This is a genomic window from Salinibaculum salinum (assembly GCF_037645885.1).
Taxonomy (GTDB): domain Archaea; phylum Halobacteriota; class Halobacteria; order Halobacteriales; family Haloarculaceae; genus Salinibaculum; species Salinibaculum salinum.
Window position 1 is genome coordinate 1 of record NZ_JBBENW010000012.1, and the last position, 55,433, is coordinate 55,433.

The 55,433-nt window shown below is 62.4% G+C and carries 55 protein-coding genes, 3 tRNA genes, 1 other RNA gene and 2 pseudogenes (1 of these 61 running past the window's edge); 33 read left to right on the plus strand and 28 right to left on the minus strand.

Going from position 1 to position 55,433, the window contains the following annotated elements; all coding sequences use genetic code 11:
• Window positions 1–126 (plus strand): annotated as a pseudogene (locus tag WDJ60_RS11395) (IS701 family transposase); the annotation flags it as partial.
• 101 nt (window positions 127–227) lie between these two features.
• A pseudogene (locus tag WDJ60_RS11400) lies at window positions 228–1,163 on the plus strand (IS630 family transposase).
• Window positions 1,164–1,271: 108 nt separating this feature from the next.
• Here WDJ60_RS11400 and WDJ60_RS11405 read toward each other — a convergent pair.
• Window positions 1,272–1,346: transfer RNA gene (locus WDJ60_RS11405), tRNA-Arg, on the minus strand.
• A 146-nt stretch (window positions 1,347–1,492) separates the two neighbouring features.
• On the opposite strand from WDJ60_RS11405, the gene WDJ60_RS11410 reads away from it, so the two are divergent.
• Window positions 1,493–2,119 (plus strand): RAD55 family ATPase, encoded by a 627-nt coding sequence (locus WDJ60_RS11410; protein ID WP_340100563.1) that lies wholly within the window; start codon window positions 1,493–1,495, stop codon window positions 2,117–2,119.
• A 39-nt stretch (window positions 2,120–2,158) separates the two neighbouring features.
• Window positions 2,159–2,566, plus strand: a complete 408-nt coding sequence (locus tag WDJ60_RS11415) for a CoA-binding protein (protein WP_340100564.1) — start codon at window positions 2,159–2,161, stop codon at window positions 2,564–2,566.
• Window positions 2,567–2,581: 15 nt separating this feature from the next.
• Here the strand turns inward: WDJ60_RS11415 and WDJ60_RS11420 are convergent, their stop codons facing one another.
• On the minus strand, window positions 2,582–2,917 hold the full coding sequence (locus WDJ60_RS11420; RefSeq protein ID WP_340100565.1) for a DUF5798 family protein: 336 nt from the start codon (window positions 2,915–2,917) through the stop codon (window positions 2,582–2,584).
• 157 nt (window positions 2,918–3,074) lie between these two features.
• On the opposite strand from WDJ60_RS11420, the gene WDJ60_RS11425 reads away from it, so the two are divergent.
• On the plus strand, window positions 3,075–3,464 hold the full coding sequence (locus WDJ60_RS11425) for a DUF7548 family protein (RefSeq protein ID WP_340100566.1): 390 nt from the start codon (window positions 3,075–3,077) through the stop codon (window positions 3,462–3,464).
• 57 nt (window positions 3,465–3,521) lie between these two features.
• Window positions 3,522–3,836: signal recognition particle sRNA (gene ffs, locus WDJ60_RS11430), an RNA gene on the plus strand.
• Window positions 3,837–5,063: 1,227 nt separating this feature from the next.
• Here ffs and WDJ60_RS11435 read toward each other — a convergent pair.
• The 3 genes from WDJ60_RS11435 to WDJ60_RS11445 all read right to left on the minus strand — a co-directional run bounded on the left by WDJ60_RS11435 (window position 5,064) and on the right by WDJ60_RS11445 (window position 6,777).
• On the minus strand, window positions 5,064–5,951 hold the full coding sequence (locus tag WDJ60_RS11435; RefSeq protein WP_340100730.1) for a mechanosensitive ion channel family protein: 888 nt from the start codon (window positions 5,949–5,951) through the stop codon (window positions 5,064–5,066).
• Window positions 5,951–6,199, minus strand: a complete 249-nt coding sequence (locus WDJ60_RS11440; protein WP_340100567.1) for a YhbY family RNA-binding protein — start codon at window positions 6,197–6,199, stop codon at window positions 5,951–5,953. Before WDJ60_RS11440 ends, WDJ60_RS11435 begins: the two co-directional genes overlap by 1 nt.
• Window positions 6,200–6,498: 299 nt before the next feature.
• Window positions 6,499–6,777 (minus strand): ribonuclease P protein component 4, encoded by a 279-nt coding sequence (locus tag WDJ60_RS11445; protein ID WP_340100568.1) that lies wholly within the window; start codon window positions 6,775–6,777, stop codon window positions 6,499–6,501.
• Window positions 6,778–6,863: 86 nt separating this feature from the next.
• On the opposite strand from WDJ60_RS11445, the gene WDJ60_RS11450 reads away from it, so the two are divergent.
• The gene (locus WDJ60_RS11450) at window positions 6,864–7,940 is read left to right on the plus strand and encodes a glycosyltransferase family 4 protein (RefSeq protein WP_340100569.1); all 1,077 of its coding nucleotides are present in this window, start codon (window positions 6,864–6,866) and stop codon (window positions 7,938–7,940) included.
• A 26-nt stretch (window positions 7,941–7,966) separates the two neighbouring features.
• Window positions 7,967–9,082, plus strand: coding sequence for a glycosyltransferase (locus tag WDJ60_RS11455; protein ID WP_340100570.1), 1,116 nt, complete (start codon window positions 7,967–7,969; stop codon window positions 9,080–9,082).
• Window positions 9,083–9,245: 163 nt separating this feature from the next.
• On the opposite strand, the gene gatA is transcribed toward WDJ60_RS11455, so the two are convergent.
• Both gatA and gatC read right to left on the minus strand, forming a co-directional pair.
• Complete coding sequence (gatA, locus tag WDJ60_RS11460; protein ID WP_340100571.1) at window positions 9,246–10,532, minus strand: Asp-tRNA(Asn)/Glu-tRNA(Gln) amidotransferase subunit GatA; 1,287 nt, start codon at window positions 10,530–10,532, stop codon at window positions 9,246–9,248.
• Window positions 10,529–10,807, minus strand: a complete 279-nt coding sequence (gene gatC, locus WDJ60_RS11465; RefSeq protein ID WP_340100572.1) for an Asp-tRNA(Asn)/Glu-tRNA(Gln) amidotransferase subunit GatC — start codon at window positions 10,805–10,807, stop codon at window positions 10,529–10,531. The genes gatA and gatC overlap by 4 nt, the downstream gene beginning before the upstream one ends.
• A 163-nt stretch (window positions 10,808–10,970) precedes the next feature.
• On the opposite strand from gatC, the gene WDJ60_RS11470 reads away from it, so the two are divergent.
• Complete coding sequence (locus tag WDJ60_RS11470; RefSeq protein ID WP_340100573.1) at window positions 10,971–11,951, plus strand: transcription initiation factor IIB; 981 nt, start codon at window positions 10,971–10,973, stop codon at window positions 11,949–11,951.
• Window positions 11,952–12,002: 51 nt separating this feature from the next.
• Here the strand turns inward: WDJ60_RS11470 and tnpA are convergent, their stop codons facing one another.
• Window positions 12,003–12,410: an IS200/IS605 family transposase gene (tnpA, locus tag WDJ60_RS11475; RefSeq protein WP_340100574.1), complete on the minus strand. Its 408-nt coding sequence runs from the start codon at window positions 12,408–12,410 to the stop codon at window positions 12,003–12,005.
• Between the two features lie 44 nt (window positions 12,411–12,454).
• Here tnpA and WDJ60_RS11480 point away from each other — a divergent pair, with 44 nt between their 5' ends.
• The 4 genes from WDJ60_RS11480 to WDJ60_RS11495 all read left to right on the plus strand — a co-directional run bounded on the left by WDJ60_RS11480 (window position 12,455) and on the right by WDJ60_RS11495 (window position 16,870).
• Entirely contained in the window at window positions 12,455–13,759 is a 1,305-nt protein-coding gene (locus tag WDJ60_RS11480) for an RNA-guided endonuclease InsQ/TnpB family protein (RefSeq protein ID WP_340100576.1), read from the plus strand.
• Between the two features lie 254 nt (window positions 13,760–14,013).
• On the plus strand, window positions 14,014–14,829 hold the full coding sequence (gene tbsP, locus WDJ60_RS11485) for a transcriptional regulator TbsP (protein WP_417750454.1): 816 nt from the start codon (window positions 14,014–14,016) through the stop codon (window positions 14,827–14,829).
• A 51-nt stretch (window positions 14,830–14,880) separates the two neighbouring features.
• The gene (locus WDJ60_RS11490; protein ID WP_340100579.1) at window positions 14,881–16,581 is read left to right on the plus strand and encodes a YcaO-like family protein; all 1,701 of its coding nucleotides are present in this window, start codon (window positions 14,881–14,883) and stop codon (window positions 16,579–16,581) included.
• 127 nt (window positions 16,582–16,708) lie between these two features.
• Window positions 16,709–16,870, plus strand: a complete 162-nt coding sequence (locus tag WDJ60_RS11495) for a hypothetical protein (protein WP_340100582.1) — start codon at window positions 16,709–16,711, stop codon at window positions 16,868–16,870.
• On the opposite strand, the gene WDJ60_RS11500 is transcribed toward WDJ60_RS11495, so the two are convergent.
• The 5 genes from WDJ60_RS11500 to WDJ60_RS11520 all read right to left on the minus strand — a co-directional run bounded on the left by WDJ60_RS11500 (window position 16,867) and on the right by WDJ60_RS11520 (window position 21,350).
• Entirely contained in the window at window positions 16,867–18,015 is a 1,149-nt protein-coding gene (locus WDJ60_RS11500) for a DUF63 family protein (RefSeq protein ID WP_340100584.1), read from the minus strand. The two genes, WDJ60_RS11495 and WDJ60_RS11500, sit on opposite strands and share 4 nt — an antisense overlap.
• Window positions 18,016–18,109: 94 nt before the next feature.
• Window positions 18,110–18,943 (minus strand): inositol monophosphatase family protein, encoded by an 834-nt coding sequence (locus WDJ60_RS11505; RefSeq protein WP_340100585.1) that lies wholly within the window; start codon window positions 18,941–18,943, stop codon window positions 18,110–18,112.
• Between the two features lie 110 nt (window positions 18,944–19,053).
• Window positions 19,054–19,236 (minus strand): hypothetical protein, encoded by a 183-nt coding sequence (locus tag WDJ60_RS11510; RefSeq protein WP_340100586.1) that lies wholly within the window; start codon window positions 19,234–19,236, stop codon window positions 19,054–19,056.
• Between the two features lie 299 nt (window positions 19,237–19,535).
• Window positions 19,536–19,619: transfer RNA gene (locus WDJ60_RS11515), tRNA-Leu, on the minus strand.
• Between the two features lie 81 nt (window positions 19,620–19,700).
• Window positions 19,701–21,350 carry a hypothetical protein gene (locus WDJ60_RS11520; protein WP_340100587.1) on the minus strand — a complete coding sequence of 550 codons (1,650 nt, stop codon included), beginning with the start codon at window positions 21,348–21,350 and terminating at the stop codon, window positions 19,701–19,703.
• A gap of 232 nt (window positions 21,351–21,582) precedes the next feature.
• Here WDJ60_RS11520 and WDJ60_RS11525 point away from each other — a divergent pair, with 232 nt between their 5' ends.
• A complete protein-coding gene (locus tag WDJ60_RS11525) occupies window positions 21,583–22,392 on the plus strand; it encodes a DUF7839 domain-containing protein (RefSeq protein ID WP_340100588.1) in 810 nt (269 codons plus the stop codon).
• Here WDJ60_RS11525 and WDJ60_RS11530 read toward each other — a convergent pair.
• The 8 genes from WDJ60_RS11530 to btuC all read right to left on the minus strand — a co-directional run bounded on the left by WDJ60_RS11530 (window position 22,389) and on the right by btuC (window position 29,466).
• Entirely contained in the window at window positions 22,389–23,396 is a 1,008-nt protein-coding gene (locus WDJ60_RS11530; RefSeq protein WP_340100590.1) for a TIGR04024 family LLM class F420-dependent oxidoreductase, read from the minus strand. The genes WDJ60_RS11525 and WDJ60_RS11530 overlap by 4 nt on opposite strands.
• Before the next feature lie 48 nt (window positions 23,397–23,444).
• Complete coding sequence (locus tag WDJ60_RS11535) at window positions 23,445–24,284, minus strand: DUF7978 family protein (protein WP_340100592.1); 840 nt, start codon at window positions 24,282–24,284, stop codon at window positions 23,445–23,447.
• Window positions 24,285–24,336: 52 nt separating this feature from the next.
• Complete coding sequence (gene msrB / locus WDJ60_RS11540; protein WP_340100593.1) at window positions 24,337–24,747, minus strand: peptide-methionine (R)-S-oxide reductase MsrB; 411 nt, start codon at window positions 24,745–24,747, stop codon at window positions 24,337–24,339.
• Between the two features lie 40 nt (window positions 24,748–24,787).
• Window positions 24,788–25,018 carry an Rdx family protein gene (locus WDJ60_RS11545; RefSeq protein WP_340100594.1) on the minus strand — a complete coding sequence of 77 codons (231 nt, stop codon included), beginning with the start codon at window positions 25,016–25,018 and terminating at the stop codon, window positions 24,788–24,790.
• A gap of 46 nt (window positions 25,019–25,064) precedes the next feature.
• Window positions 25,065–25,751, minus strand: coding sequence for a DUF7546 family protein (locus tag WDJ60_RS11550; protein ID WP_340100595.1), 687 nt, complete (start codon window positions 25,749–25,751; stop codon window positions 25,065–25,067).
• Complete coding sequence (locus WDJ60_RS11555) at window positions 25,748–27,157, minus strand: heme o synthase (protein ID WP_340100596.1); 1,410 nt, start codon at window positions 27,155–27,157, stop codon at window positions 25,748–25,750. Before WDJ60_RS11555 ends, WDJ60_RS11550 begins: the two co-directional genes overlap by 4 nt.
• A gap of 63 nt (window positions 27,158–27,220) precedes the next feature.
• Window positions 27,221–28,369, minus strand: coding sequence for an ATP-binding cassette domain-containing protein (locus WDJ60_RS11560; protein ID WP_340100597.1), 1,149 nt, complete (start codon window positions 28,367–28,369; stop codon window positions 27,221–27,223).
• Window positions 28,366–29,466 carry a vitamin B12 ABC transporter permease BtuC gene (gene btuC / locus WDJ60_RS11565; protein ID WP_340100598.1) on the minus strand — a complete coding sequence of 367 codons (1,101 nt, stop codon included), beginning with the start codon at window positions 29,464–29,466 and terminating at the stop codon, window positions 28,366–28,368. The genes WDJ60_RS11560 and btuC overlap by 4 nt, the downstream gene beginning before the upstream one ends.
• A 101-nt stretch (window positions 29,467–29,567) precedes the next feature.
• Between btuC and WDJ60_RS11570 the strand changes: the two genes are divergently transcribed.
• From WDJ60_RS11570 to WDJ60_RS11605, 8 genes are all read left to right on the plus strand, one after another.
• Window positions 29,568–30,659 (plus strand): PGF-CTERM-anchored ABC transporter substrate-binding protein, encoded by a 1,092-nt coding sequence (locus WDJ60_RS11570; protein WP_340100600.1) that lies wholly within the window; start codon window positions 29,568–29,570, stop codon window positions 30,657–30,659.
• A 105-nt stretch (window positions 30,660–30,764) separates the two neighbouring features.
• Window positions 30,765–31,562 carry a cytochrome c oxidase subunit II gene (gene coxB / locus WDJ60_RS11575; protein ID WP_340100601.1) on the plus strand — a complete coding sequence of 266 codons (798 nt, stop codon included), beginning with the start codon at window positions 30,765–30,767 and terminating at the stop codon, window positions 31,560–31,562.
• Between the two features lie 42 nt (window positions 31,563–31,604).
• Window positions 31,605–32,042, plus strand: coding sequence for a MaoC family dehydratase (locus WDJ60_RS11580; RefSeq protein WP_340100602.1), 438 nt, complete (start codon window positions 31,605–31,607; stop codon window positions 32,040–32,042).
• 150 nt (window positions 32,043–32,192) lie between these two features.
• Window positions 32,193–32,588, plus strand: a complete 396-nt coding sequence (gene sdhC / locus WDJ60_RS11585) for a succinate dehydrogenase, cytochrome b556 subunit (RefSeq protein ID WP_340100604.1) — start codon at window positions 32,193–32,195, stop codon at window positions 32,586–32,588.
• Between the two features lie 2 nt (window positions 32,589–32,590).
• The gene (locus tag WDJ60_RS11590; protein WP_340100606.1) at window positions 32,591–32,956 is read left to right on the plus strand and encodes a succinate dehydrogenase hydrophobic membrane anchor subunit; all 366 of its coding nucleotides are present in this window, start codon (window positions 32,591–32,593) and stop codon (window positions 32,954–32,956) included.
• 3 nt (window positions 32,957–32,959) lie between these two features.
• Window positions 32,960–33,826 carry a succinate dehydrogenase/fumarate reductase iron-sulfur subunit gene (locus WDJ60_RS11595; RefSeq protein WP_340100608.1) on the plus strand — a complete coding sequence of 289 codons (867 nt, stop codon included), beginning with the start codon at window positions 32,960–32,962 and terminating at the stop codon, window positions 33,824–33,826.
• Window positions 33,827–34,002: 176 nt separating this feature from the next.
• Window positions 34,003–35,832, plus strand: coding sequence for an FAD-binding protein (locus WDJ60_RS11600; protein ID WP_340100609.1), 1,830 nt, complete (start codon window positions 34,003–34,005; stop codon window positions 35,830–35,832).
• A gap of 577 nt (window positions 35,833–36,409) precedes the next feature.
• Complete coding sequence (locus WDJ60_RS11605; RefSeq protein WP_340100610.1) at window positions 36,410–40,354, plus strand: PKD domain-containing protein; 3,945 nt, start codon at window positions 36,410–36,412, stop codon at window positions 40,352–40,354.
• Window positions 40,355–40,551: 197 nt separating this feature from the next.
• Here WDJ60_RS11605 and WDJ60_RS11610 read toward each other — a convergent pair.
• Window positions 40,552–40,636: transfer RNA gene (locus tag WDJ60_RS11610), tRNA-Leu, on the minus strand.
• Window positions 40,637–40,800: 164 nt separating this feature from the next.
• Here WDJ60_RS11610 and WDJ60_RS11615 point away from each other — a divergent pair.
• The 3 genes from WDJ60_RS11615 to WDJ60_RS11625 all read left to right on the plus strand — a co-directional run bounded on the left by WDJ60_RS11615 (window position 40,801) and on the right by WDJ60_RS11625 (window position 43,104).
• Window positions 40,801–41,301: a helix-turn-helix domain-containing protein gene (locus tag WDJ60_RS11615; RefSeq protein WP_340100612.1), complete on the plus strand. Its 501-nt coding sequence runs from the start codon at window positions 40,801–40,803 to the stop codon at window positions 41,299–41,301.
• Between the two features lie 87 nt (window positions 41,302–41,388).
• Entirely contained in the window at window positions 41,389–42,516 is a 1,128-nt protein-coding gene (locus WDJ60_RS11620) for an acyl-CoA dehydrogenase family protein (protein WP_340100614.1), read from the plus strand.
• A 45-nt stretch (window positions 42,517–42,561) separates the two neighbouring features.
• Window positions 42,562–43,104 carry an HAD family hydrolase gene (locus tag WDJ60_RS11625; RefSeq protein WP_340100615.1) on the plus strand — a complete coding sequence of 181 codons (543 nt, stop codon included), beginning with the start codon at window positions 42,562–42,564 and terminating at the stop codon, window positions 43,102–43,104.
• On the opposite strand, the gene WDJ60_RS11630 is transcribed toward WDJ60_RS11625, so the two are convergent.
• Window positions 43,101–43,280 (minus strand): DUF5822 domain-containing protein, encoded by a 180-nt coding sequence (locus tag WDJ60_RS11630; RefSeq protein ID WP_417750455.1) that lies wholly within the window; start codon window positions 43,278–43,280, stop codon window positions 43,101–43,103. The two genes, WDJ60_RS11625 and WDJ60_RS11630, sit on opposite strands and share 4 nt — an antisense overlap.
• 241 nt (window positions 43,281–43,521) lie before the next feature.
• Between WDJ60_RS11630 and WDJ60_RS11635 the strand changes: the two genes are divergently transcribed.
• Window positions 43,522–44,733: an inorganic phosphate transporter gene (locus WDJ60_RS11635; RefSeq protein ID WP_340100617.1), complete on the plus strand. Its 1,212-nt coding sequence runs from the start codon at window positions 43,522–43,524 to the stop codon at window positions 44,731–44,733.
• Window positions 44,734–44,736: 3 nt separating this feature from the next.
• Here the strand turns inward: WDJ60_RS11635 and WDJ60_RS11640 are convergent, their stop codons facing one another.
• Window positions 44,737–45,168 (minus strand): universal stress protein, encoded by a 432-nt coding sequence (locus tag WDJ60_RS11640; protein ID WP_340100619.1) that lies wholly within the window; start codon window positions 45,166–45,168, stop codon window positions 44,737–44,739.
• A 125-nt stretch (window positions 45,169–45,293) separates the two neighbouring features.
• On the opposite strand from WDJ60_RS11640, the gene WDJ60_RS11645 reads away from it, so the two are divergent.
• Together WDJ60_RS11645 and panB are read left to right on the plus strand one after the other, a co-directional pair.
• On the plus strand, window positions 45,294–45,797 hold the full coding sequence (locus tag WDJ60_RS11645; protein ID WP_340100621.1) for a DUF2062 domain-containing protein: 504 nt from the start codon (window positions 45,294–45,296) through the stop codon (window positions 45,795–45,797).
• Between the two features lie 43 nt (window positions 45,798–45,840).
• Window positions 45,841–46,650: a 3-methyl-2-oxobutanoate hydroxymethyltransferase gene (gene panB / locus WDJ60_RS11650; protein ID WP_340100623.1), complete on the plus strand. Its 810-nt coding sequence runs from the start codon at window positions 45,841–45,843 to the stop codon at window positions 46,648–46,650.
• Window positions 46,651–46,714: 64 nt separating this feature from the next.
• On the opposite strand, the gene WDJ60_RS11655 is transcribed toward panB, so the two are convergent.
• Complete coding sequence (locus WDJ60_RS11655; protein ID WP_340100624.1) at window positions 46,715–47,494, minus strand: alpha/beta fold hydrolase; 780 nt, start codon at window positions 47,492–47,494, stop codon at window positions 46,715–46,717.
• 179 nt (window positions 47,495–47,673) lie between these two features.
• Between WDJ60_RS11655 and WDJ60_RS11660 the strand changes: the two genes are divergently transcribed.
• The 3 genes from WDJ60_RS11660 to WDJ60_RS11670 all read left to right on the plus strand — a co-directional run bounded on the left by WDJ60_RS11660 (window position 47,674) and on the right by WDJ60_RS11670 (window position 50,732).
• Window positions 47,674–47,904 carry a DUF7127 family protein gene (locus WDJ60_RS11660; RefSeq protein WP_340100626.1) on the plus strand — a complete coding sequence of 77 codons (231 nt, stop codon included), beginning with the start codon at window positions 47,674–47,676 and terminating at the stop codon, window positions 47,902–47,904.
• Window positions 47,901–50,171: a CDC48 family AAA ATPase gene (locus WDJ60_RS11665; RefSeq protein WP_340100627.1), complete on the plus strand. Its 2,271-nt coding sequence runs from the start codon at window positions 47,901–47,903 to the stop codon at window positions 50,169–50,171. Before WDJ60_RS11660 ends, WDJ60_RS11665 begins: the two co-directional genes overlap by 4 nt.
• 117 nt (window positions 50,172–50,288) lie before the next feature.
• A complete protein-coding gene (locus WDJ60_RS11670; RefSeq protein WP_340100628.1) occupies window positions 50,289–50,732 on the plus strand; it encodes an acyl-CoA thioesterase in 444 nt (147 codons plus the stop codon).
• A gap of 5 nt (window positions 50,733–50,737) precedes the next feature.
• On the opposite strand, the gene WDJ60_RS11675 is transcribed toward WDJ60_RS11670, so the two are convergent.
• Window positions 50,738–51,766, minus strand: coding sequence for an LLM class flavin-dependent oxidoreductase (locus WDJ60_RS11675; RefSeq protein WP_340100629.1), 1,029 nt, complete (start codon window positions 51,764–51,766; stop codon window positions 50,738–50,740).
• A 106-nt stretch (window positions 51,767–51,872) separates the two neighbouring features.
• On the minus strand, window positions 51,873–52,037 hold the full coding sequence (locus WDJ60_RS11680; RefSeq protein WP_340100630.1) for a hypothetical protein: 165 nt from the start codon (window positions 52,035–52,037) through the stop codon (window positions 51,873–51,875).
• 401 nt (window positions 52,038–52,438) lie between these two features.
• Between WDJ60_RS11680 and WDJ60_RS11685 the strand changes: the two genes are divergently transcribed.
• Both WDJ60_RS11685 and WDJ60_RS11690 read left to right on the plus strand, forming a co-directional pair.
• A complete protein-coding gene (locus WDJ60_RS11685; RefSeq protein ID WP_340100631.1) occupies window positions 52,439–52,996 on the plus strand; it encodes a DUF420 domain-containing protein in 558 nt (185 codons plus the stop codon).
• A gap of 53 nt (window positions 52,997–53,049) precedes the next feature.
• Entirely contained in the window at window positions 53,050–54,135 is a 1,086-nt protein-coding gene (locus tag WDJ60_RS11690) for a sensor histidine kinase (protein ID WP_340100632.1), read from the plus strand.
• On the opposite strand, the gene purF is transcribed toward WDJ60_RS11690, so the two are convergent.
• Window positions 54,132–55,433: the 3' portion of an amidophosphoribosyltransferase gene (gene purF / locus WDJ60_RS11695; protein ID WP_340100633.1), read on the minus strand. The gene runs 138 nt beyond the window's last position; the window shows 1,302 of its 1,440 coding nt (coding positions 139–1,440); its start codon lies beyond the right edge, outside the window; the stop codon is at window positions 54,132–54,134. The genes WDJ60_RS11690 and purF overlap by 4 nt on opposite strands.

Sequence of the window (55,433 nt, forward strand, 5' to 3'; positions counted from 1 at the left end):
AAAGAAGCCGTGTACAACCTTCTCTCGTGGGTTCGAGACAACGATGATCGTGGCGTCGATGACCTTATGCAAGAGATCGACCATCTTTTCGTTCACTCAACAGCCGACACTAACGTTCAAAGCTGAGTAATAATCGTTAGAATTTTCCACTCAGAAATCTTTTGCAAGAGGTAGTGAATCATCTCGACGAAATTTCTGTCGAGGAATTGCAAGACACTCTCGACAACGTGGACGGAAAGAAGCCGACACAACGGCTCTTAGCGGCTATCGCGTACAAGAACGGTGTGACGCAGACCGAGCTAGCCGAGTGGTACGACGTTCAGCGGCGGACAATCTACAGTTGGCTCAAGCGACTCGACACCGACGAGTCGCTTGAGCAAGCTGTTTCCGACGATAAACGAACAGGAAGGAAGCGAAAGCTCTCAGAATCACAGCAAAAAGAATTTGAAAAGACCGTTCACGAACCACCCAACGAGGTCGGGATCGACGCGCCGGCGTGGACGCCGGCGCTTGCCCAAGAATTTCTCGAAGAAACGTATGGCGTCGAGTACTCAATCCCGAGTTGTCGGCGGCTGCTGAAAGAGGCGGGATTGAGCTATCAGAAACCGCGCCGTTCAGCCGCCGAAGCCGACGAGGACGAGCAAGAAGAGTTTCAACACGAACTCAAAAAAAGCGGCGGGAAATGGACGCCACCGTAGTCTGTATCGATCAGACCAAGAAATCCGTGCAAGTCGAGCCACGTGCCGCGTGGCACGCGGCCATCCGTCAAACTCTCTGGGCAACGCGACTGGACGTATCTGTTGGGCGCGATCACCATCCTCGGTGATCGCTTTTTCTCGCGATTCAAAGAGTCCGTCACCGCCGAGTGTACGAAACATTTCATTTTAGCATTATGCCAAGAATTCGAAGATGACTTGATTGTCGTCCTAGATGGGGTGCCATATCTCCAGGCGTTGGCCGTCACTGACCTGGCGGCCCGTGACGACCTCACCTTCGTCACACTCCCATCGTATTCGCCAGAGTTGAATCCGGCCGAAGAGTGCTGGAGACCGCTTCAAGCGGCTCTAAGCAACTTCTTCTTTGACTTCCTCGACAAGCTGACCACCGCGGTCGATACCGCTCTCGACCAACTCTCCATTCCAAAAGTGAGTAACTATCTCTGATCGATACTATAGTTACCCATTGAACGAAAGCAAACGCATTGCAACAGGGCAGACCCAAACGTCGGAATTAGGGGCTGTAATTCGTGGGTTCGGGAGGTAAATTCACTATGGGCGCTGCAGGATTTGAACCCGCGGCATCTTGGTCCGAAGCCAAGTGCTCTGTCCAAGCTGAGCTAAGCGCCCGCGATACCGAGTTGCCGGTGTCGAAATAAAAACTCCCCGATTCCCGTCGCAGTATTTTCTGTCGGGACGACAAATCATTTATATTGGGAGCGATACGTACTGCGTACAAACACGCCCGCTTACCGGGCAGTCCATGGCTACTCTCTATGTATGATTTGGGTCAGGAAATTGGAAGTAGATCGGTCAGCCCTGGAACGAACATCCTCATTTCAGGACCTCCACTGACTGGTAAGCGCCGGCTCGCAATGGATATTCTCGCTCACGGTGCGGCCAACGGTGAGGGGTCTGTCATTGTGACGACCCGGGACAGTTCAGACCGCGTCATCTCGGATTTCCGAACGCGACTCGTCGACCCTGCAGACGCCGATATCGGCATCGTCGACTGCGTCACTCAACACCAGGGTCGCTCTGCCTCGGACACAGAACTGGTCAAGTACGCGTCGTCCCCGGTCGACATGACCGGTATCGGTATCAAATTCTCCGAGTTCGTCGAGGAGTTCTACACTGAGCGTGGCGTCCAGCAGAACCGTATTCTGATGGACTCGCTGTCGACACTGCTGATGTATTCAGATTTACAGACGGTCTTTCGGTTCATGCACGTGTTCACTAGTCGCATCGAGGACGCCGATGCACTGGGTATCCACGTCATCGAGTCGACGGCACACGATGCCGAGGCGATGAACACAATGAAACAGCTCTTTGACGGCATCGTCGAAGTCGACGACCAGCGGGAGTTGACCGTTCAGTTGCCCGAGACCAGTGCAACGCCCTGACGCCACATCTTTTTGATCGTGCCCACCGTTGGACTTTGTATGCCAATCGAGAGCGACGCCGAACTCCGCGAGATACTCACCCTCGACACTATTGCCGTCGTGGGGTGTTCGACCACGCCCGGGAAAGCAGCCCACGACATTCCGAAATATCTCATCGACCACGGGTACAACGTAATCCCGGTCAACCCCTTCGCTGACGAAATCTTCGGTCGGGAGGCCTACGACTCGCTTGCCGACGTCGAGGAGGACATCGACCTCGTCGACGTGTTCCGTCCGAGTGAGGAAGCATCCGATATCGTCGATGCGGTCCTCGAACGGGAGGATGCCGGTGCCATCTGGCTCCAGCTCGGAATCCGACACGACGAGGCTGCTGCCCGCGCAGAATCGGCCGGCAAGCGTGTTGTTCAGGATAAATGTATCAAGGTTGAACACCAGCGGCTGGTCTGACCGGCCGGTAGTTCGTTACTTGTCGCTCGACTCGTTAGCGACTGGTACGTCTGTCCCGGCCGCGGCTTCGGCTGATTCACTCTCTTCGGCGTCTTCTTTGACAGGTTCTGGTGGCAGATCGGCGTCTTCGAGCACTGCTTCGATATCGATACCCTCCTTTGCTGCGAGTGCTTCAACGAGCGCGCGCTGTTCGGCCAGGTCACGCTCGAGGTGGTCGACCTGTCCGCTGGTATCTTCGACCTCCTGTTGGAGATCTTTGAGTTCGCCGATAATCTCGTTCATCTTCGCGTAGAGCTTCTCTGCCGAGTCCATCACCGTCTGTAGCTTCTTTGCAGTTCCGCCAAGTCCCATATCCGCGCCTAATGGGGGTAGGCACGTGGGTGTTGTGGTCGGCATGCTGGACTCACGATGGGGGTATCCGACTCGGTTGTCGGCGCTCAGTGAACCGGGTCTCAGTGAGTGGCTCCACCCCGCGTCTTTTAACACCTCCCCGGTCGGAAATCTCCATATGGATGGCGTGCGTGCTGCACCGCTGGTCGGCATCGTCGGCTGTCTCGGCGTTATCGCAGCGCTGATTTATCCGTACGTGGCCGCCGATGGTGCCGTAGGTCTCTACTACAGTTCCGGTGTCGTCAGCCCCCTGGTCACTGGGCTCCTGGCGCTCGTGACGATAATCGTTCTCGCGGCGGGTCGTGAGGACCGCACTGACCCAGAGCTGGCCGCCGGTGCCGGATTGGTATTTGGGCTGTTCATCGTCGCACTGCTGCTGGCGTGGGCGATGACGACGCGTGTCGATACCATTACCATATGGCAGCACCATCGGTGGGTGTTGCCCGCTGTTGCGGTACTCGTCCCGCTCGGGTCACTGTGGTACGCGCGTGCGCTTCGGATTTTCTGATGCCACACCGCTGGCCATCGGTTCCGAAAGGCCCTTATGCGGAAGCGCGTTATCTGAGAGTGGACTAGGTCGGGCGGTTAGGCCCCGCTCCACCCGCTCCCACTATGGTCTTGAGGGAGGACCGAACGCCGGGGGCGTCCGGTCAGACGGACGTGGGCCCCGCAAGCCAACAGAGAAGCCTCGTCCGTCGGGGACGGCGGTCCGCGCGGAACCACCTGCAGGGGTGGACCCGCGTGGTTAATCGAGGGTACCGCGTCAGGCGCGGAAGCGAGCAGCGCACCCTCGGACAGCTGTCGCTCGCCGGGTCGCGGGGTGGAGGAGGCACGCGGGACTACCCACGCCCGAACGCCGGGCCACCCCGGTTGTCCGCATTCATACTTGACTACTTTTTTCGCCGTCAGGTCTCCGTGCGCGCTCTCCGAGCGCGCACCTGGACCCTCGGCGAAAAAACATAGTGAAAAAGGCTGCTCGCGCTCGGTAGAGCGCTCGCGGGTGCTATTTTAACCCCTCCCGCAACCACCACCGCACCGCAAGCCCTGCCCTTCCCCGGTTCGCGCGGTCTCGTGCATTCGCACTTGACACGCGCTTACGGCCACGACTGACGGGTGTATCTTTCTGAAGGAATGGGGGAATCTGAGCCACATGAACCGCTGTGTGAGTAAAATATCGAGAAACCTGCAGGCGACGGATAGGACCTGGACGGGAGACGTTTTCCCCGGTCCGTATGGCCAGCGACAGCGTTAGCCGGGCTCTCACCGGCGCTTACCTGCCCCGGCTTTAGCCGGATTTCCATCGGCGTTTGCCCACAGAGGGGAGTCCCCCTCTAAGATTGTGTAAACGGTGCAAAGCACCGTCCGCACAGAGCGTTAGCCCGACTTTCACGGGCGTTGCCACATGGACAGGCTTCAGCCAGCGTGACACTGGCGTTACCGTCGATGTTCCCGAAGCCCCCTTACGGGTACTCCGGTAGTTGGCTTTGGTACCCGACTACCATGGTGGCCGAGCGATGGACCGGTTCGCTTCTCCTTCGGAGCCGTGTCCTCGGTGCCGTGTTATCGGTCTTCGGTTGCGGCCCCTACCCCGGACCGTCTCGACTACTGACGCGAACGCCAACAGCCCATCTAGCCCGTGGGCGTCCAGTATGTCCCCGCACGCTCGCAGGAACCTAGAAATTAGGACCGAGATAGTATAGATATATGTTAATTTGATAGGGATTACCGCGGGTGGGACGAGTCCTTATGTTCCGGTAGAAGCGCGCTCGCTGAAGCGGCTACAGAGCACCTGTGGGTGGTTATTACGGCTGTATCGGCCGGTCTGCTATCTATCTCGAAAGGACGGCCACACTTCTCCGAATGATTGTTTCGGAAACTGGTACGATGCGGCTGCGAGAGGGTGGCCTGACACCAACCTCGGCCACGAGGCTGTCTTGTCAGCCGAGCCGGGGAAGGGCAGGGCTGCTGTGCAGTGGCGGTTGGGGCTAGAATAGCACCTGCGAGCGGCCGACCGGCCGCGAGCAGCCTTTTTCCCCATGTTTTTGTAAGGGGTGGTCCGCTCGCGGCGTAGCCGCGATGCGAGACCCGACGAAACAAAAAGTGGTAGTTAGTCGTCGGCCGGTTCAGCCAGTCCCTGGATGTTCTCCAGTTCGAGGCCGCCGCCGATGGTCCGGTTCGGGTAGGGGATGTTGATGTCCTCCGCATCGAACCGCTCTTTGACCGCCTTGACATACTCGGCGCGGGTCTTCACGAAGTCCGCACGCGAGGGTTGGGAAATCCAGATCCGTGACTGGAGACCGACCGAGGAGTCTCCGAGCTCGATAAGACGCACTGACGGCGCAGGGTCCTCGAGAATTTCGGGGTGCTTTTCGGCTTCTTCGATGATGATTTCGGTCGCGTTGTCGATGTCGTCGTCATAGCCGATGCCGAAGACGAACTTCAGACGGAGCGTATCCTTGGCGACCGGGTTCTTGATGACGCCGTCGGTGAGCTGGGAGTTCGGGACCGTCAGCAGTTCGTTGTCGAATGTCCGAACTCGCGTTACGCGGAGGCTGATGTCCTCGACGACGCCGGAGTTGCCGTCCCACTCAATCCAGTCGCCGATGCGGAACGGTTTGTCGGTGTAGATGAAGATGCCGGCGACGAAATTCGCTATCACATCCTGCATCGCGAAGCCGATAGCCAGCGTCGCTGCCGCACCGACAGTCGCGATCGCGGTGAGGATGTTCCCGAACCCGGCGAACCTAAACGCCAACGCGATAGCGACGAAAATAAGCACGATGCTGGTTAGCTTGAGTAGTGGCCGCTTTGCGTGCTCGTCGAGGTCACGCCGGCCGAGGAACCGGCGCACGAGAGGCAGGACGAATATCTTGCTGCCGAGATAGAGTGCGACGAACGCGATGACGAACGTCACTGCCGACCCGACTGCATTGGCGGCCGGAATGTCGAAACCCGCGAGTTGTTCCGCAATCCAGGTGTTAGCCTGGAGCGGCATCATCGCTCTAGCACCGCCGTGTGTCCACGGGTCTGGACGACAGTCGCACTGACTCTTTCCGCTAGCTCGGCCGCAAGCGTTTCGGCGTCGGTCCCGCCTCGGGCAGCTCGGTGAAATTTGATCTTGACGAACTCGCGGTCGCCGAGCTGGTTATCGAGTTCGTCGGTCACTACGTCGATACCGTTCTTGCCCACCCAGACCGTCACGTCGAGGTCGTGTATCCGCTGTGCGCGGGTCGCGTCGCTCATATGCTGCGTTCATTTGGCTCCCGTAGGTTTAAAAGCCGCCTCTTGGAGTGGCTGCAGAGAGCTCAAAAGCAACCGACAGGTGTGTCTGGGTGCCATGCCGGGCGCAACCTCCTCAGGTCGCGTCACTCCTCGACAGCCCGTGCGTCCCACCCCACCACGGGTCGGTCCACGTCACCGCATCACGCTCACGGGCTCGTTACCACTGTTAGAGGATTGCTTATTAAAGTTAACGATTAATCCTGCTACCATCTAAACGTACAATTATTGAAACCGATATCGGGCTGTCTCAAAAGAGGTGGTCAGTCGTGATACGGGTATCGCGCCTGGTGGCCGCAGTCACAGGTCACGACGACGTGACCGTTCTGGAGTCGAACTCGGGCGTTCTTGCCGGGGCGGAGGTAGGTATCACAGTGGTCGCACGTGAACCGAGTGAACTCACGAGGGAGTCGAATCCGGTTGCGCTCGGCGAGACGACGGGCCCGACGGACGTACTGCCGTGCACGCTCTTCGTGGCCCGCATTCGCCGCCTCGCGGGCCAGTTCGTGTAACCGATCGATGCGTTCCGCTGAGATACTCACGGCCGATTTTCGGCCCTCGTCGCGGGTATAGCTTGCGTTCGCTCGGCACCGTCAGGATTTTGCTACCCCCCGCGCTCTCTCCGTCCGTGCGCGTCCTGCACTACCTCGAACTCGAGGACCGTCTCGACCGGAGCGGCATCGGGACTTCCGTGAATCACCAGCGGCAGGCACTCGACATGACGAACGTCGACGTGCTCAGGTCACCGTGGCAGGACGACCATCTCGCCTGGGCTGCGGTGAACTACGCCGCAGACGGGCGCTTCTTTCAGGAATTTGACCTCGCCCACTGCAATATGATCGGCCCCGGTAGCATCGCCGTTGCCCGCCGTGCCGCGCGGGAAGACGTGCCGCTCGTCCTCCATTCGCACGTCACTCGCGAGGATTTCGCCGAGAGCTTCCGCGGGTCGAACTACCTCGCAGAACCACTCGGATACTACCTTCGGTGGTTCTACTCGCAGGCCGACCTCGTGCTCTGTCCCAGCGAGTACACGAAGGGCGTGCTCGAAGCGTATCCCGTCGACGCACCGATCAAACCGGTCACCAACGGCGTCGACATCGATGCCCTCGATGGCTTCGACGCGCTCCGCGGAGAGTACCGCGAGCGGTTCGACCTTGACGGAATGACTGTCTTCGCTGTCGGCAACGTCTTCGAGCGCAAAGGACTGACCACGTTCTGTGAACTCGCCGAGGCGACCGACTACGACTTCGCGTGGTTCGGGCCCTACGACACCGGTCCGCAGGCCTCCACCACCGTTCGCAAGTGGACGGGCGACCCCCCGGAGAACGTCACCTTCACCGGCTGGGTCGACGACATCCGCGGTGCGTACGGTGCCGGCGACGTCTACCTCTTTCCCACGAAAGCAGAAAACCAAGGCATCGCGGTGCTGGAGGCGATGGCCTGCGGAAAGGCCGTCGTTCTCAGGGACATCCCGGTGTTCCGGGAGTTCTACACCGACGGCGAGGACTGTCTGCTCTGTTCGAACTTCGAGGAGTTCCGTGAGGCACTGGACAGACTGGCAGCGAATCCGGCGTTGCGAGAGCGTCTGGGACGCAATGCCCGGGCGACGGCCCGCGAGCACAGCATCGAACGGGTCGCCGAGGAACTCGCGGGAGTGTACAACGCCGTCCTCGCGGGAGAGCCAGAGCGAGTCACAACTGATTAGAGGTGTGATGAACGACACCCTATCGGATGACACTGCCGCGGGTGGCTGCGTTCACTGATACGTACCTGCCGACGGTCAATGGGGTGACCTACACAGTCAAGACATGGCGCGACCGCTGGGAACGTCGCGGCGGGCGGATGGACATCGTCTACCCGAACAGCGAGTACGACGCCGGAACCGGTGAGCACCCGGTCGGAAGTCTCCCGTTTCCGTTCTACGACGGCTTTCGCGTGGGCCTCCCGCAGGTTCCCGACGCTATCCAGCGCGTCGACGTTGTCCACTCGCACACCCCCTTCGGCATCGGAATCGGCGGCTGTCGGCTGGCCCGAGAGCTCGATGCACCGCTGGTAACCTCGTATCACACTCCCTCGGCGGAGTACGCGGAGTATCTCTCTGTCAACGGGACTATCGAGAAGGTGATCCGGCGGTCGGCAACGACATACGAACGGGCCTTTCTGAACCGGTCTGCTGTCGTCGTCGTCCCGAGCCCGAAAACCGCCCGACACGTCCGCGAGAACGTCGGCGTCTCGGCGGACATCGAGGTCGTTCCGAACGGGGTCGACACCGACTTTTTCACGCCTGAAGCTGGTAATTTCCGGGAGCGCTTCGACCTGCCTGACGGGCCGCTTGTGGGCTACACCGGCCGTCACGGCTACGAGAAACGACTGCACAACGTCGTCGCAGCCGTCGACGGGCTCGACCGCGACGTAACACTCGTGTTCGGCGGTGACGGGCCGGCCCGCGAGGACCTCGAAGCGGCCGCGGCCGAGGCCGACGTGGACGCTCGCTTTCTGGGCTTTCTCGACCGCGAGGACTTGCCCTCGTTTTACGCGTCACTGGATATCTTCGCGTTCCCGAGCCCCGTCGAGACGCAGGGGCTGGTCGCACTGGAGGCAAACGCCTGTGGCACGCCGGTCGCGGGCGTCGACGCGGGTGCCCTTGCCGATACCCTCACCGACGGCGAGAACGGCTACAAAGCGCCGGCAGACGACGTGGCAGCATTTCGGGCCGCTATCGAACGCACGCTCGACGAGCGCGACCGACTGCGCGGACACTGTCTCGACCGCCGCGAGCGGACGAGCGCCGAACACGCTGTCGACCGACTCGAATCGGTCTACGACCGCGTTCTCGACGACGCGTAAGAATCAGCTATTGGTCGTTGGCGGTGCTACGCCAGCGCACTGCCGGCTCGGATCATCGCGCTTCCACCTTTTTCCCGGTCGGGTGCGGTCGCTTTGCTCCCGCACCACTCCCGGCAAAAATCTGGGGCAAAAAGGCGCTCACTCCCGTCGGTCGTTCGCGGTGCTACGCCAGCGCACTGCCGGCCCGGATAATCGTCTTTTCGCCGAACGCAGGCCCGACCAGCTGTAATCCGACCGGCAGTCCGTCGCTTGTCTCGCCAGCGGGAACGGAGATTGCCGGCAGGTTGGCGAGGTTGACCGGCGTCGTGTTGGCGTCGGCCAGGTACATCTTCAGCGGGTCGTCGAGGCTCTCGCCGCGTTCGAACGGTGGGATGGGCATCGTCGGCGAGGCGAGCACGTCCGCCTCCGAGAGCGCCTCGTCGAAGTCCTGCTTGACCCAGGCGCGAGCGTCCTGTGCTTTCTTGTAGTATTTGTCCTGATAGCCCGCAGAGAGTGCGTACGTCCCCAGCAGGATACGACGCTTGACCTCTGGGCCGAACCCTTCTTCGCGTGCCTTCGCGAAGGATTCGTTCCAGTTGCCCTCGTAGCCCCCGCTGGTTCCGTAGCGGACGCCGTCGAAGCGCGCGAGATTCGAGGAGGCTTCGCTCATCGCGATGACGTAGTAGGCCTCGACTGCGTGTTCGACGCTCGGTAACTCTACTTCGTGGTAGCTTGCGCCCTGTGCTTCGAGTTCGTCGATGGCGTCCCAGAACGTCTCGACGACCTCATCGTCGGCCCCCTCGACCAGCTCTGTGGGAATGCCGATGGAGAGCCCCTCGACATCGCCGTCCGCGGCGGCGGCGAAGTTGTAGTCCGTTCCTACTTCTGTCGCGTCTCTCGTCGTCGCGTCGTTCTCGTCCGGGCCAGCGATGACTTCGAGCAGTTCTGCGGCCTCTTCGACAGTCGGTGCGAGTGGGCCAATCTGTTCCAGCGAGTTGGCGTAGGCGATCAGGCCGTATCGCGAGACGAGCCCGTAGGTGGGTTTGATACCGACGACGCCACAGAAGGCGGCGGGACAGCGAACGGAACCGCCGGTGTCGGTGCCCAGCGCCAGGTCGGCGTCACCGGCGGCCACGACGGCGGCAGAGCCACCGGAGGACCCACCCGGGACGTGGCCGTCGGCAGCGGGATTCTCGGTCGCGCCGAACGCCGAGGTTTCGGTCGTCGTCCCCATCCCGAACTCGTCCATGTTGGTCTTGCCAGGGATGGTCGCCCCCGAGGCTTTGAGCCGCCGGACGACAGTGGCATCGTACGGAGGGACGTAATCGTCGAGCATCGCGGAGCCACAGGTGGTCCGGACGCCTTTCGTGGAGATGTTGTCCTTGACGGCCACCGTCTTGCCGGCGAGCGGTCCGTCGTCGCTGCCGGAGATCTCTTCTTCGGTGACGTAGCCGTTGTAGTCCGTGCTCATGATACCTTTGGTCCCTTGAAGTAGCCGTCTTCGGTTTCCTCGGCGTTCTGGAGCGCCTCTTTCTGGCTGAGGCTCTCTCTGGTTTCGTCGGGCCGCATGACGTTGGTCAGCTCCGGTTCACGCTCGATTTCCGGCACCTCGTCGAGCGTCTCGAAGTACGCCAGGATGTCCGCGAACTGCTCGGCGAACTCTTCGCGTTCCTCCTCGGTCAGGTCTACCCGCGCGAGGTCGGCGACGTGACCGACTTCGTCGGGGTCGACGGCGGGGTCGCTCATAAAAGTGGGATGGACTGGCCGGTCGGTAAGGGTTTCGATACCCGAAAATCGGCGAGAAACGCGCTCTCGCGGGCTAAACAGCCAAAGAATTTAAGTTGCTCGGTACCCAACAAAAGTACGCAATCAGGCGTTCTTCGGGTACCATCCCGTAACTCAGTTCAAAATGACCGATACCACCACGAGACGCTACACGCGCGAGCGCGAACGAGAAGAGGAAGAAGAAGACGAACAGACAGCCGACGAGGAGCTAGTCTGTCCAGAGTGTGGCGGCAACCTCGCGTCGGACAGTGAACACGGCGAGACGGTCTGTAAGGAGTGTGGCCTAGTCGTCGAAGAGGACGAAATCGACCCTGGTCCGGAGTGGCGTGCGTTCGACTCCAAGGAGAAAGACGAGAAGAGTCGGGTCGGCGCGCCGACGACGAACATGATGCACGACAAGGGGCTGTCGACGAACATCGGCTGGCAGGACAAAGACGCCTACGGTAACGCCCTCTCCAGCCGACAGCGCGAGAAGATGCAGCGGCTCCGGACGTGGAACGAGCGCTTCCGGACCCGCGACTCCAAGGAGCGCAACCTCAAGCAGGCACTGGGCGAAATCGACCGGATGGCCTCCGCACTCGGCCTCCCCGAGAACGTCCGGGAGACCGCCAGTGTCATCTACCGGCGTGCTCTCGACGAGGACCTCCTCCCTGGTCGCTCCATCGAGGGCGTCGCCACGTCGTCGCTGTACGCCGCTGCCCGCCAGGCAGGGACCCCCCGCTCACTGGACGAGATCGCGACCGTCTCCCGGGTCGAGAAAGACGAAATCGCCCGGACCTACCGCTACGTCGTCCGCGAACTAAATCTCGAAATCCAGCCTGCCGACCCCGAGAGCTACGTTCCCCGCTTTGCCTCGGACCTGGACCTCACCGAGGAAGTCGAGCGACGTGCCCGCCAGCTCCTCCAGAACGCAAAACAAAAAGGCGTCCACTCGGGCAAGTCCCCCGTTGGCCTCGCCGCTGCGGCCGTCTATGCCGCCTCGCTGCTGACCAACGACAAGGTCACCCAGAGCGAGGTGTCGGAGGTCGCTAACATCTCGGAAGTGACCATCCGAAACCGCTACCACGAACTGCTCGAAGCCGAGGACAGCGTCCCTGGACTCTAAACGAAAAGTAGCGCGAGTTCCCCGCCCCACCGTGGGCGGGGGTGAAGCGCGTCACTCCGGCGCGTGTTCCGTCTCTTCGAGATACCGCTCAACCACCTCTTCCGATACTGCACCCGTCGTTCCCACGTAGTACCCGACCTTCCAGAACCCACCACCCCAGAAATACGACTCCCGAATCTCAGGGTACCGCTCCAGCAAGTGCTTTCCCGAGTACGACTTGAACTGCCGGGCGAGGTCGGCTGGACTGTGCTTCGGGTCTGTCTGCACGAACAGGTGAACGTGGTCATCCGCGATCTCCAACGCGAGAATCTCGTGCCCAAAGTGGTCAGCAGTCTCACCAAACAACCCCCGCACATCGTCTTCAACCACGTTGAGAACCGGGTGGCGATACTTGGGACACCAGACGAAATGATACTTGCAGGAACTAACCGAATGTGCATGACTGCGATACTCCTCCATCCCGAATCCCTACATTTATGATAGTATGTAACGATTGTCAATGTATGGGTGAAGAAGCCACGAAAACGATTCAGACGCGCCTTCACGTCGCGTCTGGTGAGCGGTCGTGGCTTCACGACGCCCGCCTCGCGTCACGCGAGATCTTCAACCAAACCATCCGCCTCAAACAGCAGGGATACACGCGCACCGAGATACAGCAGGAGGTTGACCGCGACGACTTCTTGCGGAACAACAAGTGTGCGGTCGTCGGCAAAGCCCTCCAAACGTGGGACTCCTATCAGTCGCTCAAAGAGTGGTGGGAGAATCAAGACGGCCCTGATGGCGGTAAGCCGACGCCACCGAGTACGGACAAGAACGGTGCGTACCCGCTCGTGATGGCGCACACGGAAGGCTACCGCCTCACCGTGGACGACGACACAGACCGCGTCCAGTTCCGCATCAGCCCAAAACCCTACAAGAAGGTAACAGGCCACCTTCGGGGTGACCCAGACGCGATGGACGAACTTCGAGACGCCCTCACGTCGGATGAGGTGGATGTGGGGCAGGCCGAACTCCTGTACCGCGATGGCGTGTACTACCTACACGTCACGGTCACACGCGAGCTCGACGTGCCCGACCTCTACACCAGCGACACGCTTGTCGGTGTGGACATCAACGAGCGCAACGTCGCTCTCACCGCCCTCGACCGCGAGACGACGCGGACGAAGGGCACGCTCGTCCTTGACTACGGACGAGTCAAGCAGGAACGCCAACGCTACCACACTATCACGAAACGCTGTCAGGAACACGGCAAGACGAGCATCCACCGGAAACTCGGTGACAAAGAAGAGCGATTCACCGAGTGGGTGTTGCATCGGCTTTCCCGTGCAGTCGTGGAGTTTGCGGAACAGTTCCCGAACCCGGTCATCGTGTTCGAGGATATGGAGGGTATCCGCGAGCAAATGCAGTACGGGTCGTATATGAACCGCCGATTGCACAAACTGCCGTTCCACAAGTTCGAGACATTCGTCTCGTACAAGGCGATGTGGCGAGAGATTCCGACAGATACGGTGGATGCGTACTACAACTCGAAGACGTGTTCGTGCTGTGGTGAACGTGGAAGTCGGCAGGGACGGCGGTTCCGCTGTACGAACTACGAGTGTGACGTGGTGCAAGACCACGCCGACCGGAACGCGTCGGTGAACATCGCGTGGCGTGAGAAGGCGAAACTTGACGGTAACGAATCGAATTACCGGACTCACAAAACCCAACCGCAGGTTCGGTTGGTGCGTCTGTCCGGGTCGGGGCGTGTAAGCCGCCCAATCTCATCCCGCTCGCTTGCCGAGCAGGGAGTGCTAGCGCACGGCTGAGGGAACTACAAAAGCCTCGGGCCACCGCGCCCGAGGTTGTTTACCTGCCGTGTTTTTTGCGGATTTCACCAGTCCCAGCTATCGCGTAGTCGTTCGGGCTGTTACCCGAGGTTGTTTCTGATCGGTCACCTCTCTGCGACATCTGTTCAGCGCCTGGGTCGAGTCGCGGTACGGTTGGCCCCTCTGTTCTCAGATTTCATAACAGGGGCCAGTAAAATTAAATACCAAAAACAGCATAGATGGTAACCAGAATGATTCACTCGAATGTCTTAGAAGATTCTGTTGGTGACGTGTTATACGATGCTCTTTCTGGGGCTGATGGGAATGTAATCATCGTAAATCCATCACACGATGCGATTAGTAGCCTCGTCTCTGTTATCGGTGAGCTTTCTGACCCGACTCATGTCCGGTTATTTGCGGCACGGGAGCCGCTTAAAGACCTGATGGACGACTTTTTGATTGCGAGTGCGGTCGCCGACCTCATCGAGTCGGGCGTGCTGTCTGTCAGGACACTGCAAGACGTCCCAAACAGTTCGCTCGTTCTCTCGGGTGAGTCGCTGGTCTCGCTGGTCGAAAGCCGAGACCAGGCCGCTGGGTTGGCCGCGACCGACGAGTCGTTCGTCGAGGCGGCGTACGACGACTACGACGAGCGGTGGGCCGACGCACCGGAGTTCACGCTTCGGACACCGCCACGCTCTCGGGTCATGGATACCCTAGAGGAAGATCTTGGACCACAGGCTGCTGCGGACTTCGAAGCGATTCTCGAGTCACTGGAGACCGCTCGGGGTGACGGCGACGGACTTGACGAGGTGACTATCAGTCTGCTCGTCGCTGCGAAAAATGGTGAGCTCCTCTACGACATCAGCAAGTGGGGTGAGGATGTGGGCGTCGCCAGCAAGGCAACGTTTTCACGGACGAAAACTCGTCTCGAAGAGCAGGGTCTGGTTGCCACCGAAAAGGTCCCAATCGACGTTGGTCGGCCGCGCCTCCGACTGTTGTTGGGTTCCCAGCGTCTCGAAGACGCCGACGCGGACGAACTGGCGGGCATCGCCCAGGAGATGCTGGCCTGAACGGCACCGGAGACGCCAGTATTTTTGCCCCCGCCCGCCGTGCGGACAGCTATGTCAGTAGGTATCGTCGGGTCCGGTCCTGCCGTCGCGGCCGTCGAGGCGGCGCTCGGGGACGTGGACGTCGACACCGCGACAGTCGATGTTGCCGAGCTCCCGGACCACGACCTGACGGTCGTCGTCGGGCAGGCCGGTGAGACGGTTTTCGAACGCGCGAACCAGCATGCACTCGACGCCGCCGCCCACTGGATTGCCGTCGAACTCGGCGGCGTGGGTGGGTTCCCGGTTGTCGACGCCGCCGTCACGGGCTTTGGCCCCGAGACGGCCTGCTACGAGTGTCTGAGCGGGCGCGTCAGTTCGAACCTGGACCCACAGGCCGAGCCTGCTGCCGCACCGCCGGCCCACACAGCCCGCTTTGCTGGGGCTGTCGGTGGCCGCGAGGCTGCTCGATACCTGGCCGGTGACGGTGAGCTGTTCGGGGAAGTCGTCGAGATACCCCACGCCTGCCGCGAGTTTCTCCCGCTCCCGAACTGCGCGTGTGACACCGGGCGCAGTCGCTCGCTCGACCACGGGTACGTCGACCGGCGTCTCGACGACGCGCTCGGCCGCGCCGAGCGGGCCGTCGACGACCAGCTCGGTATCGTGCAGGAGATCGGCGAGGCGGAGTCGTTCCCGGTCCCGTACTATCTGGCTCACAGCTGTGACACCGCCGGATTCAGCGACGTCAGCGCGGCCCGTGACGCCGCCGGCGTCGACGCCGGGTGGGACGCCGCGTTCATGAAGGCACTTGGAGAGGCGCTCGAACGCTACTGCGCCGGCGTCTACCACATGGACGAGTTCAAATCGGCCGCTCCGAACGGGATTCAGAATGCCGTCGACCCCGCTGCGTTCGTCTGCCAGGCCGACCCGGACCCGACCGCCGACATTCCGTGGGTCGTCGGCGAGGACCTGTCGACCGGGGAGTCGGTCCCGCTCCCGGCGGAGTTCGTCCACTACCCGCCGCCGTCCCGCCAGTACCGGCCGCCAGTGACGACGGGGTTGGGACTGGGCAATTCCGGGACCGAGGCGCTGCTGGCGGGCCTCTACGAGGTTATCGAACGCGATGCGACGATGCTGTCGTGGTACTCGACGTTCGACCCGCTGGCACTCGCGATCGAAGACGAGGGGGTCGAGACGCTCCGACGGCGCGCCGACTCGGAAGGGCTGGACGTCTCGACGCTGCTGGTGACACAGGACGTGGACGTGCCGGTCGTCGTGGCAGCGGTCCACCGCGAGGAGTGGCCCGGGTTCGCCGCGGGGTCTGGGGCGGACCTCGACGTTACTGCGGCCGCGCAGTCTGCGCTCGCTGAGGCGCTCCAGAACTGGATGGAACTGCGCGGGATGGGGCCCGAAGATGCTGCCGGGGCGAGCGGCGAAATCGGTCGCTACGCTGACTTCCCGCCGGCAGTTCGGGAGTACGTCGACGCCGATGGCGAAATTCCGGCCGAAAGTGTCGGTCCCGACGAGGTGCCCGAGGGTCGAGACGAACTCGATGCGGTGTTGGACCGCCTCGACTCGGCCGACCTCGATGCGTATGGCGTCCGGACGACGACTCGCGACGTGGCCCACCTTGGTTTCGAGGCCGTCCGCGTCCTCGTCCCGCAGGCACAACCGCTCTTTTTCGGCCAGAGCTACTTCGGCGAGCGCGCCGAGACGGTCCCCTCGGACATGGGCTTCGAACCCCGGCTGGACCGCGACCACCACCCGTTCCCCTGATCACCGGAGGAGGCGTTCTATCTGCTCTCTGACCTGAACGTGTGATTTCATACGATTTTATAATGGTACGCGTTCACAATTCTCACGAGGGGGCCGGTCGCCGTTTCCTCGCCACCTCGGAGTTGCCATGGTTTCAGAGTTCGACCTTCCGTGTACAGCCTGTGGCCACGACCTGGCCAGAACGACAGTTGCGACAGCGGGGGCGAGCGGGATCACCGTCGCCGAGTGCCCGGAGTGCGGGACGCGTCACTATCCCGAAGCAGCCCTGGAGAACGTCGAGACGTTCTAGATAGCCAGGGTGACGCGAATCATGTCGCGGGTCCCTGGTCCCAGTCCAACTGCCAGAATCGCCATCAGTAACAGCACCGCATAGCGCGGACTCTCGTCGAAGAACTGCTCGTCGAACACCGAGAGGATGAGCACGGCGACGACGAGTTTCACGGCGAGGAAGGTCCAGGAATCGCCGATCATATCGGTCAGCCACGCTGGCTGGACGGCGTTGGTTACGTCGATAATGATTCTGTTGACGACGTGTTTCGCGGAGTACCCCTCGCCAGGGATGCCGAAGGCGGCCGTCCAGTCCGAGGCGATGACGTTGGCCACGCCGTCGATAGCGTGGCCCCAGACGACGACCAGACCCATCGTCCCAGTGCCGGCGTTGACTTCGGGCGCGTATCGGCCGAGCCCGTAGTACGCACCGACCGCGAGCAGCGTCGCCAGGCCGACTGTCGTGATCGTCACGAGCGGGTACCACCCGACGTAATCTCTGGTGAAAGAGAGCATCGTGAGATACCCCGCGGTGAGCAGGAAGGTGCCGGCACCAATCGCTCCGAGCGGGTAGGTGTAGGTGTCGGTGTAATCGTTCCACTGGAGCCACTGCGCGAGGAGGAAGGCGGCCAGCGTGACGAAAAAGACCGTAAAGTAGATGAAGGGACTGATGAGCGCGCCAGAGGCGGGGAAGCCGACGGCGGGGTCAGCGCCTGCACGCTGGGCGGCCACGAACGAATCCTCAACAACCCGGAGCGCGCCGCCAAAGAGCATGAACGGCACGAGCGAGAGGAAAAAGTCCCTGTACGGTCGGAGGTCGAATCGCTGGAGGAGCATGTAGAGGCCCCAGAGCATGAAGACGAGCACGACCATGTACCCGACAGTCGAGACCGTCGTGTAGCCGGGTTCGGCGACGTAGGCGTTCTCGACGGCGGCGCAACCGGCGGCGGGGTTGAACACGACCTCGCCGCTGTCTCTGAGATACGCTGCACACTGTGCCCCTTCGGCGTCGGCAGCGACCGGCCCCCAGAAGTATCGCCAGATGAAGCCGTAGTAAACCTGCTCAGTGAAGACCACAGCACCCCCCGCGAGCGCGACGATGCTCGTCACGAACGTCGCGAGCCACGCCTGCTCGGGACTGATACCGTACTCGTCCAGTACGTCCATATAGCTCACGCCGGGGTCAGCGGTGGTTAAAATTCCGGTCCAGTGCGCCGTCCGTACACGCACAACCCGCCGTCGCTCCGCTGTCGGTCCGCCGTCAGTCCGCAGCCTCGATACTCGTCCCCTCCCGAACTGCATCGAGGACGATATCGTGGGCCTCGCCGTTCGAGACGACGAGTCCCTCGCTGTCGTGGTGCCAGCGTTCGCCGTGGATGTCCGTCGCCGTCCCGCCGGCCCGCCGGATGAGATGGACCCCGCTGACGGCGTCCCACGGGTGGGGCCGTTCTGGCATGAATGCCGCGTCGAGGCCGCCGCTCGCGACCAGCGCGAGGACACCCTGCAGACAGCCCAGTCGACGGAGGTCGCCGAAGCGGTCGGCGGCGGCCCGGAAGAGCGAGGCGTAGGCGTCCCCGCCCTTCGTTGGCCACCAGCCGATGAGACCGACGGCGAACGTCTCTGTATCGGTCCGCTCGCTGACACTCATCAGGGAGCCGTTGCAGGTAACACTCTCCGGTCCAGCGGCGTAGAGGTCACCTTCCGAGGGGAGGTAGGTTGCGACGCCGACGGGGTTGCCGTCGACGACGGCGGCGACGCTGGTTCCCCAGAAGCGGATGCCCCGAACGTAGTTCGCCGTCCCGTCGATGGGGTCGACAATCCAGGCCCGGCCCGACTCGGGGACGGATTTCTGGAGATCGACGTTCTCGCCCGGCGGCGTCGCGTCTTCCTCGCAGACGAGCGTGTCCGTCGGGAACTCGTTGCGGATGGTGGAGACGACCTGATGCTGAGCGTCCCGGTCTGCCTCGGTGACCACGTCGTTCTTGTTCGATTTGGTCTCGACGAGCAGGTCCTCGCGGAAGGTTTCGCGTGCGACCACTCCGCCGGCCCGGGCCGCACGCTCTGCCAGTGCCGCCCGACGAGTCGCGTCTGTCATACTACCTGCTGGTGTGCGTGGGTAGTTAGCATCATCGCTTCCGGGGAAGACAACTGGCTTCTGGACTCGCAAGCACTGTACGAAAATTGACCGCCTCTTTCGAGCGTCTCTCACTCGCTGAGTCGGTGACTCAGCACTACCTCCTCGTACGCTGTGGGCCACTGGCTGCCACCGTCGGTAACCACTTGGTCTGGTTCCTCGAACATCGGCACGAGGGGCGCTCCTGTGTTCTCGGCGTCGGTGAAGTGCTCGTACATGGGTACTCTCTCGCCATCCGGACTCTCGGATGGCACCGAACCTCCATGAGGAATCATGAAGATTCTATACGTCCAGATGGGTTGGGTGGTAATAAGTATAATGATTATTCATGATATTAATGGGGAGCGTTACCACACCCTCAGGAAGAGGTTACCATCGGAAATTGCGAGGGAAGACCGCTCCGTTGCGGACTTCCACGCACTGTATTGCGAGGGGCCGCAGTGGCCAACAGTGCGAGGGAAGGGATTTGAACAACCCGGTCGGCAGCGCCGCCCTGTCGTTCAAACCCTTCCGCGTGCACCTCACGACCCTCGCGTTTGCTCGGGTCGGAGAGTGCGAGGGAAGGGATTTGAACCCTTGGACCCCTACGGGAGCGGATCTTGAGTCCGCCGCCGTTTCCAGGCTTGGCTACCCTCGCACGCGCTGTGGGAGTGCACTCGCCACTCCGTGCGTCCGATATAAAGATTGTACGCATCACGCTCGTCCGAGACGAGCAGTGCTACTCCGATCCGTCCGAGTGAAGGACGGTCTCAGAACTGTCTCTATCCACTCGTTCCCTATCGTCCTGTCGCTCACTGTCGCCGTCGTTGCCTGTCTCTTCCTCACCGCGTTCATGCTGGTCTCGACGCCCGTCGTCGACTTCTCCCTCGACTGTCGCGTCGAACGTGATTTCCTGGTGTGTGTCGAGGTTGAGCAGGTCCTCCGCATCCCTCAGCGACCGTTCGCTCTCGGCTGCTGGCTCTGCCGCTGCTTGTTCGGTGTCGGTCGCTTGGTCTTCTGCATCGGGTTCTGCCTGTTCCGGATCGTCGCTGTCGACTATCCCGGTGTCGCGCATTTCCTGGAGTGCCGCTCTCATCTCGTCGCGGCGCTGTTCGACGGCGGACGCGTCGTCGGGGCGGAACTCCCCAGCGAGTTCGGCCGCACGGTCGAGGTGGTCCGTGGCGTCGGTACACGCCCTGAGCGCGTTCTTGATGTCGTCGTTGCGCTCCAGTGTGACGCCCTCGTTCCACTTCGTGCGTGCCAGCGTGGTGTGGAGATCGACCAGCGTGGCTGCCGCCCTGTGCATCTCCGCGCGAATCTCGTCGGGGTCACCGGCGAAACTCCGCCCCTCGGTGCCCCAGTCCAGCGTGAGAACGTTGCCGTACCGGCGAAACGCGGTCTCCCAGTGGTCGACGGCGACTGCGGTCTGGGTCGCGTTCTTGCCCATGATTTTGGCTTCGTGCGCTCGGCGGATGGGCTCGGCAGCGACGGCCTCGATTTCCCACTCCAGCCTGTCGAGTTCCTCCAGGAGTTCTCGCTGCTCTCCGAAGCGGAAGGCATCCCCTCGCTCGATGGCGTCGGCGCGACCACTGGCCCGGTCGTAGTACTGCTGTGCTGTCTGGAGCACCTTCCGCGCCTGGTCGTAGTCCTCGTTCTCGATGAGCTGTTGTCCGAGTTCGAGTTGCGACTGGGCGTGCTCGATGCAGAGACGAGCGTACGCCCGTTCGAGCGTTCGCTCCATCTCGGTCAACTCGGGTGCGATGACGTCGTCGGCTATCGGCTTCGTCCACTGGACTGCCTCGATGAGTTGGTCGAGTGCTTGCCGATGCTCGTCGTAGACCTCCTCTGCTTCGTCCCAGTCCATCGCGTCGGCACGCGCTCGTATCTCCCCGGCGGCCAGTTCCAGGTCGTTGCGACAGGCCACCAGCCGCGACCGGAGTTCGCCGACCCAGCGGAGGTGTCGGACGACGCTGTCGACGACCTCGGGGTCTGCATCCGGGAGCGGAAACTCCCACCGAACGCCGTTTGCCATCGACAGCGCGAGTGTGGCCGGGTCCGTCCCCTCGATCGCGACGGCCGCGAGGTCGTCGTACGCCAGCGACCCCGCGTCCGTGCCAATTTCGCCGTCGGTCCGGTCGCCCGCGACGAACAGTATCCGCTCGTCGGTGACGACCATAACCACCGGAAACGACACGCGGCGCTCCGCCTCACCGGAGATGCGCGTGAGCCCCTCGGAGCTAGTGAATGCCGCACGCACCCGCTCGTTATCATCTGTGATATCGTCTATGGCCCGCTCAGGAAGCGCCCCTCTCGCGCCCCCCGAACCGGATGATAGAGACGGGTTTTCATCGGTGTCGGTGATAACTAATCCCGGGCGTTCTATTCTCACAGAAGATAATAAAACGCTCGCTGCCGCTCGTTTTCGGGGTGGTTGGTTGTCATTTCGTCTTTCAGAGGTTACCTGTTCGTCACCGGCAAACACCAACTCAGATGGGTGAGGATACAAATACAGATTACTTAACCAAATCTAAATTGTTTGATTTTCGCCGAGTGCCGGAATAACGGGCATAGAGAGAGTTGCTTGGCAAAGATACTTGAGGTATCCGTCCTGAGACCCGGCAATGGCAGAACACGCCGCGGGGGAGACGGACGTGCTCCAGAGCAAGCGCAACGCGACGCGGTATCAGATACTCGTCGAGATAGCCGAGCGACAACCCGCCGTCAGCCAGCAGGAAATCGCCGACGCTATCGGTATCACCTCCCAGGCAGTCAGCAACTATCTACAGGAACTCGTCGAGCAGTCACACGTCGAGAAGCTCGGTCGTGGTCGGTACGAGGTGACAAAGGAGGGCGTCGACTGGCTCATCTCACAGACCGACAGACTCCGGTCGTTCGTCGAACACGTCTCTTCGGACGTTATCGGACAGGTCGAAGTCGAGAGCGCACTCGCCACCGGTTCGATTACCGAGGGCGACCGCGTTTCGCTGTCGATGCGCGACGGCTACCTCCACGCGACGCCCGGTGACGCGGGGTCGGCCACTGCCGTGGCGGTCACCGACGCGACGGAGGGTCAGGAAGTCGGCGTCACGGACTTCGACGGTGTCGTCGACTACGAACTCGGTGCGGTGACGGCCGTCTCCGTCCCGATGGTCCGCAACGGTGGAAGCGGTGGCGTCGACGCCGACGCAGTCGGTGCGTACGCGACTGACCACGACCTCGTGGCTGTCTCCGGAACTGAGGCCGTCGCCGTTGCCCGCCGTGCCGGACTGACTCCGGACATCGAGTTTGCGACGCCCGACGCCGTCCGCGAAGCGGCGACGAAAGGACTCGACGTGCTCTTGCTTTCCGTCGCCGGTAATCTCTCTGCCCACACTGACAAACTCCGGGACGGCTCAATCACCTACGAAGTCGTCGACGCCCAGACCGATTAGTCCGCTGCCAGTATCTCCGTCGTCGCCGCAATCTCCTCGCCGTCGGCTGCTCGCGGGAACGACACTGCGACCGCGTCGACGCCGTCGATACGCTCGAAGGCAGCCAGTCGCTCGCGACACTCGTCGGGGTGCCCAGCGGCCGAAAAGGCATCGAGTACGTCGTCGTCGATAGCGTCGATCGCGGCCTCCTTGTCGCCGCTCCCCCAGCGCTGTGCGATGGTCTTCGCCGTCTCCTCGTAGCCCTGGCGGGACATCGCCTCGCGGTAGAAAGTCCCCATTCCGCCGACGTAAAAGGCCAGATGCTCGCGAGCGAGATAGCGGGCGCGCTCGCGGTCCTCCAGTGCACAGCATCCGACAGAGACAGTTATCCGCTGGTCGTCGCGGTCGATGTCGCCCATCTCGCTCCCTCGCTCGAAGTCCGCGACGCGGTCGGCCAGTCCCTCCGGTGTGAGCATCAGCGCGTGCCAGCCGTCGCCGAAGCGGCCGGCCAGTTCGACGGATTTGGGTCCCATCCCGCCGGCATCGATCGATGGCGGGACCTCCGGCGGACCCTGTCGGAGCCGAAACCCGGCGAGCTGGAAGTACTCGCCGTCGTACTGAACGGTCTCGCCGGCGAGGACCTGCCGGATGACGTCGATGCTCTCGCGGGTTCGCCGGAGCGGGTTCCCGTAGTCGACGCCGTGCCACCCTTCCATCAGGATGGGGCCGCTCGGTCCGAGTCCGAGTCGGAATCGCCCGTCTGATGCTTCCTGCAGGGTCGCCGCAGTCTGTCCGATGAGAGCCGGCGAGCGCGAGTAGACGTTCATGATGGAGGTGCCGATACCGACCTCGTCCGTTCGTTCGGCGATTGTCGCGAGGACAGTGACGGCGTCCCGGCCCCACGTCTCGGGGAGCCAGACACGGTCGTACCCTTCTCGCTCGGCGCGGGTACTCATCTCGGCGATATCGTCGATGCTCGGCTGGGCGGCGACCGGCAGAAACAGGTCACGGACGACGGTGCTCATACGCTCTCCTGTTGGTCCGAATGGGAATAAAACTGTGCCGCCGGTCGGTCAGGACTGGTCGGTGTCGTCGCCTGCGTTCTCGGCATCTGCTCGCTGTTGCTGCAAATCCGCTATCGAGAGTTGTCCGACGATCACACCAGCAGTGCCCGCGGCGAGCGGATAGACGATTCCGGAGACGAGCGCGTCGAACCGCGCCGGATGAAGTACGGCCTGTCCCTGCGAACCAGTCTCGACCAGGAGATACGTTCCCCCGAGTGTGACAAGCAGGTAGCCGACGGTGAGCATCACGCCGCCGAGCAGTCCCTGGACGATGATCGTGTTCGGGTCCCACTCGTCGAGGTCGAAGTACTGGTCGCCGTAGACGTAGCCGACGAGGAGGAGCGCGACGACAGGTATCGCCAGATAGAGCAGTTCCGGCACCGGTAGTCCCGGGTCGAAGGTCGTCGACTGCGAGGCGTTCCCGACGAGTTCGCCGTCGAGATACCGGCGCTGTTCTATCGTCCGGGTTCCGGTGATGCCGTTCTGCCACTGTTCGGTGACGCTGACAATCTCCTGCTCGCTGGTGACTGTCCCGTTTTCGGCGCGTTGCTGGACCTCCTGGGTCCGGTTCAGGCGGACGTACGTCGGCACGTGTAACACGTTGTAGAAGATCTGTCCGACGCTCTGGAGGATATTGCTGGCTCCCTGGCCGAAATCGATGCTGTCGACCGCAGCGAGCAGTCCGAAGAGGAGGACATAGCCACCGAGAAACGACGCGACGCCGCCGACCAGCCCCTGAGCGAGCGGATAGGAGTCTAATTTGGTCAGCAGTGTCTCTTCGCCGTCTGGTGCGTCCATCTTGTCCGACTCGTTTTTCTTCTCCGACTCGTCCGCGTCGTCTTCTGACACACCTGTTCAATTCAACGACCGGGAAAAAAGCCTTCTGGTGGTCGCTGCCCGGTCAGGCGTCGTCGTCGAACTCCAGCGACGCGGAGTTGATACAGTAGCGTTTCCCCGTCGGTTCGGGGCCGTCGTCGAAGACGTGCCCGAGGTGTCCCTCACACTGTGCGCAGACGACCTCGGTCCGCCGCATCCCGTGGCTGTTGTCGACGCGCGTCTCGACGTTGCCCTCCTGGTAGACGTCCCAGAAGCTCGGCCAGCCGCTCCCCGACTCGAACTTTGTCTCGGAGTCGAACAGTTCCGCGCCACAGCCGGCACACCGGAAGATACCGTCGTCTTTCACGTCCAGCAGGTCGCCGCTGAAGCGGGGTTCCGTCCCGGCCTCGCGGAGAATGCGATACTCCTCGTCCGTCAGTATCTCGCGCCACTCCTCGTCGCTCTCGGGCACCTCTCGGGATTCGTGTTCGCTCATGGCCCACAGTAGGGGCTGGAAGGTCATAACTACCTGGCCGTCAGAGAGCGCCGCGGACTGCCCGGACGATAGCGTCCACGTCGAACTCGTCTTCGTCTTTGTCGAAGACGGTCGTCCCGTCGACGTTCACCTGGAAAATGCCGTGATCGCCCATCACCAGCCGAAACTCGTCGATGTCGCGTTCCAGCGCGGTCAGAATTGCTCGCTGTACGTCCAGCGCACGGTCGCGGAATCCACACGGAACGCAGTACTCGATCTCGACTGTCGTCATGAGCGGTGGTACTGCCGGCGGCCTGAACAACCTATCGAGTGCCGCGTTAGCGACTGACGACTCCGCGTATCGAGGGTTGCCAGTAGAGTAGCCCGACGGTGATGACAAAGACGACCGTCGAGAGGAGATACGACGACTGCGCGGTCGCGGCGGCGAGTGCGCTGCCGCCGCCGACGACGCCTGTCACGATGCCGGCGATGAGCGGGAACGAACAGGAGACACACGAGAAGATGCCGACCAAGCCACCGAAGATTGCACTCGACGCGTCGAGCGCGGTCTTGTAGACGAGATACGCCAGCGCGATGTAGCCGATGACCTTGTACGGGAGGAAGACGAGGTGAACCATCTCTCCGGTGTACAGAAGGGAGGGGCTCCACCCCGGGGGAAGCCCCACGAAATCGACCGTGAACCCGCCCACTGGCCCGTGATCGTGGGAGTGGACGGCGAAGATGCCCCCGAAGTACGAGAGCAGAAGGAAGTACCCACCGGCGATTGCCCCCGCGATTCGGCGTCTCCGCGCCAGCGACGGCGCAGGGGTGGTGTGGTAGATCGCCCAGCCGGCGACGTTTATCCAGACGAAGGGGACGACGAACAGCGTCCAGTCCCGGATGGCAACGTCGAAGACGAGGACGTAGGCAGCGACGATGAGGAACTCGGTGGTGAAGACGAGCGCCAGCCACGCGAGCGTCTCACCGTCCGGGCGTAGGCGCTTACCGACGTCGATCGTACTCATAGGACGAGGGCGTCGACGACGATTGTCACGAGCAGGAGGCCGAGGTATGCGTTCGAGGCGTGGAACGCGCGGAAGGCGGCCTGCTCGGTCTGCTCGCGGTGCAGGCGGACGACAGCCCAGAGGAACACCGCGCCGACTGCGGCGGTCACCGCCGCGACCAGCCACCCCAGGTCGGTCATCCCGACGAGCGCGCCCGTCGAGACGAGCGTCGCGCCGAGCCACAGCAGGATGTGTTTCCGCGTCGTCGTCTCGCCGCGGACGACGGGCATCATCGGGAACCCGCCGCGGGCGTAGTCGTCCTTGTACGCCAGCGCGAGGTTGTAGAAGTGGGCGGGCGTCCAGACGAAGATGAGGACTGCGAGCGCGATGGCGGGGACGCCGATATCGCTGGTGACGGCAGCCCAGCCGATGAGCGCCGGGAGCGCCCCTGCCGCTCCGCCGATGACCGTGTTCTGGACGGTGTTGGGTTTGAGCACGAGCGTGTAGATGACCGTATAAAAGAGGATGGCGACGAGGCCGAGCGCTGCCGTGAGCAGGTTGACCTGCCAGAAGACCCCCAGCGAGAGCGCAGCGAGCGCGACACCGAAGACGATGGCGTTGTGTTTCGGAATCTGGTGGGTCGCGACTGGCCGGTCGCTTGTCCGGTTCATCCGCTTGTCCTTCTCCCATTCGAGGACGTGGTTGAACGTCCCGCTCGCGCCGATAGCGAGAACGCCACCGCCGAGAGTCAACACGATCGTTCGGACGGCGAGGCCCGGACCGGCCGCCAGCGCCATCCCGGCGGCAGCGACCAGACAGAGCAGCCACATCAGGCGCGGTTTCATCAGCCGGAAGTACGCGAAGCCGCGGACTTTGAGCCGCTCGCCGAGCGGGCGCTCGGCAAGCGGGGTGACGGGCGACTCGTCAGCCGAGTCCTCGACTGGCTCCGCCGCGAGTTCGGGCTGTTCGATAGTGTCGTCGTCCGCGGTACCGGTCTCGGCTTCGAGTTGCCAGGCCAGTGCGACGACGAGCGTACTGAAGATCCCGACGCCGACGAACAGGTGCGTGCCGGGGAACGGCGCGGCGCCCGCGCTGGTTGCAAGCAGTGCGCCGACCGCAATCTGGACGGGATACAGCGCGAGTGCGAACATGATTGCCGCGCGGACGCGCCGGCTCACGTCGCTCCTGAGCGCTGCGATAGCGGCAGCGACGACGAGTACACCGACGATAGCGGCGAGAATGCGGTGGCCGACGGCAATGAGTGTGGTCGTCTCGAGCAGCGGACCGTGACAGAGCGGCCACGATGTACAGGCACTGGCGGCGTCTGCGACCGACGCGGTCGCACCGGCGACGACCAGCAGGTAGACGCCGATAGCCGCTGCAGAGAGGAGACCAGCCACACCCGGGCGTCTCCGGCTGGGGAACATACCATAGCCTTCGACGCGGCGCACTTATGTGGTGCGCTTTTCGCGTGCCAGACGAGCCCGCTGTCAGTCGTCAGCGCTCGCCGCCCGGACAAGTTCGGTTTCGACGGCTCGCTGGACCGCCGCCGCACTCCCGTCGGTCGCATCGACCACCGTGTCGTGCTCGGCCACTGCTGAGCGTACCGTCTCGCTCCCTGGTCCGCCGGTATCGACGACCACGTCGGCCCGGTCGACGGCTGCGCCGGCTCGCTGTCTGACTGCTTTCGGCGGTGTCTCGAACGGCGGCGCAGTCACACACTCCACGTCGAGTTGTCTGGCGGTGTCGGCTGCCACGTCGCCCTCCGTGACGACGCCGAGTGTCACCTCGAAGCCTGCTCGCCAGCACTCGCCGACGACCCTCGCAGCGACTTCGCCCCCGCCGACGACGTGGACGTGTCCCTCTGTCTCGCCCTGTTCGGCGATTGCCGCAACAGTCGAGGTACCGGTCACCGGATTTCGCGTGACTGCGGTCTGCGTGTCGAACGCCTCCTCCAGGGAGGGGTCTGCGAGCACGGAGTCGGGCGGACCGCTGGCACGAATACCGCCGTTTTGCAACAGGATGAGTCGGTCACAGTAGCGCGCGGCCAGGTCCAAATCGTGGATGGCAGCCACGGCAGCACGGTCCTCGTCGACCAGACTGCGCACGATATCGAGGACCTGAATCTGGTGGTTGATGTCGAGGCTCGCCGTCGGTTCGTCGAGGACAAGCGCTGGCGTCTCTTGAGCGAGCGCACGCGCGAGAAGGACCCGCTGGCGCTCGCCGCCGCTGAGTTCCTCGACAGTCCTGTCCCGGAGTTCGGTGGTCTCTGTCCGGACAAGCGCGCGCTCGACGGGGTCGCCGTGGTCGCTCCAGTCGAGCCGTGAGCGGTGGGGGGTTCGCCCCATCTCGACGATCTGCTCTGCGGTAAAGGAAAAGCCGATGTGAGTGTCCTGTGGCACCGTCGCGACGCGACGTCCGACCGCCCGCGAGGAGAGTTTCGAGCGCCTGTCGCCGTCCAGCGTGACACTGCCGCTATCTGGAGGCAGCACCCCGTTTATCGTCCGGAGAAGCGTCGTCTTGCCGGCTCCGTTCGGCCCGACGAGGCCGACGAACTCCCCCGAGTCGACCCGGCACGATACCTCGTCGAGGACGGTCAGGTCACCGAAGGCGACTGACACGTCGTCGAGACGAATCACAGTGCATGCACCTCCCGTCGGCGGAGCAGGTAGAGAAAGAAAGGCGCACCGAGCGCGGCGGTGACGATGCCGACCGGGAGCGTCGCCGGACCGGAGCGGGCGACGGTGTCAGTGGCCACGAGGAAGATTGCGCCGGCGAGTGCGCTCGTCGGCAACAGCACGCGGTGGTCGGGGCCGACGACCAGCCGCATCATGTGGGGGACGACGAGACCGACGAAGCCGATGACCCCTGCAACTGCGACGGCGGCGGCCGTGATGAGACTGGAGACGCCGAGCAATACGCGCTTGGTCCGCTCGACTTCGATACCGAGCGCACTGGCGTCCTCTTCGCCGAGCAGGAGGACGTTCAGATCACGCGCGTACGCGACGAGGACGAGGAACGCAAGTGCAGCCATCGGAACCGTCGCCTCGACCTGACTCCACGTGCTGTTGTGGAGATTCCCCATCAGCCAGTAGAGCGCCTGTTCGAGACTCTCGCCGGACTGCAGGAGGAGATAGGAGACGACCGCTCCGAGCAGCGACTGGACGGCCACGCCCGCAAGCAACAGCGTCGCGACGGGCGTGCGCCCGCCTTCGGTCGCGATGAGATAGACAGCGAAGGCCGTCAGGAGCGCGCCGACGAAGGCGGCGGTCTGGATACCGAACGGAACTGCCAGCGGGAGCGCAATCGTCGCAACAGCGCCGACTGCCGCACCGGAAGAGACGCCGATGATCGAGGGGTCGGCCATCGGATTCCTGAAAAAGCCCTGCATGACCGCGCCGGCCGCCGCGAGCGCGAACCCGACGACGGCCGCGAGCGCGATGCGGGGGAGGCGGAGCTGTCGGACGATTGTCTCTGCGATCGTGGGGACAGTAAAGGAGAACGGGTAGGTGTACGAGAGGTCCGGGACGGGGACGGCAAAGCGAACGCCGCCGACAGTTATCAGCCCCTCCGAGAGGCCGAGGCCGGTCGGAATCCCGACGGCGTTGAGACACGCTTTCGCGACCGCGAGGAGGCCGAGGTCGACGGGGCCGACCGTGGCACTGGCCAGCATTGTCAGACCGAGGAGCGCCACCAGCCCTGCCGACCAGAGGGTGACTCGCGTCCGTGCCGTCATCTTCTCCACAACTCGACTTGCGGTATAGAAATATCTGTTGCTCCATGACAATGCAGTTTGGATTAGGTAAATATTTATTTCATAGCGGGGGAGTGATGGGTATGCGTCAAACAGTCGTGACAGTCGCTCTCGCCGTAACAGTTCTCCTCGCGTCGTTTAGCGGGGTTGCAGTCGGACAGGCACCGCAGGTAACGTCACAGGCAGACGGGACAGTCGACTGTGAGTATCCGGTTGCTGCGACCGACGCGACAGGAACCGAGGTCACAGTCGACGACGAGCCAGAGCGCGTCGTCGTGCTCGGACCGAGCGCGGCGCAAGTGATGTGGGATATCGGCGCACAGGACAAGGTCGTCGGGATGCCGGTCAACCAGTACACCTCGTATCTGGACGGCTCTGACTCGAAGACCAACGTTGTCGACGACCAGGGACAGCCAATCCGCGAGCGGGTCGTCGGACTCGAACCCGATATCGTTCTCGCACCGAACATCATCCAGAACGACACCGTCGAGAATCTCCGGGCCGCCGATCTGACGGTCTACCGGTTCGAGGGCGCAACGTCATTCGATGACGTGGCCGCAAAGACCGAACTGACCGGGCAGATGGTCGGGGAGTTCGAGTCGGCGGCGCAGGTGTCCGCGGAGATGCAGGGGACTGTCGCTGCCATCGAGAACGCCGTCGAGGGTGAAGAGCGCCCGCGAGTGTACTACCCGCTCGGCGGTGGCTTCACTGCCGGGAGTAACACCTTCGTCAACGACATCGTCAACTCGGCCGGTGCAGACAACATCGCTACAGACTCCATCGACGGGTACAACACCATCAGCTCAGAGGTCGTCGCAGAGCAGGACCCGCAGTGGCTCATCATTCAGGAGGGATTCGCGGTGCCGTCCAACGAGGGGGTAAACGGAACAACTGCAGTCCGCGAGAACCAGATTGTCCGGGTCAACCCGAACTACATCAACCAGCCGGGACCGCGCACGACGCAGGTACTGCGGACGCTCGCGGAGACGTTCCATCCTGAAGCGTACGGTCAGATCGACTTCGACACCATCGAGACGCCCGAACCGACCACGTGCGGTGGGTCGAACGAAACCACCGAAACCGAGCCGGCCGGTGCAAACGGGCCCGGGTTCGGCGCGGGTGTCGCAGTGGCTGCAGTGCTCGCGCTCGGACTGGTCGCGCGTCGCCAATCCTGACGGACCCCGAGCGACAGTTCGGGCCAAAACGGGGGCAGTTCAGCGGACTGCCTTGCATGAAAGACAGTAGCTATTTATGCCGCAAATCCTAACCGTCGCTCACGCATGAATCAGCGACGTGCCGGGCTTGCCACGCTTCTCGGCGTCCTCTTCCTCGCGTTCGTCGTCGACCCTGCGGCGGCACAGTCGACGGCCGACACGACGACAGAGGAACTCATCTGGGGACTCAACAGTTGGCTGCTGTATCTCGCAATCCCCATTGCAGTGCTCGTCGAGGGCATCCTTATCTACACGGTCTGGAAGTATCGCAAGCAGGAGGAACCACTGCCGACGAAGGAGAACCGCCGCCTGGAAATCGTCTGGACGGTCGCGACGGCCATCATTCTGGTCGCAGTCGGTATCGGCGCGTACTCGGTGCTCGCCAACCCGTACGTGACCGCCAGTTCGAATCAGGCTCTCGAAGCCGACCAGGAACCCATCGAGATTCAGGTGACCGGACAGAAGTACGCCTGGACGTACACCTATCCCAACGAGACGGTCGACCAGTTCGTCAACGAGAGTGATCTCGGTGAGAACGCCACGGTATCCGAAGTGGAGTACACGCAAGCCAGCAGTGACGGGCAGGGGCTCGTCATACCGACCGACAGACCGGTGCGGTTCAACATCACCTCGACCGACTGGCTTCACGCGTTCCACGTCCCGGATCTCGGGCTGAAATCTGACGCCTTCCCCGGAACGTACAACACCCTCATCACGCAGGCGAACAACGAAGGCGAGTACCAGCTCTACTGTGCCGAGTACTGTGGCCAGGGCCACTCTGGCATGCTCGGGACCGTCGAAGTGACGAGCGAGGATGATTTCGAACAGTTCCTGACCGAGCAGACGAACGAGAGTTCGAACTGACGAAGTCGGAGGCTACTTGGTTTTTCCTGCGATTCTCCCACCATGGTCAGTAGTTACGAATCAGTAGAAATCGGCGAGACGGACGCGTTCGGTTCGTACGAGGTCACTAGCGATGAAATCGTCTCCTTTGCCGAGCAGTACGATCCACAGCAGTTCCACACCGACCCAGAGGTCGCCCGGGAGTCGATGTTCGGTGAACTCGTCGCGAGCGGCTGGCACACCGCAGCCATGACGATGCGAATGCTGGTGGACAACCACCTCGCCGAGTCCGGGGCGATGGGGTCGCCCGGCGTCGACGAACTCCGGTGGCGACAGCCGGTCAAACCGGGTGACGTGCTCTCCGTCGAAACCGAATACGTCGACAAGGAGCCGTGGGACGACGGCCGGGGCGTGGTCACGACCGAAATCACGACGCGCAATCAGGACGATGACCCGGTACTGACGATGACGGCGAAGGTGCTGTACCGACGGGAGCAGTAGTGCTTCGGGCCGCTGAACCGAACGTGTTCCTGATTGGACGGTGAGAACCTCTCACCCAGTGACAGAACTGCCGGATTACGGACGCCCGTCGGGGTGGATTGCGGACGCGTGTAGAAACTACTATTTGTGCGCACACCAACGGCCCGATATATGAGCCAGACGTACGACCGAGGCACCGTCGAAGACTTCGGACGGTGGCGAGAGTTTTCGGCCGGGATGTGGGCCTGGATCTTCCACAAGTTCACCGGCTGGGTGCTCGTCGGCTACCTCTTTACACACATCGCCGTGCTGAGTACCGCCACGGGTGGCGCTGAACTGTATACGGGCACGCTGCAGGGACTGGAGGAACTGCTCATCGTGCGGTTCCTCGAGGTCGGCCTGCTTGCCGTGGCCGTCTTCCACATCCTGAACGGCATTCGCCTGCTGTTCGTGGACCTGGGCGTCGGCCTGGAGATACAGGACAAGAGCTTCTACGCATCGATGGTTCTGACCGGCGCAATCACGGTCGCAAGTGTCCCGACCTTCCTCGGAGGGAAGCTCCTGTAACAATGGCTGAACACTACTCCTCATTCAAGCGCGGTGGGCGCCGCTGGCTCTTCCAGCGAATTACTGCCGTGTTCCTCATCGGCGTGCTCGCGTTTCACTTCTTCCTGTTGCACTTCGTGAACCACGCAGACCAGATTACGTTCCTGGGCACGCAGGCACGGATGAGTCAGGTCGGCTACTTCGCGACGATGTGGCTGTTCCTCGTGACCGCCACGTTCCACGGCGTCAACGGCGTCTACAACGCGCTGGTCAACATGGGTCTGGAAGGGAGCCAGAAGAAAGCTGTCGGCGGCGTGCTGGCACTGGCCGGACTCCTGCTGGTCGCACAGGGAACCCGCGTCGCAATCGCAATGACGAACATCATCTAAACAATGAGTACGCAACTGGACACTCAGGAAACCGAAGAAGAGGGCGAAATCGAGCAGTCGCCGGGCGAGAAACGCCGAGAGATCAAACGACAGCGGGCGGACGCACGCGCAAAGCGCGTCGAAGCCGAACTCGAGGAGGCAGAAGAGACTCGTCGGCTGAAGATCTTCCGCTACGACCCCGAAGTCGAGGGGAAACAGGAGCCGCGCTTCGACGACTTCATCGTCCCGTTCCACAAGGGGATGACCATCCTCGACGCGCTCATCTACGCGCGTGACCACTACGACTCGACGCTGACGTTCCGTCACTCCTGTCAGCAGGCCGTCTGTGGGTCGGACGCGTTATTCGTGAACGGCAGACAGCGACTGGGCTGTAAGACCCAGCTCGTCGACCTCGAGGACCCCATCCGCATCGAACCGCTTCCCCACCAGGAAGTCGTCAAAGACCTGGTCGTGGACATGCAGCACTTCTACGACCAGATGGACGCGGTCGAACCCTACTTCGACGCGGACGAACTCCCTGACGGCGAACTCGAAGAGCAGCGCCAGACGCCGGAGAACCGCGAGTATGTCAAGATGGCGACCCGCTGTATCTGGTGTGGTGCCTGTATGTCTTCGTGTAACATCGCCGCGGGCGACAACGAGTATCTCGGCCCGGCAGCCATCAACAAGGCCTACCGCTTCGCGATGGACGAGCGTGAAGGCGAAGACCGCAAACAGGAGCGCCTGCGTATCATCGAGCAGGAACACGGTGTCTGGCGGTGTCAGACCCAGTTCTCCTGTACCGAGGTCTGTCCGAAGGACATCCCGCTGACCGAACACATCCAGGAACTCAAGCGGGAAGCAGTCAAAAACAACCTGAAGTTCTGGTAGCGACCGAGACGTCCCTTTTCGGTAGCAGCTTTCGTTCGTGAGTCGCAACCGAGTCGCGTCCGCCCGCGCGTACGACGCAAGAATTTACTACACAGGGTCCTGAGAGCGACGTACGCCCGGCGGACGGCGCGGCCGTCAACCGGAACCATTAGAACGCTACAGTCAACCTTTCAACTATGTACGAACACGACGTTATCGTGGTCGGCGCTGGCGGCGCTGGCCTTCGAGCGGCGATTGCAGCGCACGAGGAAGGAGCCGATGTCGCGCTGGTGACGAAGCTCCACCCGGTGCGCAGTCACACAGGCGCGGCCGAGGGTGGTATCAACGCCGCGCTCCACGAAGAGGACTCCTGGGACCTCCACGCCTACGACACGATGAAAGGGGCCGACTACCTCAGTGACGCCCCCGCAGTCGACACGTTCGCGCAATCGGCCCCCGACGAGGTCATCCAGCTCGAACACTGGGGGATGCCCTTCTCACGTGAGGAGGACGGGAGAGTCTCCCAGCGACCGTTCGGTGGCCTCTCGTTCCCGCGGACGACCTACGCAGGTGCGGAGACCGGACACCACCTCCTGCACACGATGTATGAACAGGTCGTCAAGCGAGGCATCGAGGTGTACGACGAGTGGTACGTCACGAACCTCGCGGTTACCGACCACGACGACCCCGAGGAGCGCGAGTGTCACGGCTGTGTCGCCTACGACATCAAGTCCGGCGAAGTCGCCGGCTTCCACGCGCCCGACGGCGTCATTCTCGCGACTGGCGGTCCGGGACAGGTCTTCAGCCACACCACCAACGCCGTCGCCAACACCGGCGACGGTCCGGCGATGGCCTACCGCGCCGGCGTCCCAATCGAGGACATGGAGTTCGTCCAGTTCCACCCGACGACGCTGCCCTCGACGGGCGTCCTGATTTCCGAGGGTGTCCGAGGCGAAGGTGGCATCCTCTACAACGACAACGAGGAGCGCCTGATGTTCGAGTACGGCTACGCGAACAACGACGGCGAACTCGCCTCGCGTGACGTGGTCTCCCGAGCGGAACTGACGGAGGTCAACGAGGGTCGCGGTATCGAGGACGAGTACGTCCACCTCGACATGCGCCACCTCGGTGAGGAACGCATCCTCGACCGCCTCGAAAACATTCTGCACCTCGCGGAGGACTTCGAAGGCGTCGACGGCCTCGACGAGCCGATGCCGGTCAAACCCGGCCAGCACTACGAGATGGGCGGCATCGAGGTCGACGAGAACGGCGAGACCTGTATCGACGGGCTCTACGCGGCTGGCGAGTGTGCCTGTGTCTCCATGCACGGCGCGAACCGCCTCGGTGGGAACGCCCTGCCGGAACTGCTCGTGTTCGGTGCGCGCGCCGGTCATCACGCCGCCGGCAAGGATCTGGGCGAAGCGAAGATACCGACCGGTCCCTCGGCTCAGTCCGAAGACGGCGAAGTCGACACGCCGGTGACGCCCGGTGCTCTCGGTGGCAGCGACGAGGATGCCGTCGCGGACGGTGGTGCGATGGCCGACCCCGAGGCAGTCATCGAGGACACGATGGCTCGGGAAAAGGAACGCATCGAGACGCTGCTGGAGCGCGACGGCATCAACCACGCGGACGTTCGGGAGGACATCCAGGAGTCGATGACCCAGAACGTGAACGTGTTCCGCGAGGAGAGCAACCTCAAGGACGCGCTGGAGGACATCCACGAGGCCCGCGAGCGGTATCAGCACGTCGCCGTCTCGGACCCCTCCAAGACGTTCAACACGGACCTCATCCACACCATCGAGACGCGCAACATCATCGACCTCGCGGAAGCCATCACGCTCGGCGCGCTGGCCCGCGAGGAGTTCCGCGGTGCACACTGGCGCAAACAGCACCAGGAACGCAAGGACGACGAGTGGCTCAAGCACACGATGCTCCAGTGGAACGACGGCACGCCGAACCTCTACTACAAGCCCGTCATCCTCGAAGGCTTCGAGCAGACCTACGAGCCCAAGGAGCGCAGTTACTGATTACCTCGCTCCCTTCTGATCGAATTTTTCGAAGTATCCGTTCGAACGACTGCTCTCACAGACTCGCGTCCGTCTGTTTCAAGATCGTCCCACCGCGCGCTCGTGTGTAGTCACTTACCCGTCGGATACGTCGACACCGACTCTCTTCTGGCCGTTGCAGATTCCTGAGATAACGGTTAGAAAACAGTGCCTAGCCTCGGTAAGGACGAACAAATCCATTGAACGGATCGCGACGCCTGGCAAAATCGGGTCAAGCAGCCCGGAGCGACTGGTCGGCGACACGGGACCGTTGAGCGACTGAACAATCGTTTCGTACCTAGCAAGTAAGCTATAATCAAAACTGGGTGCTCGGACCGAAATAGAAGAGAACTACTTCGGTTTTGAATTAATTCTATAACAATATGGTATAGAGACAAACTGAACCTCAGAGAATGAGATTGTTATCGGCAACAAAACCTCTCTGGGGCATCGAAGCGCACGTGACCCGCGGCGTCGGGCGTGGGCACGCGCACACGAACAACGCAACTCGGCAACAGGGGTGCACCTCGCCGGCGGAGCGAGAACTGGGGGTGTTCTCATGACGGGTTCCCGATCGACGCTCCTGGGACTGACGCTCGCGATGGTGATGGTGCTTGGGATGGCGATGACTGGAACGACCGCCGCGACCGACGCTGACGGGATTGGTAACGAACCGATCACAGTCTCCCAGGGCGGGGACTGTTACGCGCCCGGGACCATCGGTGACGGGACGGAGAACGTCTCGAGTTTCTACAACTACAGCGTCGAGAACGACTACAGCTCGGAAGGGACGACCCATCTTCAGGAGAACCAGGTGAGTAACATCTTCCTCTACAACGGGTCGGAGGGAGAGAGTCTCGTCTTCGTTCACGACGAGTACGCCGACGATGCACCGTACGGGAGCACTACTACGTTCGTCATCACTGGCCTTCCCGAGGCTGGCGAATGGGCGGTTGAGGACGACGATTACGAGGGCCGAGATGATAATTTCGACCATTTCGGCACGCGAAGCGAAATCGACTGGAAGTGGGCGGATGACCGAACTGACGGTGGCGCCTTCCGCGGGCTGGGCACTGAAGAGGACGTTTCCATCGAGATTGACCCTGCATTCAACGAAGACGCTGAAGCGTGGGGCGATTGGGCCTATTCAGGCGACGCGGATAACAAGACCGAGGAGTGGCGTCTCCTCGACGGTAACGGGGACACGGTTACCCAACTCGACATGGACCAGAACGTGACTGTCAACGTCGGTCCGTGCGACCAGACGGCACCGACCGCGTCGCTGTCGGTGAACAACACGAACCCGACCGTTGGCGAGTCCGTCGCGTTCGACGCGAGCAACTCGACTGACAACGAAGGTATTGTCGAGTACCGCTGGGACTTCGACGGCGACGGGAAGACTGACGATACCACCACGTCCAGCACGACCACTTACGCGTACGCGAGCGATGGTGAGTACGACGCTACCGTCACAGCGGTGGACGATGCCGGAAATACGGGTACTGCGTCCGTGACCGTCAACGTCACCAAAGACGTCGACACCGAAGAGCCGGTGGCCAAACTCGACGCACCGAGCGAGGCACTCGTCGATGAGACGGTGACGCTCGACGCGAGCAACTCGACGGATAACGAGGAAATCACCGAATATCGGTGGGACTTCGACGGTGACGGGACCATCGACGACACCACCACGTCCAACACGACGGACTACGCGTATACGAACGCTGGTGAGTACAACGCCACCGTCACTGTGGCCGACGCAGCCGGTAATACTGACAATGCCACTGCGACGGTCAACGTCACGGAAGACACCGAACCGCCGATGGCCAAACTCGACGCACCGAGTGAGGCAACTGTCGGTCAGTCGGTCACGCTCGACGCGGGCGATTCGACCGATAACCAGGGTATCGTGACGTACGAGTGGGACTTCAACGGTGACGGAACTGTGGACGAAACCACCAGTTCCAACACGACCACTCACACGTACACGAGCGCTGATGAGTACAACGCAACCGTCACCGTAGCCGACGCCGCCGGCAATACTGACAACGCCACGGCGACGGTCAACGTCACGGAAGACACCGAACCGCCGATGGCCAAACTCGACGCACCGAGCGAAGCGGACGTCGACGAATCGATCACGCTCGACGCGAGCGGCTCGACGGACAACGTTGGCATCGTCGAGTACCGCTGGGACGTCGACGGTGACGGAACTGTCGAGAAGACTACCAAGGACAACACGACGGACTACGCCTATCCGAACGCTGGTGAGTACAATGCCACTGTCACTGTGGCCGACGACGCCGGTAATACGAACAATGCCACTGCGACAGTCAACGTCACGGAAGACACCGAACCACCGATGGCCAAACTCGACGCACCGAGTGAGGCAACTGTCGGTCAGTCGGTCACGCTCGACGCGAGCAATTCGACTGACAACGAAGGCATCCTCGAGTACCGCTGGGACTTCGACGGTGACGGCGAAATCGACAAAAATTCGACCGCTAGCTCGGTGGAGCACGCCTACGATAGTACCGGCGAGTACAACGCGACCGTCACTGTGGCCGACGCCGCCGGGAACACGGACACGGCGTCCATGACGGTCAACGTCACCAAAGATGTCGACACCGAATCGCCGGTGGCCAAACTCGACGCACCAGGTGGCGCCAAAGTCGACGAATCCATCACCTTCGATGCGAGCGGTTCGTCCGACAATGAGGGTATCGTGAAGTACAAGTGGGACTTCGACGGTGACGGCGATGTCGAGAAGAAGACGAACTCCAGTTCGGTCAGCCACGCCTACGGGAGTGCCGCTGACTACGACGCTACCGTCACGGTTGTCGACGCTGCTGGCAACACGGACACGGCGTCCAAGACTGTCAGCGTCACCAAAGAGTCCGATACTGATACCGAACGTCCGTCTGCAGCGCTCGATGCACCGAGCAAAGCGACTGTCGGTGAGTCAGTCACGTTCGACGCGAGCAACTCGACTGATAATGAGGAGATAGTGAAGTACAAATGGGACTTCGACGGCGACGGTGATATCGACAAGAAGACCGACTCCAGTTCGGTCACGCACGTCTACGATAGCACCGGTGAGTACGATGCAAGCGTCACCGTGGTCGATGCTGCCGCCAACAGAGACACGGCGACCGCCACAGTTCACGTCGAAGAAGCTCCCGACACCGAAGAGCCGATGGCCAAACTCGACGCACCGAACGAGACAACCGTCAACGAGTCGATTACGTTCGATGCGAGCGGCTCGACTGACAACGAGGAAATCGTGAAGTACAAATATGATTTCGATGGTGACGGAGACCTCGACAAGAAGACCGATTCCAGCTCGGTCACGCACGCCTACGATAGTACCGGGACGTACGAAGCGACCGTCATCGTGGTCGATGCGGCCGCCAATAGAGACCGGGCGAGTGTCACCATCCACGTCGAGGAAGCTCCTGACACCGAACCGCCGACCGCAGTACTCGACGCACCTGACAAGGCGGTCGTTGGCGAGTCGGTCACATTCGACGCGAGCGAATCCACTGACAACGTTGGAATAACGGATTACAAGTGGGACTTCGACGGCGATGGGGAGAGAGACAACGTGACGTCGTCACCGACGGCGACCTACACCTACGACAGTGCCGGCGAGTACTCGGTGCGGCTTGCCACCTGGGATGCGGCTCTGAATTCGAACTTTGACACCCAGACTATCCACGTCGAGCCAGCGGACGACGGCGGCTCTCAGAACCCGTCCGAGCCGGGTGACGACCCCGACGACGGGAACTCCGAGGACCCATCCGACCCGAGCGACGGACCGAAGGATGACCCGGACGACGGCGACTCTGATGATTCGTCGGATTCGAACGACTCATCGGACCGCGAACTGTCGCCACCGCCGCACGACCTTGACGAAGAAGAACCGGCGAACGAGACGAACGAATCCGAGGCCGGCACGCCGGAACTCTCGGTGCAGTCGGTCCGGGTCAGCAGCGAGAATGTCACGCTCGGGAACGCAGTCAACGTCACGGCATCTGTCGCCAACACCGGTGACGTCAACGGAACGCATAACTTCTCAATGAATGCTGTCGCCGGCAACGAGAGCGAGACCAACCGTACCACGTCGGTGACCGTTCCAGCCGGCGAAATGCGTAACGTCACTATGTCGCACACGTTCAACGAGTCAGGTGTCCACGAACTACGCGTCGGAAACGACACTTTCGAGATAACCGTCAACGAGGCCGCCGAGACGAACGACACGAACGGAACTGACGACCAGACGCCGAACGACGACCAGACGCCGAACGACGACCAGACGCCAAACGACGACCAGACGCCAAACGACGACCAGACGCCGCCGGAGAACTCGGACGACAGCCAGACCGAGACGCCAACTGAGGACAACGACGATTCGACGCCCGGCGCGAGCGGACCCGGATTCGGCCTGGTCGGTGGCGCGATTGCCGCGCTGCTGGGCATCCTGCTCATCTCCCGTCGCGCATAGACGGCTCTTCGACTCCGGCCGCAACGCTTTTTTTATTTCTCAACTGTCGGAAATAGAGCCATACTGATTCGACGCTTACCGTCCGGTCAGCGACTGTACTGCTGCTACTTGATTGCTTCAGTAGAAGTTTGCGTGGGTGCAGTCCCTTGTAGGGAAGGCACCTGCATCTTCGCCCTCACGTTTGCTCGGGCGTGCGATGCGTGGGACCGGATTTGAACCGGCGGACCCCTACGGGACAGCGCCCTCAACGCTGCGCCGTTGGCCTGGCTTGGCTACCCACGCACGCTGCGTCTGTCTGCACTCAGACGTACCGGACGTTTGGGTAAAAGCGCTTTCGTTTCGCGGTCCACGATTGGGTGGGTACACGTCACTACGCGGACACCAACTGGGCTGATTCCATCGGCGAAAAACGGACATTTAAATACAGAGAATCTGCTACGCCACCTATGGCCAAGTACTCGACCGGTAGCGGTGGGGGCGGTGCCGGCGAGAGCTGCGAGCTCTGCGGGACCTCCGGCGTCGAACTCCACTCCGCCAACGTCGCCGGCGCGCAACTGGAAGTTTGCTCGGACTGTGCCGAACACGACGACAACGCCAAGACAACCTCGTCTTCGGGCGACCGGGACGAGCGCGAACGCCGCAAGCGCGCCGCTCAAAACACCGCTCAGATGCACGACGCAGGCACTGGAGACGCCTCCCACTGGGAGAAAGGCGCCGACTACGACGACGACCAGCTCCCCTACCTCGTCGACGACTACGGACAGCAACTCACCAAAGCCCGACAGGATGCGGGTCTCCAGCTCGGCGAACTCGCCGACGAACTGGACCTGGACGAATCTGATCTGCTCGCCGTCGAACAGGGACGTGCCACGCAGGCGAACGTTGGCGGCTCCGTCATCGTCGCGCTCGAAGAGTTCCTCGACGTGGAACTCTCCGAATCGCGGTAAGGTGGTGCGTGCAGCTCCTGCTCTCGGACGAACAGTCCAGGCAGTGACTGCCACACCACTTTTGCTCGTCCCCCGGTAACGGGGCACATGGAACTCACGGCGGAGCAGGCTGCCATCCGCGACACCGTCCGGGAGGTCGCAACCGAGGAGATACGTCCGACCGCTGCGGAGGCAGACCGGACGGAGACGTTTCCGGAAGACGTCTGGGAGACGCTGGCCGATCTGGATTTAACAGCGCTGACGGTTCCCGAGGAGTACGATGGTTTCGACGCCGACCGGCTAACCTATGCCATCGTCAACGAGGCGGTTGCCTACGGGTCGCTCGCGGTGGCGACGGCGCTGTCCGTACACGCGCTGGCTACCTCCTGTATCGCCGAGTTCGGGAGCGAGGACCTTCGCGAGCAGTGGCTCCCGGACATGGCTACCGGCCAGCCAGTCGGTGCGTTTGCGCTCTCCGAGCCCGATGCGGGATCGAATCCGGCGGAGATGTCGACTATCGCCCGTCTGGAAGGTGATGAGTACGTCCTTGACGGGGAAAAACAGTGGATAACGAACGGGCAGCGTAGCGGCGTCCTCGTCGTCTTCGCCAGGACTGACCCCGACGACGAGGGGTCGGTCACGCAGTTTCTCGTCCCGAAAGACGCAGATGGGCTGTCCGTCGGCACGCCCGAGGAGAAACTCGGGCTGCGCGCGAGCGACACGACCTCGCTGTCCTTCGACGGCGTGCGTATTCCGGCGGAGAACCGACTGACTGAGGAGGGACGCGGACTGGCCGCTGCCCTCTCGATTCTGACCGGCGGACGGGTCGGTATCGCCGCGCAGTCGGTGGGGCTAGCACAGGCGGCTCTCGACGAGGCCGTCGATTACGCGGGTGAACGCGAGCAGTTCGACCAGCCAATCGCGGACATCCAGACGATTCGGCACAAACTCGCGGAGATGCAGACCACCGTTCGGGCGGGTCGGCTGCTCACGCACGACGCCGCGCGGCGGATGGAGCGCGGCGAGGACGCCCGCATGGCCGCGAGCATGGCCAAGTACTTCGCGAGCGAAGGGGCGATGGACGTGACCAACGAAGCCGTTCAGATCCACGGTGGCGCGGGCTACGTCGAGAGCGATATCGAGCGCTTTTACCGCGACGCGAAGGTCACGACTATCTACGAGGGAACGACACAGATTCAGAAGACGACTATCGCGCGCGAGTTACTGGACGGGTAGCGAGGTGCCGACACACCTTTGCAGGGCCGAGGCGTACTGGGGTTTGTGACAGTCGAGTACGACGCGCTGGTGTACGACCTCGACGGGACGCTCGTCGAGTTAGATGTCGACTGGGACGAGGTGACTGCCGAGTCGGCCGCGGTGTTGTCGGCCCGTGGTGTCGACACTGACGGGATGAATCTCTGGGACGTGCTCGAAACTGCCGAGACGAGAGGACTCCGTCGGAAAGTTGAGGACATCATCGAGACACACGAACGCGAGGGCGCGCGGACCGCAGCACGTCTGCCGCTTGCCGACGAACTCCCTGTTGACGTACCCGTCGCAGTCTGCTCGCTCAATTCCGAGGCAGCCTGCCGTATCGCGCTGGAAATGCACGGGCTGGACGGGCACGTCCGGGCACTCGTCGGCCGCGATACCGTCGAGACAGAGAAACCGGACCCAGAGCCGCTGCTCGCCGCGATTCGAGGACTGAGGACTCAGCCGAGTCAGACGCTCTTTATCGGAGACACGCAGCGGGACAGGCGGACCGCACAGCAGGCCGGCGTCCCGTTCCAGCATGCCGAGGACCGCATCGACTTACTTCGCTAGGTCTGGTGGCGGCGTGCGTACAGAAAGACGGCAAAGGCGACGAGAAACCAGACGACTGCTCCCACACGAACGGCAAAGAGCGCACGCTCCGTCCAGGTCGCGAGTGTCGTCGTCAGCGAGAGCGCGGCGACGACTGGCGCGCCTACGACGATGGTGACGACGAACGTTACCTGCATCACCCACCCGTAGTCGACGCCGTCCGGGTTGGTGTGTTCGACGTTTGGTGACACGCCCAACTGTTCTGTCTGGGGCGTAAAGCCCCTGCCGATTCCTCCCGTTCACTCTGAACGCTTATTAGGGAGCCACCTAGGTTCTAGCTATGGAGAGCCGGCTGCAAGGCTACGCTGCGACTGGTGGCGCCGTAACCGAGGTCGGTGTGCGTCCGGTCGGCGTGGGCGGTTGCGAGGGCGCCGCGAAATGAGCGTCGCTGCCACCGGCGTGGTGTTCTGGGTGCTCGTTGCGCTCGCAACGGTGACGAGTATACTGACAGCGTGGACACTCGGTGCGAACAGCAACTCCCCGCCGTTTGCCCCCGCTATCGGTGCCAACGCCATCTCGACGATGAAAGCCGCCTTTCTTATCGGTATCCTCGCCGCACTCGGGGCGCTGACACAGGGCGGCAGCATCTCTGAAACGGTCGGTTCGGGACTCATCGCCAACGCGCAGATTACGTCGCTGGGCGCGACAGCGGGGCTGCTCACTGCGACCGCGTTCATGGCATTTGGCGTTTACTCGGGCTACCCAGTACCGGCCGCCTTCGCCACGACGGGTGCGATGGTCGGTGTTGGCCTCTCGCTTGGCGGGGACCCAGTCTTTGGCACCTACCAGCGCATCGGACTGTTCTGGGTGCTCGTGCCGCCGGTCTCTGGCGGTCTGGCGTACCTGACCGCGACAATCCTCCGCCGTGACGACATCCCGGAAACCGTTGGCGTCCCGCTTCTTGCGGCTGTCGTCGGGGGTATCGTCGCCAACGTCCAGATGAGCATCATCCCCTCTCCTGCGGGTCAGTCACAGGGGACACTCGCCGGCCTGCCGCAGTTGATTGTCGCGTCGCCGACGCTGGCCCTGGCCGGAGCCGCTCTCGTCACTGTCGGCGTCGCGGCGGTGAGTTTCCAGTTCATTCGTCGGCGGACACAGGAGTCGGTCGACCGCGGTATCAAGACGTTTCTCGTCATTCTCGGTAGCGTCGTGGCCTTCTCCAGCGGGGGCAGTCAGGTTGGACTCGCAACCGGACCGCTGGAGAATCTCTATTCGGCTGAGCTCGGCGTGCCGGGTATCGTCTTGCTCGGCCTCGGTGCCACCGGCATCCTCGGCGGTGCGTGGATGGGCGCACCGCGCCTCCTGCAGGCCACCTCCCGCGAGTACGCACAGCTCGGCGTTCGACGCTCCATTGCCGCGCTGGTCCCCGGTTTCATCATCGCGCAGGTGGCCATCTCACTCGGGATTCCCATCTCGTTTAATAATATCATCATCAGCGGCGTCATCGGCGGTGGACTAGCCGGTGGCTCGGCGGGCGTCTCTCGCCGGAAAATCGGTGTTACGCTGGCGTTCTGGTTCATTACACTCGTCACCTCGATAGCACTCGGATTCGGGCTTTACCGAGCCTTCGCGATAGTCCTGGGCGTATAGCAGTCACCGGACGACGGTGACGGTCATCGGCGCACTGCCGACCACGTCGGTCGAGACGGTCCCGAGGAGCCGCCGCGTCAGGCTGTGGCGGCCACCGCCGTGGCCACCCATGACGATGTGGTCGACACCGTGGTCAGTGGCGTAGTCGACGATAGTGTCGGCCGGGTCACCCGTCTCGACTGCGATGTCGATGTCCCGTCCACTCTCCGCAGACCGCTTTTTCGTGCGACTGATGATGTTTTCGGCGCGCTCGCGCGCAGTCGCCTCTCGCTCGTCTCCTACTTCGAGGACACCGCCCTCGCTCATCGGACTGTCCATCGGCGTCACGACGTTCAGAACGGTCAGCTGACAGTCGAACGTCTCGAGTGCGTGGACGAGTGCATCATCAGCCAGCGGTGAGCCATCCAGCGGGACGAGTACGTGCGAGGGGGCCATACGACCACTGTGTAGCCAAACACCAAGTAGACTGTCCACTCTCCGGTTCCGTTTGCCGGTTGTAGTGTCGGCCGAGACTGTCTGACCGTGACAGTTAATTACAGGCCACCCGTTGGTATTCCCGAATGCTCTCGGAGCCACGAGCGCGAATCAGAAGGGCACTCGGACGCGCCAAGGAGATGCTCTGGGAGGCGTTCTCCGAGGACCACTCCACAGAGGAAGTGGCCCAGAGTTTCAGCCTCGGCGTCTTCATCACGATGCTTCCGACACTCGGAACCGGGTTTATCGCGTTCGTCGGGCTCGCCGCGTTCGTTGACCGCCTGAACAAACTCGCGCTGGTCGCCTCTGCCGTCGTGTTCAATCCGGTCGTCAAGTGGGGCGTGTACGCGCTCTCGGTCAGTCTCGGTTTCCTCTTGCTCGGGCCGGTCGAGGGCGTCACGATGTCGGAAGTGTCGCTCACCGCGGCACCCGAAGTGGCCCTCCGGCTGGTCGTCGGCAACGTCATCCTCGCAATCATCGCTGCCGTCCCGAGCTACTTTATTGCTCACCGGGTCGTCGAGCGCTACCGGCGCAACGAGAAGACACTCTGGGAGGGACTCCGTGCTCGGTTCGGCCTGAAGGCTGACTGACCGACCCGAACCCATTTTATTCGGCGCGTGCCACCACGTTGGTATGACCACCGTTCGGGACCTGCAGTCGATGGCGGGCGAAGAGGCGATCTCGATGCTGACGGCGTACGACGCGATGACAGCCACTATCGCCGAAGATGCCGGTATCGACGTCCTCCTCGTCGGGGACAGCATGGGCAACGCCATCCTCGGCTACGACGACACGCTCCCTGTCACCGTCGAGGAAGTCGCCTCGCGGACCGGAGCCGTGGCTCGCGGTGCCGAGGACGCACTCGTCGTCGCGGACATGCCCTTTCTCTCCTTTGGCACCGACCGCGCCGAGTCGGTCGCGAATGCAGGGCGGATGCTCAAAGAAGAGGGCGCGAACGCGGTGAAAATCGAGAGCGGCCCGCACACTGTCGACCTCACCGAACACCTCGCGGACCTCGGCATTCCGGTGATGGCCCACGTCGGCCTGACACCCCAGAGCGTGAACCAGACCGGCTACACCCAGCAGGGCGGCGATGTCGAACAGGCGGAAGAGATCGTCGAGATGGCCCGCGCTCACGAGGAGGCGGGCGCGTTCGCGTGCGTGCTCGAACACATCCCGTCGAATCTCGCGGCTCACATCACCGACGAACTGACGATTCCGACCATCGGTATCGGTGCCGGCGACAATTGCGACGGACAGGTGCTTGTTGTCACCGATGCCGTGGGACTGAGCGACTACTCGCCGCCCTTCGCCGAGGCGTTCGGAAACGTCCGCGAAGAGATGTCCTCGGCTATCGAAGAGTACGTCGACGCCGTCGAAAGTGGAGCGTTCCCGGCAGAGGAACACAGTCACGTCGCCGAGGAACTCGACGATCTCTACTAGAAGCGGCGGTCGGACTCTCCGGGACCCCGTTCGTCGGTGAGTCGTGAGTATCGCGGCAGACCGGTCAGGGGGCGTGGGTGTCGAAAAAGTCAGCTAGAGCGGCGTTGAACGCCGCCGGCTGGTCGACCATTGCGAGATGTGCGGCGTCGTCGAGGACGGTCAGGTCTCCGCGTGGCAGTTCGCTGGCGAGCACTTCGTGGTAGCTGGGGGGTGTGAGTGTGTCGTGCTCTCCGACGAGCGCGAGGACTGGAACCTGCACGTCGCGCAACTGCTCGCGAACGTCGAAGGTGTGACAGGACAGAAAATCCCGTTCGGTAACCGCCCGCCCGACGGCGTACATCGTCTCGACAGACCGCTCGCGCGTCTGCTCGTCGGCGTCGTGAAAGAGTCGGTCTGTGCCGTGGAGCCACTCGACGGCCCGCTCGAAGTCCTCGGCCAACCACGTCCGAAGCGACTCGGCGACCGGAAGCGCCGCACCTGTTCCCGCGAGGACCGCCGCTGCCGGTTCGTGATCACCGTCGAGCAGTATCCGCTGGATGACTGCCCCGCCCAGAGAGTTGCCCACGAGTACGTCTGCCTCGACAGCGCGTGCGACCGCACTCACGTCCTCAGCGTACGCGAGGAGCGTCTCTGGCCCCGCGGTAGTGTCGATGTCGTCTGACTCGCCATGACCGCTCAAATCCAGCGCCGCCGCGGGATGGCTCGGTCCGTCCGGACCGTACTGGTGCGCCCACACCCGATGACTGCCGCCGCTTCCGTGGACGTACAGCACTGTCGGATCGCTTCCGCCTCGCTGAACAATCCGGTAGGCCGTGTCTCGTCCGTCGTGACTGACCGTCTCCATACCATCGTTACCGTGTCGCTCTCACTTCGTGCCAGCGATTGCTCGCTGGCGGCTACCTGTCGAACTAACTGCCCGCGCTCTGGTGTGAACCGCAAACAATCTATTTGCCGTAATCCCCGGAAGGGTATCTGTATATTAGGGTAAGATTTATATACTTATCGCGGTTACTTGTAGTTAGTATGAAACCGATGCAGCAGCTCGAAGCGCAGGATATCGACGTGAGTCGATTCGAGTACGACGACAGTGTAGTGCTCGCTGCGGACTTCGGCTACGTTGGCTCCTCGTCCGTCGAAGTCGTCGACGATACGGTCATCGTCGTCGCGGACGACGAGCAGTACGACATCGAACTGGAAGGGGACGCACGAGCGTTTATGAAAAACGGCGTCCTCACTATCGAGGTGAGTGCATGAGACTCACTGTCAAGCCCCTGAAACAGAAAGACGCGGGTCGCGGACTCGCGGCTGTCGACCGACAGGCGATGGCCGAGATGGACCTCGAGAACGGCGATTACATCGTCATCGAGGGTGACGACGGGCGTGCGGTCGCGCGCGTCTGGCCCGGCTATCCCGAAGACGACGGCCGTGCTGTCGTCCGAATCGACGGTCAGCTCCGCCAGGAGACAGGCGCAGGAATCGACGACTCCGTCGACGTCGAAGCCGCAGATGTCCAGCCGGCGAAATCGGTCACGGTCGCGCTTCCGCAGAACCTTCGGGTTCGTGGGAACGTTGCCCCGATGATTCGCCAGAACCTCAGCGGACAGGCGATTACACAGGGACAGACCGTCCCCGTTTCTTTCGGTCTCGGACCGCTCTCCTCGATGTCCGGCCAGAAGATTCCACTGAAGATTGCCGACACCCGGCCCGGCGGCACCGTCGTCGTCACCGACTCGACTGACGTACAGGTGTCCGAACAGCCCGCCGAGCAGATTGCCGGCGGTCCCGAGGGGAGTCAGGACCACGAGACGCCCGACGTGACCTACGAGGACATCGGCGGTCTCGACGACGAACTCGAGCAGGTCCGTGAGATGATCGAGCTGCCGATGCGCCACCCAGAGCTGTTCCAGCAGTTGGGCATCGAACCGCCGAAGGGCGTCCTCCTGCACGGTCCGCCGGGGACCGGGAAGACGCTGATGGCCCGCGCCGTCGCTAACGAGATTGACGCGTACTTCACGGACATCTCTGGACCGGAGATCATGTCCAAGTACTACGGCGAGAGCGAGGAGCAACTTCGGGAAGTGTTCGAGGAGGCAGAGGAGAACTCCCCGGCCGTCGTCTTCATCGACGAAATCGACTCCATCGCACCCGAACGTGGCGAGACCAGCGGTGACGTGGAACGCCGTGTCGTCGCCCAGCTCCTCTCGCTGATGGACGGCCTCTCCGAGCGCGGCGAGGTCATCGTCATCGGTGCGACCAACCGCGTCGACGCTATCGACCCCGCACTCCGTCGAGGCGGCCGCTTCGACCGCGAAATCGAGGTCGGTGTCCCAGACAAGGAGGGCCGCAAGGAAATCCTACAGGTCCACACCCGCGGGATGCCCCTCTCGGAGAAGGTCGACATCGATAAGTACGCCGAGAACACCCACGGTTTCGTCGGTGCCGACATCGCGCAGTTGGCCAAAGAGAGCGCGATGAACGCGCTTCGGCGCATCCGACCAGAACTGGACCTCGAATCCGACGAAATCGACGCCGAGACGCTCGAACGGTTGGAAGTCACCGAACAGGACTTCAAGCAGGCGCTGAAGGGCATCGAACCCTCCGCCCTGCGTGAGGTATTCGTCGAAGTGCCCGACGTGACCTGGGAGAACGTCGGTGGACTCGAAGACACCAAAGAACGGCTGCGCGAGACTATCCAGTGGCCGCTGGAGTACCCCGAAGTGTTCGAGCAGATGGACATGCAGGCCGCAAAGGGCGTGCTGATGTACGGTCCACCGGGGACCGGGAAGACGCTGCTGGCGAAAGCGATCGCCAACGAGTCGAAGAGCAACTTCATCTCCATCAAGGGACCTGAACTGCTCAACAAGTTCGTCGGCGAATCGGAGAAAGGCGTCCGCGAGATATTCGAGAAGGCACGGTCGAACGCACCGACTGTCGTCTTCTTCGACGAAATCGACTCCATCGCCGGGGAGCGGGGACAACACACCGGCGACTCCGGCGTCGGTGAACGCGTCGTCTCCCAGTTGCTGACCGAACTCGACGGGCTCGAGGAACTGGAGGACGTGGTAGTCATCGCCACGACGAACCGCCCGGACCTCATCGACAGCGCACTCCTGCGCCCCGGTCGTCTGGACCGGCACGTCCACGTGCCCGTTCCCGACGAGGAAGCCCGCCGGAAGATCTTCGCGGTCCACACCGAAGACAAACCGCTGGCCGACGACGTGGATCTCGACGACCTGGCGCGCCGGACTGACGGCTACGTCGGTGCCGACATCGAAGCGGTCTGCCGCGAGGCCTCGATGGCCGCATCGCGGGAGTTCATCAACAGCGTGGATCCCGACGATATCGACGGCAGTATCGGCAACGTCCGCGTGACTGCCGACCACTTCGAGGAAGCGCTGGACGAAGTCCGCGCCAGTGTCGACGAGGAAACCAAAGAGCGCTACGAGGAAATCGAGCAACGCTTCGGCAAGGCCGAGGCCGAACTCGAGACCGAAGAGAAGGTCGGCCGGACCTTCCAGTAGGCTCCCGGTCGCGGTATTCCGGTTTCGCAGTTTTTGTTTTGCACTCGGACAGCAACCGCACAGCCGTCCGACAGCCGCTTGCCGCTCGTTTTTGTATGTGTGCGTCCACGAGGACATATGGCCACTGTTAGCGAAACCCACATCGAGAACAGAGAGCGAATCCAGCCCAACGACACCAACAACTACGGCGGCGCACACGGCGGCAACATCATGCGGTGGATGGACGAAGTCGGTGCCCTCTCTGCGATGCGCCACGCCGGCGAGACGTGCGTGACGGCCCACGTCAACGACCTCGATTTCAAGCGGCCGATTCCGCAGGGCGACACATGCGTCATCACAGCCTACGCGTACGCGACCGGTCGGACCAGCATCCGGGTCCGACTGCAGGCGTTTCACGAAGCCCCGCGTACCGGTGACCGCGAGCAGACGACCGACTCCCACTTCGTCTTCGTCGCCGTCGACGACGAGGGAACCCCAACTCGTGTTCCAGAAATTGCCGTCGAATCTGAACGATGCGAACGGTTACAGGAGACGGCACTGGCCGGTGAAACCACAGACTAAGAGCGTTACCGGGGCGTGAGTCCGACGCCGTCTGCCAGGAGTTCGTGCGACCGGAGCGCGTCTTCGTGGTTCCCGACGACGTGTTGAATCATCACTTCGTCGACGTCGACGCGGTCGGCGAGTTGGTCCAGCAGGCTGGCGAGCGTTTCCGGACTGCCGGAGATGGCCCGCGGCCACTCGTCGTCGTCCAGCGTGGCAGGCGTCGGTTCGGGAACGGAGCCAAGTTCGTCGATGGCCTCCTCGACGCTCGGTGTCGTCCCGACGACGCCGCGTTCCATCCGCTTGTACGACGCTTCTGCCACGGCTCGGAGCCGTGCCGCCTCCTCGTCGGTCTCGGCACAGACCACGTTCACCGCAATCATTCCCTCTGGTTCGTCCACGCCACCGCCAAGTGCTGACGGCTCGAACGCTTCGCGGTAGTCCTCGAAGGCGTACTCGGCGAACTGCGGGCGGATGAACGCCGCAAAGCAGTAGCGTAGTCCGAGTTCACCTGCGACGGCCGCACTCGACGGACTCGACCCGAGCGTCCACGGGATGGGTGTTTCGTCGCCCGAACGCGGAATCTCCAGGTCGCTGTAGGCGTGTTCTGGCGGATATTCGTCGTAGAGGTGGCTGACGACGGCTTCGATTTTCTCGGCGTGGTCCTCGTCCGGGTTCTGGACGTATCGGTCCGTTCCGAGGGCGCGGTCGGCGGCCGGTGAGCCGTTCGCGCGCCCGAGCCCGGCGTCGATACGACCCGGTGCGAGTCCGTCCAACGTGCCGAACAGCTCGGCGACTTTGAACGGACTGTAGTGATTGAGCAGGACTGCTCCCGATCCGAGCCGAATCGAATCCGTTTCGGCGGCGAGGTGGCCGAGGAGTACTTCGGGCGTCGTCCCCGCCAGCGTCTCTGCCATCCCGTGGTGTTCGGCCACCCAGAACCGCGAGTATCCGAGTCGTTCGGCCTGCTGTGCGGCGTCGACGGTGTTCGCGTAGGCGTCTATCGCGGTCCCATCGTCGGGGACCGGGGAGAGGTCGACAACGGAGAGGTTCACGTCCGTCTTCGGGGAGTGTGAAAAATAACGGTTCGGTTCCCAGCAGGGTCACACTTGCATAGCTGCGAATGGAGTGTCCTCGGGCGGTGTCTGGTTTCTTCTCCTCCTACTGGTTTTCCTCGATTCGTTCGAGGCGGTCAAACGGAACGTAGCCGACGATTTGCTTTTCGCCGTCCTCGGTCGCCCAGAGTCGCACACCGCTGTTTTTCTCGTCGAAGCCGTCGCATTCGATAGTTCCCTGTGCTGTTATCGCAATTAAATCACGTGCCATTTCTAACCGTTATGGCTGTTTGCGTAAACACCTTTGTGACCGGTTCACACTGGATTGGGATCGGATAGAACGATTCTACCGTCTTATGTTCACCCCGTTATCGATAAATTGGCTGTTAGAACGAGCAGGTGGAGTGAGCACCAGCATCCGCGCGAGCGAAGCGAGCGCGGTTCACCGAGCACGAACGAAGTGAGTGCTCGGCCTTTTTCGCCCACGTTTTTGCCGGGAGTGGTTCGAGCGCGGCGAAGCCGCGACTCGAACCCGACCGGGAAAAAGGTGGTCTGTATTGAGCGTTCGGTGGGGTGTTTCAGATAGAGCATCTGAGGTCTTCTATGATACCTACACCGGATCGGGCTGGCTGCTTCGAAATCCCCTTGACCGTCGGGCCCCTCCGTTCAGATATGCAACTCCAGGCGCGCGACCGGGTGCGCGAACTGACGGCTGTTCTGAGCATCGTCTCGCTGGCTGTCGTCTTCGGGACCGCTGGCGGACTGGTCCCGTCGGGTGCACTCCCCAGAATTACGCCGCTGGTCGAGGTGATTCCCCACCTCAATGCTGCCCTCAGCGCAGCGGCGCTCGTGACCATCGCTATCGGCATCCGCGCGGTCAAAGGCGGAAATATCGCTCGCCACCGGGCTGCGATGGCCGCGACGACGGTTCTCTTTCTTGGCTTTCTCGTCCTCTATCTCTACCGTATCGCACTGGAAGGACCGTCTGCTTTCCCCGGCCCCGAGACGGTCTACCAGTTCGTCTATCTGCCAACGCTGGCGATACACATCCTGCTCGCAGTACTCTCGATTCCGTTCGTTTATTATGTCCTCCTGCTCGCAGTAACCCGCCCGATTGCAGCGATTCGTGAGTCGCCTCACCCACGCGTCGGGAAGATCGCAGCCTCGCTGTGGTTCGTCTCCTTCGCGCTGGGTATCGCCGTCTACGGACTACTGTACGTGGTGTACTGACTGTGGGCCGCTGCCCACAGGCTTTTGCTCCCGCCGTCGCTACCGTCGGCTGAATGGCCGAGGAGGGTCCGGCGTCGGTCGACGGAGGATGGTGGCGGTATCTCGTCAGCGCCATCGGTGGGCTCTTGCTGGTCGTCGGTGTCGGCTCCGTACTTCTCGACGCGCAACTGTCCAGCGAGGAACTCCTCCAGATTTCGGCGCTGGTCGTCCTCTGTCTGTTGCTCATCGCTGTCGGCGTCCGGATCGCACTCGATCTGACTGACAGCGAGGACGCGATTCGTATCCTTGCGTGGGTGAGCGGCGGTGTGCTCGCCCTCGCAACACTGGGCGCGTGGTTCCAGTTTGTCGTGCCGACGACCGACACCACGTTTCAGACGCTGCTCGTCTTCCTGTCCGCACTCGCCGCTGGCGCACTGTTCGGTGCCGTCGTCGGCTACTACGACGTTCGGGTCCGAAGCCTCGTCGAGCGTGCCAGCCGTGAGCAGGGCCGCCGCGAGTTCCTGAACGAACAGCAGGAAGCACTCTCGGCACTGAACGGAATTCTCCGCCACCAGATTCTCAACGACGCCAGCGCCATCAGCGGTCGCGCGGAACTGCTCGACGCCGAGAAGATCGACCGCGACACCGCCGTCGACTCCATCGTCGACCACTGCGAGCACATGACCGACACCGTCGACCGCATCGAGACGGTCGTCGACGTGCTGACGTGGGTGACCGACACCGGCGAGACGAGCGTCGACCTGGCCATCGATCGCGCAATCGCCACCATCGAAGACGACCGGCCCGACGCGCCTATCGAGGTGACCGGTGAGACTGACACGAGCGTTCTCGCTGACGCGTTGCTCTATCTGGCACTCTACGAGACACTCGACAACGCGCTCCGGCACGGCGAACCACCGGTAACGGTATCTGTCGAAGAGCGCACCGACAGCGTCGTCGTCACCGTTGCCGACACCGGAACGACAGTCGGTGTCTCTCCTCGAAAGTCACTCTTCGAGCCGAACACGCGCGGCACCGACAGCGAGGGCGACGGACTGGGGCTCTACCTCGCGGACCTCATTCTGGACCGGTACGGCGGAGAGATACGGCTGGCTGGTGGGTCACAGACGGCGTTCGAAATCGAATTGCCGCAGCGTTAGTCGTCGGCGCTGACCGTCGAGTCGATCTGCGGTCGGTCGATCTCCCGGTCTCGCTCTTCCCCTTCGATGTCGTAGGGGTACTTGCCGGTGACACAGCCCAGACAGAGGTCCTCGTGGCCCCTGTCGAGCGCTTCGGTGACTGCGTCGATGGAGAGATAGGACAGCGAATCTGCCAGAATCTCGTCGCGAATGTCCTCGACGCTCCTGTCTGCGGCAATAAGTTCCTCCCGGCTCGCCATGTCGATGCCCAGGTAACACGGTGCGATGATGGGCGGCGCACCGATGCGGACGTGGACTTCCTCTGCTCCGGCGTCCCGCAGTAACTCGACGAGCTGTGTCGAGGTGGTTCCGCGAACGATGGAGTCGTCGATGACCGTAACGCTCTGGCCCTCGATGGTCGATTTGATCGGGTTGAGCTTCAGCCGGACTGCGCGTTCGCGTTCGTCCTGCGTGGGCATAATGAAGGTGCGCCCGACGTAGCGGTTTTTCATCAGTCCCTCGGCGAACTCCACGTCGTTGCCGTCCTCGTTCGCGGCTTCGGCATAGCCGGAGGCAAACGAGCGACCGGAGTCGGGAACGGGCATCACCACGTCGGTGTCGACGCCGGACTCTTCCCAGAGGGATCGACCCAGCTCTCTGCGCACTTCGTAGACGAGTTCGTCGTTGATGATCGAATCCGGGCGGGCAAAGTAGACGTGCTCGAAGAAACAGTGAGCGGTGTTCTCGCGCTCGACGAGCTGGTAGGTGTCGTACCCCGAGCCGTCGGGATGGAGAACCACCAGTTCGCCGGGTTTCACGTCCCGGATGAGCTCGCCGTCGAGCGTGTCGATGGCGGCAGATTCTGAGGCGATGACGTACCCGTCGTCCAGTTCGCCGATACACAGCGGGCGGTTGCCCTGCGGGTCGCGCACGCCCATCACCGTCTCGTCGTGCATGATGGTCAGCGAGTACGACCCGTGGATGCGACTCATCGTCGACTTGACCGCGCGAATCAGGTCCTCTTCGAGCAGATTCCGCGCCAGGTCGTGGGCGATGACTTCCGTATCGCCGTTCGACGTGAACGCGTGGCCGAGCGTGGCCAGTTCCTGCCGGACCTCCTCGGTGTTGACGAGGTTGCCGTTGTGGGCCAGTCCGAGCGACCCACTCTTGAACGACACCGAGAACGGCTGTGCACAGCACTGGCCGAGACCGCCCTGTGTCGGGTAGCGGACGTGGCCGATGCCGTTCGGGCCCTTTAGCTGTTCGAGGTCGTCGTTGTCGAAGACGTCTCCGACGAGGCCGGTATCGACGTGGTCGTA

Coding starts and splice junctions, on each gene's coding strand:
- WDJ60_RS11660 (WP_340100626.1), top strand. CDS start 47,674: ATGAAACCGATGCAGCAGCTCGAAGCGCAGGATATCGACGTGAGTCGA.
- WDJ60_RS11425 (WP_340100566.1), top strand. CDS start 3,075: ATGGATGGCGTGCGTGCTGCACCGCTGGTCGGCATCGTCGGCTGTCTC.
- panB (WP_340100623.1), top strand. CDS start 45,841: ATGACCACCGTTCGGGACCTGCAGTCGATGGCGGGCGAAGAGGCGATC.
- coxB (WP_340100601.1), top strand. CDS start 30,765: ATGAATCAGCGACGTGCCGGGCTTGCCACGCTTCTCGGCGTCCTCTTC.
- WDJ60_RS11690 (WP_340100632.1), top strand. CDS start 53,050: ATGGCCGAGGAGGGTCCGGCGTCGGTCGACGGAGGATGGTGGCGGTAT.
- WDJ60_RS11630 (WP_417750455.1), bottom strand. CDS start 43,280: ATGCAGGTAACGTTCGTCGTCACCATCGTCGTAGGCGCGCCAGTCGTC.
- WDJ60_RS11505 (WP_340100585.1), bottom strand. CDS start 18,943: ATGACAGACGCGACTCGTCGGGCGGCACTGGCAGAGCGTGCGGCCCGG.
- WDJ60_RS11580 (WP_340100602.1), top strand. CDS start 31,605: ATGGTCAGTAGTTACGAATCAGTAGAAATCGGCGAGACGGACGCGTTC.
- WDJ60_RS11420 (WP_340100565.1), bottom strand. CDS start 2,917: ATGGGACTTGGCGGAACTGCAAAGAAGCTACAGACGGTGATGGACTCG.
- WDJ60_RS11550 (WP_340100595.1), bottom strand. CDS start 25,751: ATGAGTACGATCGACGTCGGTAAGCGCCTACGCCCGGACGGTGAGACG.
- WDJ60_RS11410 (WP_340100563.1), top strand. CDS start 1,493: ATGTATGATTTGGGTCAGGAAATTGGAAGTAGATCGGTCAGCCCTGGA.
- sdhC (WP_340100604.1), top strand. CDS start 32,193: ATGAGCCAGACGTACGACCGAGGCACCGTCGAAGACTTCGGACGGTGG.
- WDJ60_RS11555 (WP_340100596.1), bottom strand. CDS start 27,157: ATGTTCCCCAGCCGGAGACGCCCGGGTGTGGCTGGTCTCCTCTCTGCA.
- WDJ60_RS11685 (WP_340100631.1), top strand. CDS start 52,439: ATGCAACTCCAGGCGCGCGACCGGGTGCGCGAACTGACGGCTGTTCTG.
- gatC (WP_340100572.1), bottom strand. CDS start 10,807: ATGAGCGACCCCGCCGTCGACCCCGACGAAGTCGGTCACGTCGCCGAC.
- WDJ60_RS11470 (WP_340100573.1), top strand. CDS start 10,971: ATGACCGATACCACCACGAGACGCTACACGCGCGAGCGCGAACGAGAA.
- WDJ60_RS11595 (WP_340100608.1), top strand. CDS start 32,960: ATGAGTACGCAACTGGACACTCAGGAAACCGAAGAAGAGGGCGAAATC.
- WDJ60_RS11600 (WP_340100609.1), top strand. CDS start 34,003: ATGTACGAACACGACGTTATCGTGGTCGGCGCTGGCGGCGCTGGCCTT.
- WDJ60_RS11590 (WP_340100606.1), top strand. CDS start 32,591: ATGGCTGAACACTACTCCTCATTCAAGCGCGGTGGGCGCCGCTGGCTC.
- WDJ60_RS11435 (WP_340100730.1), bottom strand. CDS start 5,951: ATGCCGCTCCAGGCTAACACCTGGATTGCGGAACAACTCGCGGGTTTC.
- WDJ60_RS11495 (WP_340100582.1), top strand. CDS start 16,709: ATGGTTTCAGAGTTCGACCTTCCGTGTACAGCCTGTGGCCACGACCTG.
- WDJ60_RS11615 (WP_340100612.1), top strand. CDS start 40,801: ATGGCCAAGTACTCGACCGGTAGCGGTGGGGGCGGTGCCGGCGAGAGC.
- WDJ60_RS11640 (WP_340100619.1), bottom strand. CDS start 45,168: ATGGCCCCCTCGCACGTACTCGTCCCGCTGGATGGCTCACCGCTGGCT.
- WDJ60_RS11455 (WP_340100570.1), top strand. CDS start 7,967: ATGACACTGCCGCGGGTGGCTGCGTTCACTGATACGTACCTGCCGACG.
- WDJ60_RS11490 (WP_340100579.1), top strand. CDS start 14,881: ATGTCAGTAGGTATCGTCGGGTCCGGTCCTGCCGTCGCGGCCGTCGAG.
- tnpA (WP_340100574.1), bottom strand. CDS start 12,410: ATGGAGGAGTATCGCAGTCATGCACATTCGGTTAGTTCCTGCAAGTAT.
- WDJ60_RS11655 (WP_340100624.1), bottom strand. CDS start 47,494: ATGGAGACGGTCAGTCACGACGGACGAGACACGGCCTACCGGATTGTT.
- WDJ60_RS11665 (WP_340100627.1), top strand. CDS start 47,901: ATGAGACTCACTGTCAAGCCCCTGAAACAGAAAGACGCGGGTCGCGGA.
- WDJ60_RS11570 (WP_340100600.1), top strand. CDS start 29,568: ATGCGTCAAACAGTCGTGACAGTCGCTCTCGCCGTAACAGTTCTCCTC.
- WDJ60_RS11545 (WP_340100594.1), bottom strand. CDS start 25,018: ATGACGACAGTCGAGATCGAGTACTGCGTTCCGTGTGGATTCCGCGAC.
- WDJ60_RS11680 (WP_340100630.1), bottom strand. CDS start 52,037: ATGGCACGTGATTTAATTGCGATAACAGCACAGGGAACTATCGAATGC.
- WDJ60_RS11415 (WP_340100564.1), top strand. CDS start 2,159: ATGCCAATCGAGAGCGACGCCGAACTCCGCGAGATACTCACCCTCGAC.
- WDJ60_RS11620 (WP_340100614.1), top strand. CDS start 41,389: ATGGAACTCACGGCGGAGCAGGCTGCCATCCGCGACACCGTCCGGGAG.
- WDJ60_RS11525 (WP_340100588.1), top strand. CDS start 21,583: ATGGCAGAACACGCCGCGGGGGAGACGGACGTGCTCCAGAGCAAGCGC.
- msrB (WP_340100593.1), bottom strand. CDS start 24,747: ATGAGCGAACACGAATCCCGAGAGGTGCCCGAGAGCGACGAGGAGTGG.
- gatA (WP_340100571.1), bottom strand. CDS start 10,532: ATGAGCACGGACTACAACGGCTACGTCACCGAAGAAGAGATCTCCGGC.
- WDJ60_RS11480 (WP_340100576.1), top strand. CDS start 12,455: ATGGGTGAAGAAGCCACGAAAACGATTCAGACGCGCCTTCACGTCGCG.
- WDJ60_RS11530 (WP_340100590.1), bottom strand. CDS start 23,396: ATGAGCACCGTCGTCCGTGACCTGTTTCTGCCGGTCGCCGCCCAGCCG.
- WDJ60_RS11635 (WP_340100617.1), top strand. CDS start 43,522: ATGAGCGTCGCTGCCACCGGCGTGGTGTTCTGGGTGCTCGTTGCGCTC.
- WDJ60_RS11670 (WP_340100628.1), top strand. CDS start 50,289: ATGGCCACTGTTAGCGAAACCCACATCGAGAACAGAGAGCGAATCCAG.
- WDJ60_RS11645 (WP_340100621.1), top strand. CDS start 45,294: ATGCTCTCGGAGCCACGAGCGCGAATCAGAAGGGCACTCGGACGCGCC.
- WDJ60_RS11440 (WP_340100567.1), bottom strand. CDS start 6,199: ATGAGCGACGCGACCCGCGCACAGCGGATACACGACCTCGACGTGACG.
- btuC (WP_340100598.1), bottom strand. CDS start 29,466: ATGACGGCACGGACGCGAGTCACCCTCTGGTCGGCAGGGCTGGTGGCG.
- WDJ60_RS11605 (WP_340100610.1), top strand. CDS start 36,410: ATGACGGGTTCCCGATCGACGCTCCTGGGACTGACGCTCGCGATGGTG.
- WDJ60_RS11500 (WP_340100584.1), bottom strand. CDS start 18,015: ATGGACGTACTGGACGAGTACGGTATCAGTCCCGAGCAGGCGTGGCTC.